Here is a 56,907-nt window from a genome sequence, read left to right as displayed (position 1 = left end):
AACATGCGTCCTGTACTGAAGATCCCGCTATTGCATGAAGAAAGAGCGGCTGTTAAGACGACAAAGTTAATAATTCCCGCAGCGGCAGGAATACCAATTTTCTCGAATGTAAGTACGAATGGGCTGCCTTTTTCGCCGATTTCTGTCCATGGATAAATCGACATGATCACGAATAATGCACCTACATAGAAAATCAAAATGCGCCAGAATACAGAGTCAATCGCACGAGACAATGATTTTTGCGGATTTTTTACTTCTCCGGCTGTAACGCCAATCATTTCAATTCCTAAGTAAGCAAACATGACCATTTGCAGAGACATTAACACTCCGGTGATTCCGTTTGCAAAAAAGCCTCCATGTTCCCAAAGGTTGCTGATTCCTGTTGCAACGCCTCCGTTACCGAAGCCGAAGACAATCATGCCGATGCCGACAAAAATCATAAATAAAATGGTTATAATTTTAATCAGAGCAAACCAAAACTCTAGCTCTCCGTATGCTTTTACAGCAAGGAAGTTAACAGTAGTCATCATGACTAAGGCAGCTAACGCCCAAATCCATTGCGGAGTGTCTGGAAACCAATATTGCATATAAATTCCGGCAGCTGTAATTTCCGCCATACAAGTGATAACCCATAAAAACCAATAGTTCCAACCTGTTAAATAGCCGGCAAGAGGACCTAAATAATCGCGTGCATAGCGGCTGAATGAGCCGGCGACAGGGTTTTCAATGGCCATTTCTCCAAGTGCGCGCATAATAAAGAACATGACAAGTCCACCGACGGCATAGGCTAGTAAAATTGCTGGCCCTGCTAGTTTAATAGCGGATCCGGAACCAAGAAATAATCCAACTCCAATAGCTGCGCCGAGGGACATAAGCGTAATATGTCTTTCCTCTAATCCTCGATGTAGTTCCTTGTTAGAAGTGGTGTTCTGCATATGATTCCCTCCAAAAGTATTTTAGAAAAGATCAAAAAGTAAAGCGTTTACATTTTGTTGTAATGTTGTAAAAAATAATGTTTGGTAATATTGATTTTTCTAAAAAATCCGCTTGATCGTTTTTAATATATACAAGATAAATATATTTGTAAATAGTTTTTTAAAATATAAAATATTTCTGATAAATACAATTTATATTATTATTAAACTGTGTTTAAATAAGACACCTCGTCAGACAACTTTAAAATAAGTTACCATTGTATAATAAGTTTATACTCACAGAAAATGGAGGCTATACAGCGATGAAAAAGATTTACATTATCCACGAAAACACAGAATGGACGATTCATTTAACGAGAAGATTAGATGAGCTTGGGCTCCCTTATGAAGAATGGCATTTAGACAAAGGGGTCGTTGATTTAACAACCACTCCACCAGAAGGAGTATTTTATAATCGCATGAGCGCGTCATCGCATACGCGCGGACATCGATTTGCTCCCGAATTGACGGAGGCGGTGCTTGCTTGGCTGGAACGCCACGGTCGCAAAGTATTGATGGATTTGATGATCCGATTATTGAAAAATACGAACGGTTCTTGGCAGAAAATCAAGTTGATGTCGCTGGCATTGAGTTTATTCGCGATGAACAAGGAAACATTTTTACGTACGATGTGAACACGAACACCAATTACAATTCTGATGCGGAAGCGGCAGCGGGGAAATATGGCATGTTGGAGTTAGCAAAATTTTTAGGAGAAGAATTGCAAAAGGTATCATAAAAACCCTTCTCGTTATGAGAAGGGTTTTTATGATAAAGATTTCTTAAATTGATCAAAATGCTCAAGCACTTTGTCAGACGGTTGTTTTGTTATTAAACTTACAATGACAATCGCAAGCAAGCTTGCAGCAAAACCTGGAATCATTTCATATAAGAGGTTTTTCAAGTAGTCAAATTGTGTCCAAATGATTACCGTGCTCGCACCGGCAATCATACCAGCAAGTGCGCCCCATTTTGTCATGCGCTTCCAGCCTAAGCTTAACAAGATGACAGGTCCGAATGATGCACCGAATCCAGCCCACGCGTAACCAACAAGCCTTAAAATCGTATCGTTTTGTTCGTAAGCAAGTGCCGTCGCTACGATTGCTACGATTAAAACAGAAAGACGACCAACAAAAACGAGTTCCTTATCAGAAGCGGAACGACGGAATAACACTTTGTATAAATCTTCTGTTAAAGAGCTGGATGTTACAAGCAATTGTGAAGAAATCGTACTCATAATCGCTGCTAAAATAGCTGCAAGCAAGAAACCGGTAATAAGTGGATGGAATAAAATTTCGCCGAGTTTAATAAACACCGTTTCAGGGTCGTCAAGTTTAAGCCCTTTGTTCGCATAGTAAGCGATTCCAAAAAATCCTGTAAGCATCGCTCCAACAATAGAGAAAATCATCCAGCCCATGCCGATACGGCGAGCGCTCTTCATTTCTTTTACTGAGGTGATCGCCATAAAGCGGACAATAATGTGAGGTTGACCGAAATAACCGAGTCCCCATGCGAAAAGTGAAATGATACCAAGGAAACTTGTTCCTTTAAATAGGTCTAAAAGATCTGGATCAATATCGCGAATCGTTGCAACTGTATCGCCAACTCCACCCGTATGGAAAAGCGTAACGACAGGAACGAGAATTAACGCAATAAACATGATTAAGCCTTGAACGAAGTCTGTCCAACTTACCGCTAAAAATCCGCCAAAAAGCGTATAGGCAACAACTACGCCTCCAACAATCCAAAGACCGGTATGATAGTCAAAACCAAAGGAGTTTTTAAATAATACCGCTCCAGATACGAGACCGGAAGATACATAGAATGTGAAGAAAATCATAATAACAAGGCCGGAAATTAAACGTAATAGTTTGGAATGGTCGCCAAAGCGATTTTCTAAAAATTCTGGAATGGTGATGGAGTTATTCGCGACCTCTGTATACACACGTAAACGCGGTGCAACGTATAACCAGTTTACATAAGCACCAAGCGTCAAACCAATAACAATCCATGCCGCGCTTATGCCTTGTGCATACATCGCACCTGGAAGCCCCATTAAAAGCCAACCGCTCATATCGGAAGCCCCGGCACTTAATGCCGTCACAGCTGGGCCTAATGTACGTCCGCCGAGCATGTAATCTGAAAGATTGGAAGTACGTTTATACGCCCAATAACCAATTAAAAGCATTCCCGCCATATAAATGATGACAGAAGTTAATACCATGGTGTGTCCCACCCCTTTGTTGTGTCTTATTTTTCAAAATTGTCAATTAAAATCATATCGAAATAATAATATTTATGCAATAGTAATATAATGAAAAAGAGTGCTTTTCAGTCTATATAGATTTACATAAAATAAGCGACTTCCAACATGGAAGTCGCTTATTTCACATCGACCAATTGATCTAATTTACAGTTTGATAAAATGTTTTTAACTGGAGTAGACGCGCCGATCATGGAAATGTGCCTGTTGTTTCCTTAATATCGAGGAGTTTATTTTTTAAATTTTTCTGTCAGTTCGTTATTTAAATAGTTCAATTGTTCGGCCATTTCGGCAATTTGATGAGATGCTTTTGCGATTTCATCAAATGTTTGTTGGAAGTCTTCGACAAACGAAGAAAATTTATCGATTTTTTCGCTGTTTGATTTTACACTTGCAACCGATTCCTCGAAGACGAGCATGATGCTTTCATTTGCTTCGCGAAAAGCGCTTGTTTCTTGAACGATACGTTGGAAAGCGGTTTCAAATTTACGAATCGTTTCTTGAACAATTTGAATATGATTGTGAATGTAGTCGAGCGATTGTTCTGTTTGAGCAGCTAGTTTACGAACTTCATTAGCGACGACCGCAAATCCTTTTCCGTGTTCACCGGCACGTGCCGCTTCGATGTTTGCATTCAAAGAAAGGATGTTTGTTTGATTGGAAATGTTACGAATGGTATTGACGATTTCGCCGATTTTTCCTGAACTATCTGCCAATTCAGCGGTGAGCGCTTTTGTTCCTTCGATTAGTTGGACGACATCATCTAGTTTCGTTAATGTGCGAGCAACATCATTTTTTCCGTTTTCCGCTTTTTCAACCATTTCGCTCGATTCTTTTTGAAAGGCGTTAATTTCATCTAACATCGTTTTTACAATTTTCTTGCAGTCGATAATGGAAGCGGTTGTTTCTTCTGCACTTGAAGCAAGCGTCATTGAAGATTCTGTTAAACGATGTTGGAGTTCTTCGATTTCATTCAATTTCATCATCGACGATGTATATGATTCAATGTATGTTTCAATGGCAATTTGCATATCAAATGAACAAAGTTTTAAAAATGAGTCATACACCTCTGTTGCTTCGTGAGGCGGCAATTCTTTCATAAGCATCCGTAACACTTCACTTTGAATAATGGCATAGGCACCGAGGTACCATTCTGGGAATAAGTCAATGCGATTATGTACGTTACCGATGACTTTACGGCGCAAAACATATTGTTCACCAATTTCACCTGAAACCATATCCATTAAATAAGCGCGCAACGTTTGTTTGAGACGATCAATGGTCGAATGATTATTTATAATTTGCACTAAATGTGGCATTTTGCCGATGCGGTCATAAAACGTATCAACAATTTTATAAACATGTTTTTCAAAAAGCGGTCGAATGCTTGCTAAACGTTGTAAATCTTCGACGGTTAGACCGATCAAAAATACTTTGTCTTTTTCTTTTCCAGATGTAAGCTGACGATAATACGATGTTACGTGTGCGGATGGAACTTCTGAAGTAACTGAAGAAGACGTATTTTTCTCTTTTTCTTTTTTACTGCGAAATAATTGAATAGCACCTTTTTCATTTTTTAAAAGCGAATGGAATAAACATTTTGACATGCAGTCTCCTCCTTATAGAAATAGATCCCCCTTCATATTTTATTATAACACATTTGGGATAGGAGAAAGATGGAAAGGCAGGAATCATTTCTATGATTATTTCCTTGGCAAGCGCACAATTTGACAATGTTTTCCCTTCTTGTAGAAACGTGTAGAAGAATGTAGAATAGTGATTTGTGAGTGAATAAATAAGCAAACGGAGAGAAGAGCGGTGAGTAAAAAAATTTTATACTTATTTTTTGTTATTGTCGGTTTAATCGCAGTGGTTTTAACGAATTTTAAGCATAGCGTCTATACGTTCATGTAAAATAGGTGTTTGTATTAGTACATGTACACCCCTTTTTTCATAGGTTGTTAGTGTAGGAAAACTTTATGAAGAAAGGGGTATGAACATGCACTATCGACCGCACGTTTTAGCACCGATTGTTCATCCGACACAGTGTTGTGCACAGCATCATGCGCAAATGACGATTGTACCACATATTCATCCATCGCATACGACATATGTGAACCATCATTTATATCAACACCAACATTATTTTCCGCATACGCAATCAGTAGTGAGCGATGTATCCCATCAGCATGTACACTGTCCAGGATTTGGACCGTTTCCTGGGCGCTTTTAACCGAAGGTGTTAGCCTTCGGTTTTTTTCTGTGAGGCATCTGTCGAAATTCGTTCGAAAAATTGACTGTAATTCTTCTTTAGGTAAATTGACAATCGCCGTTTTTTCTGGAAAAATAGACATAGACATGGACCTGATGATTTGAGGTGAGCTAATGTGCTTTCAGACCGAATTAACTTGACGGCAAAAGACATTCTTGAAAAAGAATTTAAAATAAGCATGAGAGGATATAACCAAGACGAAGTGGATCAATTTCTTGATTTAATTATTAAAGACTATGAGACGTTTCATCAAGAGATCGAGCAGTTGCAACAAGAGAATATGCGTTTAAAGCGCCAATTGCAGGAGGCGCAAAAACGCCAACCATCGCAAGCAGGAACAACGAATTTTGATATTTTGCAACGATTATCCAACCTAGAAAAACATGTGTTTGGAAACAAGTTGTACGAATGATTTTTTACATGATTTCCTATTGATTCATTTATTCGTTTTGTATATACTATCTTATGCTCACATTAATAATGTTCGGGTAATCGCTGCGATGCGTATGCATCGTAGAGGAAAGTCCATGCTCGCACGGTGCTGAGATGCCCGTAGTGTTCGTGCCTAGCGAAACCATAAGCTAGGGCAGTCTGGCAGCATGCTGGGCTGACGGCGGGGAAAGAACCTAAGTCCCATTGGGATATGGTTCGATTACCCTGAAAGTGCCACAGTGACGCAGCTCTAAGGGAAACCTTAGAGGTGGAACGCGGTAAACCCCACGAGCGAGAAACCCAAATCATGGTAGGGGCACCTTCTCGAAGGAAATGAACGGAGAGAAGGACAGGCGTTTGCCTGTAGATAGATGATTACCGCCGGAGTACGAGGCGAAAGCCGTTTGCAGTACGACGGTACAGAACATGGCTTACAGAACATTATTAATGTGAGCGGAATGCAAATCATTCAAAATAAAAAACTCTCCTGCTCGATCAGGAGAGTTTTTTATTTTCGGCAATAAGGGGGAGCTATTCGTGCAGGAGATACCATCGGCCTTGTCACAAACATCCATGTTTTCAGAGATCGTTGCAGCGATTATTGAGCATACAGATGAGGGAATTATTATTACAGATGCGCAAGGGAATATTCTTTTAACAAACCCTGCTTTTGAAACGGTGACGGGGTATACGCTTGAAGAAGTGATCGGGAAAAATCCAAATATTCTTCAATCTGGCTTGCATGATCACATCTTTTATCGTCAAATGTGGAACGATCTTCAAGAAAAAGGGATGTGGAAAGGGGAAATTTGGAATAAACGGAAAAACGGTGAGATATTCGTTGAATGGTTAACGATTAAAGCGGTCAAAAATGAACGAGGCGAAACGACCAATTATGTCGCTATTTTTTCTGATATTACGCATCACAAACGGACGATAGAACAATTAACAAAATTAGCAAATTACGATTTATTGACAAACATACCAAATCGCCAACTATTTAAAAAACGGTTAGAAAATTTAATTGAAACTTCACGTCGTCATCAACAACAATTTGCTGTTCTATTTCTCGATTTAGATCGATTTAAGTACATTAATGATGAGCTAGGTCACCACAGCGGCGATTTGTTGCTAAAAAAGGTAGCTAGTCGATTAAAACAAATATTAAAAACCAAAGATACGATTGCACGCATCGGTAGTGATGAATTCGTCATTATTTTACCGAATTTAAAACATTTGCGTGAGGCGGTTCGAGTAGCAGAAAACATTATTGAAATGTTAAAAGCACCGTTTTCGATTGATGGGAAAGAAGTATATATTTCAACCAGCATCGGCATCAGTTTTTATCCAAATGACGGAAACGATGTCGAAACGCTTTTACGCAATGCCGATCGGGCGATGCGAAAAGCGAAAAAAAGCGGACGAAATCATTTTGAAGTATATCATAAAGAACTAGACGGAAACGGTGAGATTATTGTACTTGAAAACTATTTGCGGAAAGCGATCGAACGCCAGGAATTCGTGTTATATTATCAGCCGCAAATGGACATAAAAACAAAGAAAATATATGCTGTTGAAGCGTTATTGCGTTGGAATCAACCGGATATCGGCTTTATTTCTCCATTACAATTTATTCCGTTAGCAGAGGAAACAGGATTAATTATCCCGATCAGTGAATGGGTATTGAAACAAGCCTGTCAAGATTTAAAAATATTGCACCAGTTTGATCAGCAGTTGAAAATGGGAATTAATATTTCCGCTGTCCATTTTCAACAAGGTGATTTTGTGAAAAAGGTTTCGATGATTACGGAGAAAATGAATGTTCATCCGCGTTCGATTAAGTTAGAGCTAACGGAAAGCACCGTGATGCCTAACGCTCGTCAATCGATTGATAAACTCGTCAAATTAAAGCAGCTCGGTTTTAAAATTGCCATTGATGATTTTGGTACAGGTTTTTCTTCATTAAGTTATTTGCATAAATTTCCGATCGATATTTTGAAAATCGACCAATCTTTTATCCGCAATTTATCAAAGTATGAAGGCGATGCAGCGATTGTGACGGCGATCATTACAATGGCCCATAGCCTTCATTTGCGTGTCGTTGCTGAAGGAGTCGAAACGCAAAAACAATATCAATTTTTGGAGAAACAACAATGTGATTTTGTGCAAGGATATTATGTTTCTAAACCAATGCCTTTGGAAGAGTTACAAGTTTTTTTGTGTGAGTGGAATACCTATATAAATACAGAAACAAAAAATATAAATACAGAAACAAAAAAGTAAGGTGAAAAAGATAATGGGAAAAATAACACTCATTGCGACAGCGGCGATGGGACTTGAGTCTGTCGTTGCAGATGAAATCAGAAAACTCGGTTATGATTGTCAAGTTGAGAATGGAAAAGTGACATTTTCAGCGGATGAACGAGCGATCTGCCGTGCAAATTTATGGTTGCGCACAGCCGATCGAGTAAAATTGAAAATAGGGGAATTTCAAGCAACTACGTTTGAAGAACTATTCGAACAAACAAGGGCGCTTCCTTGGGCAGATTTTATTCCGGTTCATGCACAATTTCCTGTTATCGGAAAATCGGTAAAATCGAAGCTTTTTAGCGTGTCCGACTGTCAAGCGATCGTCAAAAAAGCAGTTGTGGAAAACTTGAAACAACGTTATCGCGTTTCATGGTTTGAAGAAACAGGCCCCCTCTTTCGGATTGAGGTCGCTTTGCATAAAGATATTGCCACGTTGACGATCGATACGAGCGGTGCAGGGTTACATAAACGAGGGTATCGCATAAAACAAGGGGAAGCACCTTTGAAAGAAACGTTAGCTGCTGCATTAGTTCAACTGACGAATTGGACGCCCAATCGACCGTTTGTCGATCCGTTTTGCGGTTCAGGAACCATTCCGATTGAAGCTGCGTTAATCGGTCAAAACATCGCTCCAGGCTTTAACCGTGATTTTGTATCAGAGCAGTGGGATTGGATTGGAAAACGTCTATGGGAAGAAGCAAGAGAAGAAGCGGAAGATTTAGCTCGTTATGATGAACCTCTCGATATTTCTGGATTTGACATTGATCACCGTATGGTGGAGATGGCAAAAATGAACGCTCGGGAGGCGGGGCTGAGCGATCTTATCACATTTAAGCAAATGCAAGTAAAAGATTTTCGAACACAAAAACAGTATGGTGTGATTGTTGGCAACCCGCCTTATAGCGAGCGATTAGGAGAGCGAAAAGAAGTAGAACAAATGTATCAAGACATGGGAAAGACATTCGCATCGTTAGATACATGGTCGATTTATATTCTTACGTCTCACCGACAATTCGAAAGTCTTTATGGCAAAAAAGCAACGAAACGGAGAAAGTTGTTTAACGGTTTTATTGAAACACAATATTATCAGTTTTGGGGACCGCGTCCACCTCGTTATGAATAAATGGAGATATTTGCGCATACAATGTAACTATTATTGAAAAGTGATGTTTGATGCGAGGTGGTAGCGGATGATGGATCTATTAAAAATTTCGGAAGCGTTGCATAATACGTATGAACAAGTAAAAGAACAATGGTCAGAGGAACAAATCGAGCAGCTAAAACAAGCGCAAGATGAATGGAAACAGGCATTTGCTCATGCGCTATCGAATATTATAAAATAAGCTGTCTTTTCTAGAGACAGCTTTTTCTTTGTATAACACTTTGCATAATAATTGACTTCTTTTATGTTTTATTTGATAATTATTGTTTGTTTACTTCTTTATATATATGATAAGCTTAATTTTCCGACATAAACAAGCTTTTCTTGCCGCCTATGGCAGAAAAGCAGCCTTCTATTCATGATGAGATATGTCGGAAACTCGACTTGAATCTATATAGATGGAGGGGCTAGAGAGGCAATGAGCAGTGAACGATATCCGTTTTCATTGGGAAAAAATGAGAGTTTCTTTGATAAATTAAATGAATGGATCGGGGATGTTTTTTACGATATTTTGCCTGAAGCAGGATTTGAATTGCGTGACGAACAAATTTTTATGGCCTTTCAGCTTGAACGAGCCTTTAAAGAGAAAAAAGTGATGTTTGCGGAAGCGGGAGTCGGAACAGGAAAGACGATTGTTTATTTGCTTTATGCGATCTGTTATGCACGGTATATTGGCAAACCAGCGATTATCGCCTGTGCGGATGAAACATTAATTGAGCAGCTTGTTAAAAAAGAAGGAGATATTGCTAAAATTTCTAAAATTTTAGGTTTGAATATTGATGTTCGTCTCGCTAAATCACCAGATCAATACTTATGTTTAAATAAATTAGATGACGTATTAATGGAAGATGGAGAGGAAATTGAACTATACGAACAAATTTTTGACGAACTTCCTATCTTTGTTCATGATCATACTCCGCTACAATCGTTTTATCATTACGGTGATCGTAAAGATTATGCCCATTTGAGCGATGAACAATGGAAAAAAATTGCGTGGGATCCATTCCAAGATTGTTTAGCCTGCGAAAAACGGCATCGTTGTGGTCAAACGTTGTCGCGTGAACATTATCGTAAAGCGACGGATTTAATTATTTGTTCACATGACTTTTATATGGAGCATGTTTGGACATACGAAGCTCGTAAGCGTGAAGGACAATTGCCGCTTTTGCCTGAAGCAAGTTGTGTTGTTTTTGATGAAGGACATTTATTAGAGTTTGCAGCGCAAAAAGCTCTTACGTATCGAATGAAAGAGACAACATTAGAAACGTTGCTTTCTCGTTTATTAGAAAACGATATTCGTGAAGAGCTTGCTTATTTAATTGAAGAAACATTAGAGTTGAGCGTGCGTTTCTTTGATGAATTATTAAATCATGCAAAAGCTGTTCCTGGTTCTAATCGCCAAGAAATCACATTTACAGACAAACTTCTAGATTTAGCGAAAAAAATGCAAGTGAAAATAGGACAAATTGGCGATGAACTGGTGTTTGAAAGTGAAACGTACACAATTGATCATTATCAACTAAAAATTGTTGATGAATATTTAGATCAAATTGATCATTCTTTGCATTTGTTTATTCATAATCGCGAAGCCATTACGTGGCTTGAATCGTCACTTGAAGGAAATACGCTTGTGATTATGCCGCGAACCGTGCAAGAAGTGCTGCGTGAAAAAGTGTTTTCAAAGAGAATTCCTTTCATTTTCTCTTCGGCGACATTATCGAACCAAAAATCATTTGATTATATTGCGAAAAGCCTCGGAATTGATGAATATTTATCGTTTAGTGTTGATTCGCCATTTGATTACGATGAGCAAATGACCATTTACATGCCTGTGTTTTCAACAACTCAAGATGAATTTCAGCAAAAATATGCGTATGCATTACAAAAAATTCGCGAAACGAATGGGCGGGCTCTTGTTTTATTCCCGACGCGCGAAGAATTGTTGCGATTTAAAGCATTGGCGGAAAAAGAAGAGGGTTTAACATTTTTGTTTGAAGGAGATCAAGAGATTAGCGAACTTGTGTCCCGATTCCAAAATGAAGAAGAAACGATTTTATGTGCAGAACATTTGTGGGAAGGTTTAGATATCCCTGGACCGTCTTTAAGCAATGTCATTATTTGGTCATTGCCATATCCGCCAAACGATCCTGTTTTTCAAGCGAAACGAAAACAAAGTGAAAATCCGTTTTGGGAAGTGGATGTTCCATATATGATTTTACGCTTGCGCCAAGGGGTAGGGCGCTTAATTCGTCAACGTGATGATCGTGGAATTGTTTCAATTTTCGTCACAGATGACGAACCGCAAAAGGTCATAGAGGCGATTAAGCAAGTTTTACCGACTGAAGTAAAGGAAGAACAATGATTCTTCCTTTACTTTTTTATCAATCTTTTCAGTCATAAAACAGGATTTTTTACATATATGATCGAATGATAAGAGGGAAATGGAGGGAAAAAGATGAAGAAAGATATTTCGAAAATAGAGAAGCAGTTTTTAAACTATGTTAATAAGATGATGGCGTACAATGAAGCGATCTCTTTGATGTACTGGGATTTGCGAACAGGCGCACCGAAAAACGGAGTGGATCAACGTTCTGAAGTGATTGGAATGTTATCGCAAGAAGTATTTAAAATGTCGACATATGAAGAAATGGCCGCGTATATTGCTGAACTTTCGCCAAAACATGTACAAGAGCAACTATCTCCTGTTGTTCGTCATACGTTAGCGGAATGTAAAAAAGAATACGAACGAAATAAGAAAATTCCGGCTGACGAATACAAAGAGTATGTTGTTTTGCAATCGAAGGCAGAGGCGGTTTGGGAAGAAGCAAAAGCGAAATCGGACTTTGCCATGTTTGAGCCATATTTACAAAAACTCGTTGATTTTACCAAACGTTTTATTACATATTGGGGATATGAAAAGCATCCATATAATACGTTGTTAGATTTATATGAACCAGGAATAACGGTCGATGTGTTAGATCGTGTCTTTACGCAATTGCGTGATCGAATTGTTCCGCTTGTCCAGCAAATTAATGAATCGAGCCATAAGCCGGAAACAAGCTTTTTATTTCAAAAATTCCCTAAAGAAAAACAACGCGCATTTAGTTTAGCTATTTTAAAAGAACTCGGATATAATTTTGATGCTGGGCGCTTAGATGAAACGGTACATCCATTTGCGATTAGTTTAAACCCTGGCGATGTGCGCATTACAACGAAATACGATGAAAATGACTTCCGAACCGCTATATTTGGAACGATTCATGAATGTGGTCATGCGCTTTATGAACAAAATATTTCTCCAGAGTTAATTGGAACACCGCTTTGTGATGGGACATCGATGGGAATTCATGAATCTCAATCGTTGTTTTACGAAAACTTTATCGGTCGTCACTATTCGTTTTGGAAACGTTATTATGATCTCTTTAAGCAATATGCTCCGCATTTTGCGAATGTTTCGCTTGATGACTTTTATCGTGCGATTAACGAATCAAAGCCATCGCTAATTCGAATTGAAGCAGATGAACTAACCTATCCATTACATATCATCATTCGTTATGAAATTGAAAAAGGTTTGTTCAGCGGAGATATCGAAGTAAAAGATTTACCGGATATTTGGAATGAAAAGTATGAAAAGTATTTAGGAATTCGCCCTGACAATGATGCAAATGGTGTTCTGCAAGACGTGCACTGGTCCGGCGGCAGCTTCGGATATTTTCCATCCTATGCGCTTGGTTACATGTATGCTGCACAATTTAAACATGCGATGGAAAAAGATTTGCCGAATTTTGATCAGTTGCTTGAACAAGGAGAGCTGATTAAAATTCGTGAGTGGCTCACTGAACATATTCATCGTTTTGGCAAAATGAAAAAACCGCTTGAAATTTTGCAGGACGTAACAGGGGAAGGATTAAATCCAGATTATTTAATTCGTTACTTAGAGGAAAAGTATAAAGAAATTTACCGACTCTAATAAAAATGCCCCCAAACTTAAGCTTGGGGGCATTTGGCATTTCTATTACCAAAGTTTAAAACCTTTTGAACCAGGAGGTGCGTTTTGAATCATATCGATAAATGGAACAGTATAAGCAATTAAAATTAACGCAACCGTGATGCCAAGCCATAACTTCCAGTTTTCAAATACAAGTGGTGTACGTTCTGCTTCTTCTGCAACTTCAGCAACAGGAAATTCTGTTTCGCCTTTTGGCGCAAAGAACGCTAGATTTGTCACAATGATGAGCACAAGGATAATTCCGATAAACAGAATCGCTCCACCAACTGCTTGAGCAATTTGATATGGAATCCATTCAAGCGCTTGCGGTGCGTTTCCGTATGTTGAGAAAGCAGAGCGACGCGGAGCACCGAGCAAGCCGGCAAAGTGCATCGCACCAGACATAAAGAACATTCCGATTGCCCATACGACTGCTTGGATAATCGCTAAACGATTCATTGCTTTTGTCATCACGCGACCTGTTAAATGCGGAATGAGCCAATAAGCTGCGCCAAAGAATGTTAAAACAACCGTTGTCGCTAATGTTAAATGGAAGTGACCTGTTACCCAAATCGTATTATGAACAACTTGGTTTAATTGGTGTGAAGCATTGACAAGTCCACCTGCGCCAGCAGGGATAAAGAATAACATTCCGACAAACGGTACAAAGAAACGAGCATCTCCCCAAGGAAGCTTTCGCAACCAACCGAAAAGCCCTGTTGCTCCTTTTGAACGTCCATACATTTCAAATGTCGCAAACATTGAAAATGCAGTCATTAATGATGGAATGACAACCATAAACGTTAAAACAACTTGTAAGTATTTCCATGCTGGATCGATTCCCGGTTCCACTAATTGATGGTGGAATCCAACTGGAATTGAGAAAATTAAGAACAGAATAAATGTTAGACGAGCTAACGAATCAGAAAACATTTTCCCGCCGATCACTTTTGGAATCACAACGTACCAAACCATATAAGCTGGCAACAACCAGAAATAAACAAGCGGGTGACCGAAATACCAGAACAACGTGCGGCTCACAAGAACGTTGATACGATCAACAAGACCTAAAGACCAAGGTAATAATTGGAAAAGAACAGTTGCCGCAACGCCTAATGTGCAGACGAGCCATAAAATCATGTTAACAACACACATAAATGTAAGAATCGGACTCACTTGACCAGGATGTTCTTTTTTCCATTTTGCGTAGTGAGCAAACATCGCGAAACCGCTAATCCAACTTCCGACAACAACGAGCGTCAAGCCAAGGTAAAAGCCCGGATGCGCTTGTAGTGGCGCATAGAATGTAAAAAGAACAGATGCTTCACCAATGAGAATATAATATGCAGTCATCGCTGTACCGATTGTCATTGTCCAAAAGCCAATCCAGCCCCAAAAGCGAACTTTATCTGACAGTGTTCCTGCTGTTCGGCTGAGTGCAGCAAATTGAAAACCGATAATAAAGAAAGTAGTTAAAACAAGTCCAAGCAAAACACCATGTGTTGTTAAAATCGTATAATAGCTAATATTAGCGGGTAGCGTAAATTTTCCTGAACGTACAAGCACTTGTAACAAACCACATAATCCACCTAAAGCAAGGGCAATAAAAGCGACATAAATATGCGCCATCGCCAATTTTCCATCGCGTGCGTCTACTTTCCGTACTTCGCTCATCATTATTCCACCACCTTAACTTTCGCGGTCATTAAATGGTGACCTGCGCCGCAATATTCGTTACAAAGAATGACATATTCGCCTGGTTTATCAAATGTTTGGGTAAAGGAGCTAACATAGCCAGGTTCGACCATCATGTTCACGTTTGTTCCTGCCATTTCAAAACCGTGAATGACGTCTTTTGTTGCGACGTTAATAGTTACTTTTGCACCTTTAGGTATTTCAACTTGATTTGGTGTATAAGAGAACGCAGAAGCTACAATGTTTAATTGATATTCATTGTCTCCTGTTTTCACTAAGCCTGGCTTATCAAACGGCGGCGTTTGATCGACTTTTTCTGGGTCGATCGTTGTTAAACAACTTGGAGGTTGATTTCCTTGCGCAAATGCTCCGACTCCTAACACGGCAAGGAAGACGAATAAAGAGCCGATGCCGAAGAACAGCCAGATTTTTTCATACTTATGCATGTGCATAACGTCTTCTCTCCTTTCTTTTTATAGCCGGTCTAAAAACAAGAAATACACGCTTACCCACGTGAAAATGAGGAAAAACCCTAAGAAGAAAACAGAAGCTAATGTTCCTTTGAGCGAAGAAGTTTTTTCTACTTTTGTTTTTGTTTGTGTACTTAACTGTTGTTTAGCCATTCTTCCACCCCCTCCTTTCCTAAATATCCCTAAAATAACAATGAATACACTTACATCATACAAGACAATTTGTGAAATTCCATCGTTTTTTCAAATGTTTCACAAATTGTTCATTGATTACTTTATCACCATAATAAGCGTAAAAATTGTGTGCAACAGTGACTTTTATCACACGTTTTTTGTGGGATTGTGAAAAAAGTGTGAAATATATAGTAAATCTTGGATTTACTTATGATCCGTTTCTTTCGGTTTATGCAGCATAAAAGAGAATAGAAAAAGGCGAATGTTTATGAAAAATAATAAAAAATTATTCGGTTTTTCTCTTTTCAATTTTGAAGAAACATGCTATACTGCTAATAACTTCATATGGCTGACTCACTCATATAATTGCGGGAATATGGCTCGCGAGTCTCTACCGGTCGACCGTAAATCGACCGACTATGAGTGGCAATGTCAGAGCGGATAGCAAGCGTACATTTTGGTACGTTCTTTTGCTATTCCCGTTTTCCGAACAGCTCAAAAGACATTGCCTACACTCATAGAGTGAGGCAGCGTTTTTTGAGTTTTTTATTTAGGAAAAGGGGGAAAAACGTGGAAAGCTTAAAGAAAAAAATTCAAGTAGAAGGAATCGTTCTCTCAAGCGAAGTATTAAAAGTGGATTCATTTTTAAATCATCAAATGGATCCGTCTTTAATGAAACAAATTGGCGAGGAGTTTGCTAAACGTTTTAGAGGAGAAAATGTTACAAAAATTGTAACCGTTGAATCTTCTGGTATTGGTCCAGCGCTTATGACGGCTTATGAAATGAATGTACCGCTTATTTTTGCGAGAAAACGAAAATCATTGACTTTAAAAAACGATGTGTATACTGCTAAAGTATTTTCTTTTACAAAACAAGAAGAAACGGAAATTTCCATTTCGCAAAAGTTTATTAGTGAACACGACCGCATTTTAATGATTGATGATTTTTTAGCCAATGGCCAAGCAGCCCTAGGATTGATTGAAATTATTAGACAGGCTCGAGCTCATCTCGTTGGCGTTGGAATCGTAATCGAGAAAGCGTTCCAAGCAGGTGGAGAGCAGTTGCGCCGCCGTGGGATTCGAGTAGAATCGCTTGTGCGTGTTCAATCCTTGAAAGACGGAAAAGTGACATTTTTAGAGGAGGTAACGGCGCAATGAGTCCAATGAAAACATTTTCGTTAGGTTTACAGCACGTTTTAGCGATGTATGGGGGAGCGATTATTGTTCCGCTTATTGTTGGTGGGGCGCTTGGATTGACGAGTGAACAATTAACTTACCTAGTATCGATTGATTTGTTGATGTGCGGGATTGCGACGTTATTACAAGTATGGAAAAATCGCTTTTTCGGTATCGGTCTTCCTGTTGTTCTTGGATGTACCTTTACAGCCGTTGGTCCCATGATTGCGATCGGCAATCAATACGGCATTTCAGCGGTTTATGGAGCCATTATCGCAGCGGGAGCATTTGTGTTTTTATTCGCAAAATATTTCGGAAAGCTAGTAAAATTTTTTCCGCCTATTGTTACCGGTTCGGTTGTCACCGTCATCGGAGTGACACTCATTCCTGTAGCGATGAATAATATGGCTGGAGGACAAGGAGCGAAAGACTTCGGTGATTTAAGCAACATCGCTCTTTCATTCGGGGGATTGTTTTTCATTATTTTCTTATATCGCTTTTTTAAAGGGTTTATTCGTTCCGTTGCCATTTTAATTGGTATGGTCGTTGGAACGATCGTTGCGGCATGGATGGGAAAAGTGGATTTCAGTGCTGTTAGTGAAGCATCTTGGATTCATCTGCCAAAGTTATTTTATTTTGGTGTGCCCACTTTTCAAATTACATCGATTTTGACGATGATTCTTGTAGCTGCGGTTAGTATTGTTGAATCGACAGGTGTATATTTTGCGCTAAGTGACATTTGTGAGCGGAAATTAGAAGAAAAAGATTTAGCAAACGGATATCGCGCAGAGGGATTAGCGATTTTACTTGGTGGCTTATTGAACGCTTTTCCGTATACGACGTACTCACAAAATGTTGGGCTTGTTCAACTCTCAGGCGTGAAAACGCGCAATGTCATTTATGTGGTTGGTACCATGCTAGTCGTTTTAGGACTTGTACCAAAAATTGCGGCAATGACAACGATTATTCCAGCCCCTGTATTAGGTGGTGCAATGGTAGCGATGTTTGGCATGGTTGTGGCATACGGCATTAAAATGTTAAGCCGCGTCGAGTTTGCTTCGCAAGAAAATTTGCTTATTATCGCATGCTCGATCGGAATGGGACTTGGCGTGACAGTCGTTCCGGATTTATTTGCAAAGATGCCGGCTAGCATTCGTATTTTAACGGATAACGGAATTGTTGCCGGAAGTGTAACCGCCATTGTTCTTAATGTTTTCTTTCATATGATTCCAAACAAAGTAAGACAAATGCCGGCTGTAAATGAACAAAAAGTGTCATAACATCATTACAAAAAAAGTGCAAGAAGCCCTTGAGGATGGTTAACCATTAAAAAGGCTGGCTCCGAAATTGAGCTAGCCTTAATCATTGAGATCCATTGTTAAAATAAGTTGAATTTCTCCTTTTCCTTCGATGTGAACAGGAACGCGAAATGCTTTATCAAAACCGTATATTTTCGTCTGACCGACGAGAACAGTTGGCGGAGTGATATCGATTGTAATCCCTTTTTGTGATATAATCGTCGCTAAATTTCCTGCAATCATATTGCCAAGTTCACCAGTGAATGATTCGAGCATTTCCCCTTCTAGCTGCATGCCGAACATGGTTTCGCCGATGCCGCCAAAAATGTTTTCATCTCCTTCAATCATAAGTCGACCACGTACATCGCCAGTCATCCCAATCAATACACCGATCGACGTTTGGGTAAACGGCTCGGTAAATAAAGAAGGTTTGTCAATCGTTAATGTCATTGGAACAATGGATTTTACGGAATCAATGGTTCCATTTAAAATGGTTGTTACTTTTTGGCTTAAAGACATGAATAAAATCCCCCCCAAACTATATTTCCATCATAGCAAAATTTAGGTTTTTTTTACATCTCTTTTCGACATTTGAACGATTGTAAAGAATGAAAAAAGATAGTGACGAATTTTCTATTTGCGATATAATGGAATTGCACAACAACACACCTCCTTTCAAAACGTCGAAAGCTTTCCTAAATAGATTAGGAGAGCTTTTTTTGTGAATAAAATTCCTTTTTTAGAAAAATATTATAATCAACGATCAATAGGGGGTGTGCGTGTGCCGGCAATTGTATCTGTTGGATTGGCTTCATTGCCTTATCGCTTTACCCAAAAGGAAATTATGAACTTAACTAGACAATTATTTGAAAACGATTATGACGATATCGATCGATTGTTGCGTATATTTTCGAATGGACAAATTGAATCGCGTTGCTTCGTTCAACCGTTAGAATGGTACATCCAAAAGCATTCATTTTCTGAAAAAAATGATTTGTACATTGAATGTGCGGTTCGATATGGAGCGGAGGCGATTGAACAATGTTTAAAACAGCAAAACATCGATTATAAGGACATTGAAGCAATTTTTTACATTTCAAGTACAGGGATTGCCACTCCAAGCATTGAGGCAAGGATTATGAATCAACTGCCATTTTCAGCGCATGCCAAGCGCATTCCAATTTGGGGATTAGGATGTGCAGGGGGAGCGGCGGGGCTTGCACGCGCATTTGAATATTGCCGCGCGTATCCGAAAGCAAAGGTGATTGTACTGGCAGTTGAATTTTGCAGCTTAACATTTCAACTGGATGATCATTCAAAAAGCAATTTCATTGGTACGTCGCTTTTTGCAGATGGTGCGGGATGTGTATGCGTCGCCGGCGACAACGTTTTACTTTCGGATTCACCCCCATCGATTATGGATGTGCAATCAACACTCATGCCGCATTCAGAAGATGTCATGGGGTGGGATATAAAGGATCAAGGTTTTTATGTCGTTTTTTCAAAAGATATTCCAAGTATTATCCGTAAATCATTCAAAGAAATGGTTGCATCGTTTTTACAAAAACATCGCTTAACGGTTGAGGATATTCACCATTTTATCGTTCACCCAGGCGGTAAAAAGGTTCTTGATGCCTATCGCGACAGTTTGCAGCTCAGCCATGATCAAATCAAACATTCAGTAGAGGTATTAAAACATTATGGAAACATGTCTTCGGTGACGGTGTATGTGGTCTTGCAAAAATTTATGAAACAACGAATCAAAAAAGGAGAGATAGGGTTAATGGTAGCACTTGGCCCTGGGTTTAGTTGTGAGCTTCTTTTGTTAGAGTGGAGGTAAATCATGAAGTTTTTATTGTTTTTTATTTTGGTCATTTTACAGCGAATCGGTGAACTGTGGATTGCTAAGCGAAACGAACGATGGATGAAAGAACGAGGCGGCAAGGAGTTTGGACAATCTCATTATAAATATATTGTCCTCGTTCATAGTTTGTTTTTTGTCTCCCTTTTGTTTGAAGGGTTGTGGAAAAAAACGAGATTATCGCCGATTTGGCCGTTTTTGGCTGTTTTATTTTTTATTGTTCAAGTTTTACGTATTTGGACCATTCGATCGTTAGGGCGATTTTGGAATACAAAAATCATCGTTTTGCCTAATAGCCGCCCCATTTCTAAAGGTCCGTATCGCTTTATGCGTCATCCGAATTATATCATTGTTATAACGGAAATTTTATTGATTCCGCTTTTGTTTCAAGCTTATTGGACAGCATGCATCTTTACTATTTTAAATGGTCTTGTTCTTTTCGTTCGTATACGTGAAGAAGAAAGAGCATTGAACATGTTTACGAACTACGCAGACGAATTTCAACAAAAAAAGCGCTTTTTTCCGACTTCCTCTGTTAAATCATAAAGACAGAGGATTTTTTCATATATTTTTCCGTTAAAGTGCAGTAAAATGGAGGTAGATTTTTTAAAAGGGGTATGGGAGATTATGGTTCAAACAACGACAACACAATCTTTACAACAATGGGTGTATAAGTTGATCGCTCTTCATGCACAATTGATGGAAAGCGGTGATACCGAACAGGCAAACAAAGTGAAACAACTCATTCAAAAGGTACATAAACAGGAGTTTATCATCGCTTTTTGCGGGCACTTTTCAGCGGGAAAATCAAGCATGATTAATGAGCTCATTGGATCCGCTATTTTGCCATCGAGCCCGATTCCAACAAGCGCTAATTTAGTAAAAGTAAAAGCGGGAAAGGCTTATGCTCGAGTATTTTACAAACATAGCGCGCCGATTGAGTATGTGGCTCCGTATGATTATGAGGAGATTAAGTCATTTTGTAAAGACGGAGATGCCATTTCTGCGATTGAAATTAGTCATGAAACAAATGCGATTCCAAAAGGTGTCGTCATTATGGATACACCCGGAATTGACTCGACGGATGACGCTCACCGACTGGCAACAGAATCCGCTCTTCATTTAGCAGACGTCATTTTTTATATGATGGATTATAACCATGTTCAAGCCGAGTTAAATTTTGAATTTACAAAACGTTTAACAGAGCATGGGAAAAAACTGTATTTCATTGTGAATCAAATCGATAAACATCGGGAAGAGGAACTTTCTTTTTCGCAATTTAAGCGATCGGTCAGTCAAGCGTTTCAAAATTGGAATGTTTCGATCGAGCGTATTTTTTATACATCGCTAAAACAAAAAGAATGTTCAAATAATGATTTAAATGCATTGAAAGAAACATTGCAGACGATTTTTCGCAGAAAGGACGAACGATTGTTAGATGGCATTGCCATAGCAGTGAAGCAAATCATTCACGATCATATCCGTTTTCTTGAAGAAAAAGATGCGGAGAAAGAACAGCATTTGCAACAATTATTACAAACAACAGATGAAGATCAACTTTCTAGAGAAATGGCTGAAGCGGAGGAGGCCATTAAACATTGGGAACAGAAGTGGATGAAGGCGCGTCCTTCCTTTGAACAAGAGTTAAATAAAATAGTGGATAACGCTTATATCATGTCGTACGAAACGCGAGAAAAGGCTCGTTCTTTTTTAGAAGCATTTCGAGATGGTTTTAAAGTTGGTTTTTTATTTACAAAAACCAAAACAGAAGAGGAACGAAAAAGACGGTTGCAAACCTTTTATGAAGATCTCTCTGAGAAAGTTCGTTCGCAACTGGAATGGCATATCCGCGATCTTCTCGGTCGTTTTTACAGAGAGCATGAACTAAAAGACGAAACGTTGCTGGCAAAAACACAACAGTTGGCCGTTCCTTTTTCAGAACAGCTTTTAATCGAGTTACGTCAGAACAATCCGTTCGTGACAGGTAACTATCTATTGACATATACGAATGATCTTGCAAACGAATTGAAGCGCCGCTATCGATTGGCCGTTCTTGAACTTGTGGATGAAATGATTGATAAAGGAAAAATGGAAGAAGAAAAGGTCATTCAAAAATGGCGTGAAAAGGCCGAGAGAGTACGCAAAGAACAACAACGATTGGCAGAGCTACATACATATCGTCTGAAACGGGAACAAATTCGGACCGACCTCCTTCAATTAATGGAGAAAAAAGAAGTTTCACCATTTTCCGACGAAACGATCGCTTCATTTTTGGACGAAACGTTCATTGTTCAGCGAAGTGAAGGATTTCTAATAGAGGAAAAAACTAGAAGTGAAGGATTTCTAAAAGAAGAAAAAACTATAAGAGAGAAAAAGAAAGAAGCGTACAAAGAAAAGATTGAAGCACAGGATCGGTATGAAAACTTCGAACAAGTCATTACTCAACTGAGACGAGTCAGCGAACTCATTCTTCCATTTAAAGGGCTCGTTCATTTAGCGAATGAAATGGCGGAAAAAGCAAATCGTCTTGAGAATCGTACATTTACGGTTGCCTTATTTGGAGCCTTTAGCGCAGGAAAATCTTCATTTGCCAATGCTTTGATCGGTGAAAAAGTATTACCGGTCTCGCCTAATCCGACGACAGCAACCATTAATAAAATTGTGCCGCCGACAGCAGAACGGCCACACGGAACGGTTGTTGTTCAAATGAAAACAAATGAACAGCTGTTCAAAGATTTACAACATTCTCTTCGTTTTTTCGGGTTGCAGGCTAACTCATTAGAAGAAGCATTGAATCAAAGTAAAAAGGCTTTGGCCATTGAATCTGTTGAGGTAAAAGAAAAAGTGCACTATGCATTTTTAAAAGCCGTTGTGGATGGCTATGAACATATGCACAAAGATCTTGGACTTTCTTTATTTGTTGATTTTCACGAATTTAGTGAATATGTCGCAAACGAAACAAAATCTTGCTTTGTTGAGTGGATTGAGCTTTATTATGATTGTCCATTAACGAAACAAGGGATTACGCTTGTCGACACACCGGGGGCTGATTCCGTTAATGCTCGACATACGGGAGTAGCGTTTGACTACATTAAAAATGCCGATGCCATTTTATTTGTTACGTATTACAATCATGCATTTTCAAAAGCTGACCGCGAATTTCTTATTCAGCTTGGGCGAGTAAAGGATACATTTAGCCTTGATAAAATGTTTTTCATTATCAATGCCGCAGATTTGGCGCAATCTTCGGAAGAATTGGAAGCAGTCGTTGAGTATGTAGAAGAGCAGCTGCTTCATTTTGGCATTCGGCAACCGCGACTCTATCCGCTTTCAAGCCAGTGGGCACTTGCAGAAAAGCAGGGAATTCAATATGGGAATGACGTGTTAAAAAATTCGGGAATGAATGTGTTTGAACAACAATTTAGACAGTTTATGAATCAAGAATTGGCTCAATTAGTGATTTTTTCTGCACGTTTGCAAATCGAGCAGGCGAAAAAGCGAATAGCAGAATATATTGCCAAAGCGAAACTAAGCGATGAAGCAAAACGGGCAAAACTTGCTTCTTTAGAGAGCGAGCGGCAGAAAATGGTGCGAATAATTGAACAACAGGATGCCGCTAGCGATCTTCGCGCTCTTGAACAAGAACTGTCCGAACTTGTTTATTACATTAAGCAGCGCATTTTCTTCCGGTTCCATGATTGGTTTAAAGAAGCGTTTCATCCATCTGTTTTGCATGACGATCATCCAAACATTAAAAAAGCATTGCAAGCATGTTTAGATGAGCTTCTTTATTCGATTGGATTTGACTTGGCGCAAGAAATGAGAGCAACTAGTTTACGCATGGAGGCGTTTTTAACGAAACAGCACGATCTGTATTTTGAGAATATCCAGAAACAGTTGAAACAAATACACAGTACGCTCATCTTAACAAAAGCAGAGATGCCTTCATTTATAACATTGGAGTTCTCAGTCGCTTTACAACAACTAGATGCTTCTTTATTCAAAAAAGCCCTTTCGTTTTACAAAAATGCGAAATCTTTTTTTGAAAAAGATGAGAAGCGATGGATGAAAGAAGAAATCGAACGACAATTACAACAGCCTGTTTCTAACTATTTAAGGGAAAATCATAAGAGAATGGTTGAACATTATACGAAACAATGGCTTCATGTCATGAAACAACTTCATAAAAATATGAAAGAACAAATCAATGAGCATTTTGCTGGATTAACGGCCGCATTAACAGAGCAAATGCCAATCAAAGAATTGGAAAACGCTTATGAAATGATAGGAGGAATCGAGAATGAGTGAAGTACATCACGCCATTACGGCTCATTCTAAAAAGCAACATGCGATTGTCAAAAGATTTATTGAGTTAGATCAAAAACGTGAAATGTACATTGAAGAAGCTGTTTCCCTTTGTCAAAATGGCAAACCGTTTTCGGTTGAACGCATCAATGAAGTGACAAAACTAATCAACGAGTTGTCGAAAACTGGGATTGTTCCACAACGAAAATATGTCACCATCGAAATGGTGCAGCAATATGTCAAAAAGTTAAAGGGAGAAGAGGGAACCGTACAATGAAGCACATCGTTACAAAAGAGTGGCTTGCCTCTCAGTTGCATCGTGAAGATGTCAGAATCATCGATTGTCGGTTTTATTTAGATGACCCTGTTCGCGGCTTAAAAGAATATGTTCAAGCGCATCTTCCTGGCGCTTTTTACTTCGATCTTGAGAAAGATCTATCCGCAAAAATAGAAAAACATGGCGGACGTCATCCGCTTCCAAATATAGATGAATTCGTTGAAAAATTATCGGCTGCCGGAATACATTCAAATACAACTGTGGTGGCTTATGACGATCAATTTGGAGCGATGGCTGCGAGATTTTGGTGGATGCTTCGTTATCTCGGTCATGAACATGTGTATGTACTGGATGGAGGATTTTCTTCATGGAAACAAGCTGGATATCCTCTGTCGCAAGATGTACCTATTTATCCGCGCGTGTCGTTTAAAGGAAATGTTCAACCCCACCTTTTAGCGACTATCGAGGAAGTGAGAGAGGCGGTACAAAACGGAGGGGCGATTCTCATTGACTCAAGGGAACGAAAACGATATTTAGGCATCGAAGAACCGATCGACTATAAAGCAGGACACATTCCTGGTGCTCGAAACGTTTTTTGGAAAGAGGGATTGACGGAAGAAGGAAACTGGAAAAGCCCTGAAGAACAAAAAAAGCGATTTTCCTTTTTGTCACCGGAACAGCCTGTGATTGTGTACTGTGGCTCTGGCGTCACGGCGTGCGCGAACGTTTTAGCATTGTCTGAAGCTGGCTTTCCAAACGTTCGTTTATATGTAGGAAGTTGGAGTGATTGGATCTCGTATGATGAAAACCCAATTCAAACGGGTGAATAAGGCCCCTTTTGCTACGAATACTAAAGATGCGTTGTCAATCATCTAAAGGGAGGAAAAGTAAATGGGGCGTACGAAATTAGGGAATGCCAATGCGCAACGAAATAATAACGCGAAACAAAAAAACGACTTTAATAATGAATTTGCTTCGTATGTAGAAGTAGAAGCGAAAAAAATGAAAAATGAGCATAAAAATATCCGTTAAAGGCGCAGCTTTTTGCGCCTTTTTCTTGATTTTGTCCACATCATTCGAATATATATTATTATGTAGAATGAATACATAAAGAAAGGTGTGCAATTGATTGAAAAAATGGTTGGCAACGGTCCTGTTATTTAGTTTAACCGCTTATGTACTTTGGCAATTAATCACCGAAAATCAAACGGTTGCCACAGGTTCCAAAATTGGAATGAAAGCTCCCGATTTTGCATTGCAAACACTTGATGGACAAACATTACGTTTATCCGATTTGCATGGGAAACCGGTTATTGTGAATTTTTGGGCAACATGGTGTCCGCCTTGTCGAGCAGAAATGCCTGATATGCAGAAATTTTATGAGAAATATCATAAAAAGATGGAAATCGTTGCTGTTAACTTAATGGTTCGCGATTCCCGTGAGAAAGTGGATGCTTTTATCAAAGAGTATGGTTTAACGTTTCCTGTTGTGCTAGATACAAAAGGGGCGGCAATGAAGCAATATGAAATTCAGCCGATCCCAACATCATTTATCATTGATAAAGATGGAATTATTCGTGATAAATTTGTCGGTCCTATGCCTTATAAAAAAATGGTGGAATATATGGAACAGTGGGGTGAATAGTTGGTTTACTAAGTAAACCGACTATTTTTTTGTATATTTTTCCTTCTGTTCGGAAAAGATAGAAAAAACAAAAAATAAAAAAGCAGGTGAGCGAACTTGAGAAAAATAAGAAAACGAACATTTGCAGAGCTTGTGATTGAAAATAAACGACAGTTGCTTAATGATCAAAAAGCATTAGAAAAATTGGAAGAAAAAATTGAAGCGCGTATGCTTAATAAAGCAGAATGAAGAGATAATATAAGGGAGAGAGGGGGATGAATCAATGGGTAATCCAAAGAAAAGCACTAAACATTTTGTTCCAAGTCATATCGGCACACAACCGAGAGCAGCAGGTGGAAACAAAGGGAAACAAATGCAAGATCAATCAGGGCAACATGCCCAAGTCATACAGACCAAGGGAGAATAAGGGCGTTTTTGTAGCGCCCTTTTTTAGTTTACATAATTAAATTATAGAAAACTTTACCGGTGCGTATAAAAATGAAAGATCAGCGTAATCTAATCATGTGTATTCAACTTTAAGAGGAGGTTTTTATCATGAATCGACCAAACCATGACGATCGTCGGGATAATGTTGAGAAACTACAAGAAATGGTACAAAACACGATCGAAAATATTGAAGAAGCTGAAGAAACGATGGCATTTTCCAGTCCGGAAGAACGCGAAAAAATTGAGGAGAAAAACCATCGTCGTGAAGAAGCGATTGAAGCGATGCGTGCCGAGATCAAGGATGAAGCAAGCGCAAGAGAAAATGGACAGTTGTAAAAAAGCCGCGTGAGTGCGGCTTTTTGTTATTTATGATAATATAGTGATAACCTAGTTTTATCATGATATAGAGAGATGGAGAGTGAAAAAGGGAATGGTGATTTCTTCAAAAGAGATTGAAGTGCGCTATGCGGAAACAGACCAAATGGGTGTCGTTTACCACGCTAATTATCTTGTTTGGATGGAAATTGGTCGAGCACATTTGATTCGCCAATTAGGTTTTAATTATGCGGATATGGAGAAGCAAGGGATTGTTTCACCGGTAGTCGATTTGCAAATATCGTACAAAAAGCCGCTTCGTTATGGGGAGACTGCAACCATTAAAACATGGATTGAATCATACGATGGCATTCGAGTTGTTTATGGATATGAAATTTTGACACCAACAGGAGAGATCGCAGCGACAGCAACATCAAAACATGTTTGCGTGACAAAAGAAACATTTCAACCAGTATTGATTCGTAAGTACTTTCCAGATTGGCACGAGGCATATGAGCGCGCTAAAAAGAAAGGAAGTGAAGAAAGACGAAAATGAATGGGAAAATGAACGAATGGATCAAAAATACGTTGTTAGAAGCATTAAATATTGAAATTATACATATCTCTGAAGGAAAAGTGATTGCGACAATGCCTGTCAACGAAAAAACAAGGCAACCATTTGGAATTTTGCACGGGGGAGCTTCCGTTGCGCTGGCGGAAACGGCAGCGAGCGTTGGCGCTTACGCATTAATTGATCCGCAAAAAGAAATAGCGGTTGGTCTCGAAATTAATGCGAATCATTTACGTCCAGTTTATGAAGGAATTGTAACGGCAACAGCAACGATCGTTCATCGTGGAAAAACAACGATGGTTTGGAACATTGAAATTGTTAATGAGAAAAACGAATTAATCTGCATCTCTCGCTGCACAATGGCCATTCGAGAAAAAGTGTAAAGCGGAGCATAAATCGCTCCGCTTTACTCGTATATAAAAATCGGTTCATTGAGTTTATCATCAAAATCAATATGCAAATTTCGACCATCAAAATACCATAAATCACGTTCTTCAATGAAAAATGTAATTCCTTCCTTCTCAAAAATAGCCCCCGCATCGATCGGTTCTTCTTTATGAACACCTAGAGAAAAGCCTTTTTGCACCGTGCTGCATCCACCGTATCTGACAAAAAAACGAACGTGATCGCCCTTTTGTAATTGCAGTTCGTCTTTATACCATGCAAACGCCTTCTCCGACATGTTAATATTCATCATTTCACCTTCCTTCAAAACCATTATAAAGGAATCAAACAACTTTTACCATTAAACATGACTTGAGAAAACGATTACAATTGATTTGTTTCGAGAAATTTTAACAAAGTCACTATACAAAAAATTGACGACGATGTATCATTAATCCGTAATAAACGTTTGAACAGAAAGGAGTGAAGTTTTCGTTTATGAGTAGGCCGAGTTCGAATGAACCAGAACCAGGAATAATAGGGGAAGTAGCCTCGTTTTTTTGGCGACGGAACGAGCCGCTCAGGAACGAAACTGACGCTCCGACGACAAAAAAACGGTGCTCTCCTCTTTAAGAAGAGGGGGAATCGAAAAAAAATGATGAACATTTATTTGTCCGATGTAAATGGAAAGCTAGAAGAAATTCAAGAGCTTAAAAACGGTTGCTGGGTTAATTTAGTGGCTCCGACGGAGAGTGAAATTCGTTATATTTCTGACCATCTAAATATTCCGATTGATTCAATTAAAGATGCGCTTGATGATGAAGAGCGTTCGCGCATTGAAAAAGAGGATAATCATGTATTGATTATTGTCGATATTCCGATTATTACGTATGATGAAGGAAATATTCCAACATATGAAACGATCCCAATCGGAATGATTATTACCAATACATGCTTTATTACTGTTTGTTTGCAAGAAAACCCTATTTTCGAAGAATTTACAAAAAATAAAGTAAAAAACTTCTATACGTACATGAAAACACGCTTTGCGCTACAAATGTTATATATGATTGCCACCTATTATTTACGCTACTTAAAGCAAATCAATCGAAAAACAAGCGAAATCGAAAAACAGCTGCATCAATCAATGAAAAATAAAGAGTTATTTTCATTATTAAGCTTAGAAAAAAGTTTAGTTTATTTTACAACATCATTAAAGGCAAACAACATTGTGATGGAGCGATTGCTTCGTCTAAATTATTTGCGCATGTACGAAGATGATCAAGATTTGTTGCAAGATGTCATTATTGAAAATAAACAAGCGATCGAAATGACTGAGGTGTACAGCAGCATTTTAAGCGGAATGATGGATGCGTTCGCCTCTGTTATTTCTAACAATTTGAACATGGTAATGAAATTTTTAACAGCGATTACAATTGTGCTATCGTTCCCTACGATGGTAACGAGCTTTTACGGAATGAACGTACCGATTCCTTATCAAGATCAACCGTATGCTTATATTGTTGCCTTATGTATCTCACTTGCACTATCAGGAATTACAGCGTTTATTTTTTGGAAAAAACGATATTTTTAGACGGATGAAGAGAGCTTCATCCGTTTTTTTAAACGTTTTAAAGACGAACGTTTTTTTTATTTTATTTAAAAAAGTTCGTTTTTTCATTGACTAATCTCCCATTATTTAGTATAGTAACATTCGGAAAGAAAATAAGATGGGGGATTTCAATGAAAAAGCAATATGATGTCATTGTAGTCGGCGCTGGTCCGGCTGGCATTTTTACTTGTTATGAACTTACGTTAAAACTGCCAGGAGCGAATGTACTGTTAATCGATAAAGGGCATGACATTTATAAACGAAGTTGTCCGATTCTTCAAAAAAGAATTGAAAAATGTCCGCCTCCAGCGGGAAAAAAAGATTATGCTGGTTGTTTACCAGCTTGTTCAATCACGAATGGATTCGGCGGGGCTGGAGCCTATTCTGATGGAAAATTTAACATTACAAGTGAATTCGGTGGTTGGATGACCGATTATTTACCAGATTCAAAGGTACTTGAATTGATTCGTTATGTCGATGAAATTAATTTAAAACACGGGGCAACGAATACCATTACAGATCCATTAACAGATAAAGTTCGGGAAATTGAGAAAAGAGCCTATGCCGCTGGGTTAAAGTTGTTACGTGCTCAAGTGAGACATCTCGGAACCGAGCAGAATTTAGAAATTTTAAAAAGTATTTATGAATATTTACGTGAGCGAATTGATATGGTATTTAAAACGGAAGTCGATGATGTGATCACAGAAAAAATCGACGGCGTTCATGAAGTGAAAGGAATTCAGTTGAAAAATGGCGAAGCGATTTACGCACAGAAAGTAGTCATTGCGCCAGGGCGTGACGGTTCCGCATGGTTAACAAAACTATTAAAAAAACGCGGTTTAAAAATGATCAACAACCAAGTAGACATCGGCGTGCGAGTTGAAACAACGAACGTTGTGATGGAAGAAATTAATGAACATTTATATGAGGGGAAATTTATTTTTAATACATCGGTCGGCACGCAAGTACGTACATTTTGCAGCAATCCATCAGGCCATGTTGTTGTTGAAAATCATTCGGGAATTATGCTTGCCAACGGCCATGCTTATAAAGATCCAAAGCTCGGAAGCAATAACACAAACTTTGCTCTCCTTGTTTCCCATAAATTTTCGGACCCATTTGACAAACCGAATGAATATGCTCATGAAATTTCGCGTCTTGCGAATGCGTTATCAAACGGGGGAATTATTGTACAAAAATACGGTGATATTTTAAAAGGCAGACGTTCGACTGCAAAACGAATTAAAGAAGGATTTATTGAACCAACATTGAAGGAAGCGGTTCCTGGCGATTTAGGGTTAGTTCTTCCGTATAATACGATGAAAAGCTTGATTGAGATGACAGAAGCTCTTAATCATGTGACACCGGGAATTGCTTCTGAACATACACTTTTCTATGGAGTGGAAGCGAAATTTTATTCGGCTCGTCCAAAGTTAAATGATCGTTTTGAAACAGAGATTTCAGGTCTGTATGTCGGAGGAGATGGAGCAGGAATTACGCGCGGTCTTGCTCAAGCAAGTGCGTGCGGCGTTTGGATTGCAAGAGACATTGTCGAAAAATTAACAAAAGTAAGAGCAGCGGCATCATAAATGCCGCTGCTTTTTGTTAACTTTTTAAAAAATAATGTTGACATAAATAACTTGATCGCATACGATTATTGGTAATAATAAGTAAAGGGGGAGAAGGATGGATTGGTTAGCGTTGGCTGATCGCGTCTTATTAGGTGAAGAGATTACAAATGAGGAAGCAGAAGCAATTTTAGACTGTCCAGATGACGAATTGTTGTTATTAATGCAAGGAGCTTATCGAATTCGTAAAAAGTATTACGGAAATAAAGTAAAACTAAATATGATTATGAATGCGAAATCAGGATTATGCCCAGAAAACTGCGGATATTGTTCACAATCAGCGGTTTCAAGCGCTCCTGTTCAAACGTACAAAATGGTCGACAAAGAAACGCTGTTGCGCGGAGCAGAACGAGCGTATCAATCGAAAATCGGCACTTACTGTATCGTTGCTAGCGGAAGAAGCCCTAGCGAAAAAGAAATCGATACAGTTGTTTCAGCTGTCAAAGAAATTAAAGAAAAATACGGATTAAAAATATGTGCTTGTTTAGGGATTTTGAAGCCAGAACAAGCACTTCGCTTAAAAGAAGCAGGGGTGGATCGCTATAATCACAACATCAACACTTCGAAAGAACATCATCCGAACATCACGACATCACATACATATGATGATCGCGTACGCACGGTTGAAACGGTGAAAGAAGCAGGAATTTCTCCGTGTTCCGGCGTCATTGTTGGAATGAAAGAGACGAAACAAGATGTCATCGCCATGGCGCGAAGTTTGAAGGCGCTTGATGCGGATTCAATCCCTGTTAATTTTTTGCATGCGATCGATGGTACTCCGCTCGCTGGCACGAACGAATTAAATCCACGCTACTGTTTGAAAGTGCTCGCTTTGTTTCGCTACATCAATCCAACAAAAGAAATTCGTATTTCAGGCGGCCGTGAAGTAAATTTGCGCAGTTTACAACCGCTTGGATTATATGCAGCTAATTCGATTTTTGTAGGCGATTACTTAACAACGGCGGGGCAAGAAAAATCAGAGGATTATAAAATGCTTGAGGATTTAGGATTTGAGATTGATTTTGCTCCATCTGTCTATGCACTCTAGATAAAGAGCCGACTTTTGGTGTCGGCTCTTTTTCATTCGCATATAATATGTACACATCATCTGTTGGCTGGAGTGAAACAAAAGGATGAATCCATTTCGAAAATTAGAACAAGAACAACTGCAACTAAAGCGAGAAAAGAAAGAAATTATTGATGGATTGTTAGATGTTTATAACGATTATAAATGGTTGTATGAATGGTTTGGTGATGAAGAATATAAACGGGTTATGGAACTTGCGGTTCGCCATTTAGAGAAGCTGACGAAACGGAAACGGCGCGAATGATTTACAAATTGAGAAATTGTACAAAAACATATAAAAAGTAAGGAATGCCAAAGAAAACAATGATTGTAAACAATCTATTCGTGACCGTTTCCATCCAAACGTCGATTTGTTCGTTTTCATTCATTTTGAAAATCCTCCATTTTATCGTCTTTTACTTTAGAGGTATGGTTGTTCGTTGGGAAATATACATAAAAACGAAAAAAACATTTGGCATAAATGGATGATCTTCAACATAAAACAATATAAAGGGGGCGATGTTGTGAAAGAAATTGAAGTAGTGATTGATACGGAAGAAATTGCGGAGTTCTTTTACAATGAACTAGTTCGCCGTGGTTTTGCGCCTACGGAAGCGGAATTAGAGGAGCTCGCTGATATTACATTTGATTATTTAATTGAAAAGTGTATTATTGACGAAGAAATGAATGAAGACGAATAAACGACGGATAAACCGTCGTTTTTTTAATGTTTTGAAACTTTTTGTTTGTTCTATTCGTATGCATAAGAGTAGTATGTTTATCAAGTGAAATGGAGGGTGCAAATATGTCTTTGTTTAACAAAATGTTGGCAAGTGTCGGAATTGGTGCGGCAAAAGTAGATACGAAACTATATGAGTCAAGATTAACAGCCGGAGATCCGTTAAAAGGGGTTGTTGAAATTGTAGGCGGAAATGTAGAACAAACGATCGACGATATCTATTTATCTCTTTGTGCAACGTATGTAAAAGAAGTTGATGATCGCAAAGTAACAAAACAAGCGATTGTTGAAAAATGGAAGTTGTCTGATCCATTCACGATTGGGATTGGAGAAAGAAAAGAAATTCCGTTTTCGGTTCAACTGCCAGCAGATACTCCTTTAACGGTCGGAAGAACAAGGGTTTGGCTTCATACGGGACTAGATATCAAAAATGCAATCGATCCAACAGATAGCGACTACGTTCACATTCAACCGTTTCCGCTTATGAATGCCGTGTTTACGGCAATGGATCGACTTGGTTTTCGTTTAAGAGAAGCAGAATGTAAAGAAGCTTCTTATCATTTACGTAAACGCCTTCCTTTTATACAGGAATTTGAGTTTGTGCCAATAAGCGGGGAATTTCGTAGCAAATTGGATGAAGTTGAAATTATGTTTTTCCCGCATTCGCATGAAGAGGTCGAGATGCTGATTCAAATCGATCGTCGCGCTCGCGGTTTAGTTAGTTTATTTGCTGAAGCGCTTGATTTAGATGAAACATTTGTGCGAATGAAAGTTTATCAAAACGATATGCCGGTGATGGAACAGAAACTAGCCTCTGTCATCCGAAAATATTGCTAAACAATGAAGGGATTGAGCGGTGATCGCTCAATCTTTTTTATAGATCATCGGTTGAATTTACATCCGCTCGACAAAACAACAAAAAATTTGCTAAAGGAATCGACAAAGCGAAAAGCAAATATGAATGATCAAGAAAAAGGAGCAAGGAGTGGATAGGATGATTCGAGCGTTGATGGGGAAGATTTTAAAAAATGAACAATGTTATGATGTCACCATTTTTCAAACACCGCAATTTGGTCAAACGAAAGGATATAAACAAGTTTATCGATTAACGGTTGTTGGCGAAGATCATGATGATGTGTTAGCGGAAGTGTATCGAATGTTTAATGTTCCAGACTTAGTTCCGAAAGATTATACGGCTCGCTACATGGGAACAGGAGATATCTTATTGATCGATGAGGGAAGAAATGGACAGTTTTGCTACCGATTATGCCCAGATGGATGGGAGAAAATTCACCGCATTCATCTTCGTTAGTTAAATATGTCTTCAAATGTTCACAAAATTGTGCTATATTTTATATAGACAAATAGCACAAGGTGAAGTAATATATATTTTTTATAAAAACCCCCTTGTGCGAACAAAGGGGTTTTATCAATTTTCATTATTTTTTTCGTTTGTCAGCTGAATCTTCTTTACCATGTGCTTCTTCTTCAGCGATTAACGCTTCTTTGGGAATATGATTGTTTTTCTTTGGACTATTAATGCGACTTCGATGTTTCTTTCCCATGGTTGATCCTCCTTTTCATCACCTTCGTTATTAAATTAATCTAAAATATAAAAAAATATGTGTACGGGAGCGGGGGAGTTTTTCATGTTCGCGCTTATCGTTTCTGCAGTAATTGGAATCATCGCCATTTTCGCATCGCTATTTGTGAAATTTGAACTCGAGCGAGCGATCGGTAAAAGAAAGAAAATTTTTTTGTTACATTTCGCTAATATCTGTATAACAAATGTCGTGATTGCAAGCTCTTATTATATTTTTAGCGGGATGTTTGAAACGAATTCCCAGTCGTTTTATATTGTTTATCTCGCTTCATTAGAATGCCTTCTTCCTGTGTATGTCGTATGCTACTTGTTGTATGAACAATATGAGCGAACAAAAAAGAAATATACGATAAGCGAAGACAAAAAAGTTCTATACATTAAACCAAAATATTTAGCGATGAAGCATTATAAAAAAACGTCGTGAAAGAGGAGGATGCTCCTCTTTTCTTTTTTACACATGAAAAAGAAAGCTTTAGCGAATGATAGTAGTGTGTTATAGTATATATGCAGCACACATTTCAAAGGAGGATTTATATGAGCATTCATATCGAAGCAAAAGAACATGAAATTGCTGATAAAATTTTACTTCCAGGCGACCCTCTTCGCGCTAAATATATTGCGGAAACGTTTTTAGAAGGGGCTACTTGCTATAATAACGTTCGCGGAATGCTTGGATTTACTGGTACATATAAGGGGCATCGCATCTCGGTACAAGGAACAGGAATGGGTGTTCCTTCCATCTCCATCTACATTACAGAATTAATGCAAAGCTACAATGTACAAACATTAATTCGCGTTGGTACGTGCGGTGCGATTCAAAAAGACGTGAAAGTACGTGATGTCATTTTAGCGATGAGTGCTTCAACGGATTCACAGATCAATCGTTTAACATTTGGTGGAATTGACTACGCACCGACGGCAAACTTTGAATTATTGAAGAAAGCGTACGATATCGGAACTGCAAAAGGATTAGATTTAAAGGTCGGAAACGTGTTTACGGCTGACATGTTCTATAATGATAATGCGGATTGGGAAAAATGGGCGCGTTACGGCATTTTAGCTGTTGAAATGGAGACAGCCGCTCTTTATACATTAGCTGCAAAATTTGGACGTAAAGCACTCACCGTCTTAACGGTAAGCGACCATATTTTAACTGGTGAAGAAACAACAGCGCAAGAACGTCAAACGACATTTAATGAAATGATCGAACTGGCGTTAGAAACGGCGATCCAACAGTAAAAATAAAGAAGCTCCTTGGCAAAATTCCGAGGAGCTTCCTTATGTTTAAAAGTTAGGTGAATGGAAATGAAAAAATGGATGCTTATTTTAGCGATGATCGTGTATGTAAGTGGATGTGATCGTTCCTCATCGGCACATCCAATCGCTCAAAAACAAGAAACAAAAGTGACACCGCAGGAAGAACAAGTGAACCCACAGGAAAAAACAGTCAATGAAACTCCTTCTGAACTTTTGCTAGAAGAAAAGTTTTGGAACCAAATAGAAGTGCAAAATGGAATCAAAGTGATTGTGAACCCAGAGAATATTTTAGCTTTAGTGAATAAAGAACAAAGCTTGCCTGCGAACTATAAGCCGAACGATTTGGTCATCCCAAATGTTCCGTTTACGTTTGCAGAAACGAATGTCGAAAAACGTTATATGCGTGCGGAAGCAGCCAAAGCCCTTGAAGAAATGTTTGCGAAAGCGAAAGAAGAGCAAATTTTTTTATATGCGGTATCTGGCTATCGATCATATGAACGCCAAAAAGCCTTGTTCGATGCAGAAGTGAATCGGGTAGGAAAAGACAAAGCGGTCATGGCGGTAGCGATTCCAGGGAGAAGTGAGCATCAAACAGGTTTGGCGGTTGATATTACAAGCCCAAGTGTACAGTATGAGATTACGCAAGCATTCGGAGAAACGAAAGAGGGAAAATGGGTAGCTGAACATGCTCATGAATTTGGTTTTATCATTCGCTACCCGAAAGGAAAAGAAGGAATTACAGGATACCAGTATGAACCTTGGCATTTACGATATGTTGGCAAAAAAGCAGCCAAAGTCATTTTTGAAAAAAGAATTACGCTTGAAGAATATTTCCAAATCGTGAAAAAAGTGTAGATTATGCACACGTCAACACATTATACTTTTGAAAGATCGGTAAAAGTTTACGTTTGATATAAAGATATAACTCATATTTATAAACAGCGATGACCGCTCTTTTTAAATGGGTTTGTCTTAAGAAACCATGGATTCTTTTTTTCGCGTAGTTTAACGCTTGGTTTTGCGAAATAAACTGCTTCTTTATAATTTTTGTTTCGATTTCATTTAGTAGCGAAATCGAAAAGCGGATCATGGCCAAATCGGTTCTTCCAATAAATTCATAAATCGTCATAAAAAATCCCTCCTTAGTATTTACAATGTTGAAATATACTTTACAATAAATTAACATAAATTGAGTAAAAAAATTGTCGGAATATCAATGAAAGATTCGACAATTTTAAACTAAAAAGGCTACTCGTATTGAGTAGCCTTTTTAGTTAATAAATATATTTTGGCTAAGACCAATGTTGTTGAATGTTTCCCACTGTTCTTCAGTAAACCAATTTTGTTGCTATAGACCCACACGATCAAGACTTGGTAAACTTGTTTATGCTAGAACATAAGGAGAAGATGGTGGAAATATGAAACAGATGAAACCAGAAGTGGGAGCTTGGGTAAGCATTGGGTCATACTTTGTTCTATCCTCTGTCAAATTGTCCGTTGGTTATTGGACGAACTCTCAAGCGCTTAAAGCGGATGGACTTAATAATTTCACAGATATAATTTCTTCGATTGCGATTTTAATTGGATTGCTCATTGCGAAAAAACCTCGAGATGAAAATCATCCGTATGGTCATTCTCGAGCTGAACATATTTCTTCTTTATTAGCCGCTTTTATTATGATGACGATCGGAATGGAAGTCTTGATGGATGCCGCATTGGCTCTCAAAAGCGATAAGAAAATGGTTCCCGATGCGATCGCAGCATGGACGGCGTTTTTCGCTGCTTGCTTCATGTTTTTCGTTTATTTATTTAACAAGAAGCTGGCTGAGCGAACAAACAGCCAGGCGATCGCAGCAGCTGCGAAAGATCATTTATCTGATGCACTTGTTAGCATTGGAACAGTGATTGGAATTATGGGTACTCACATAGGAGTAATTTGGCTAGATTCTTTGACAGCTTTGATTGTTGGTCTCATCATTTGTAAAACGGCATGGGATATTTTTAAGGAAGCCTCGTACACATTAACCGATGGATTTGACGAAGAAAAGTTGCGACAATATAAGCAGGAAATTTCCGAGATTCCTGGAGTGGAACAAGTAACTGACGTGAAGGCGCGCATGCTTGGAAATGAAGTAATACTTGATGTAACAATCCAAGTTTCCCCGTACTTAAATGTTGTCAAAAGCCACGAAATTGCAGATTGCATTGAGGTATTTATGCAAGAAAAGCACGATGTTACAAAAACCCATGTTCATATTGAACCGTATTCAACATTGGATGAAAAAACGCATTGAAACATGTCCAAACTTTCTTCCTTTTTCATTTATAACAAATAGGAAGAGGTTTGAAAAGGGATGGCTTGGTTAATAAACAATAACCAAGCTTTTTTTGTAACAAAAATTTATTTAAAATAATTATAAAAAAGTATTGACTATTAAATTAATATTGATATAATAATCGGTGTAATGTGATAATGATTCTAATTTTCAGGAGGTAATGATAATGGTGGAAAGAATGGTTGGTAAACAAGCTCCACGCTTTGAAATGGAGGCAGTGATGCCAAATAAAGAGTTTGGAAAAGTATCTTTAGAAGAAAATATGAAAAAAGGTAAGTGGACCGTTCTATTCTTCTACCCAAATGATTTTACGTTCGTTTGTCCAACAGAAATTACCGCTTTAAGTGATCGATATGATGAATTTGCTGATTTGGATGCTGAAGTTATTGGCGCATCTACAGACTCCGTTTACACCCATCGCGCTTGGATCGAAACAAGCCGAAACGATGGCGGTTTGGGCCCGTTAAACTTTCCGTTAGCAGCCGATAAAAATATGAAAGTTTCAAAAGACTATGGCGTATTAATAGAGGAAGAAGGAATTGCTTTACGCGGACTATTTATCATTAATCCAGAAGGGGAATTGATGTACGCAGTGATCAATCATAACAATATCGGTCGAGATGTCGATGAAACATTACGCGTATTGCAAGCTTTGCAAACAGGAGGACTTTGTCCAGCAAACTGGAAGCCAGGACAAAAAACACTATAATACACCATTTATCATACAGCATTACATATGATAAGCTTCATTTTCCAACATGAACAAGCTTTTCTGCCACTCCCACGAACGAAAATGCCATCAGATAAACGAATTTGTCTGCCATGCGTTTCACGTTCGGGATTGGCATGCTTCTAGCATGCCGTGGCGGCAAGAAAAATCTTGCCGTCTATGGCAGAAAAGCGGCCTTCTATTGATGGTGAGATATGTCGAAAACTCAACTTGAATCTAATATAATACAGGAGGTTGATCAAATATGAAATTACGCGATGAAATGCCAGAATTGATCGGAGCAACAGAGTGGATCAATGGAGAAGTGACAAAAGAACAACTGCTAGGAAAACCGACGCTTATTCACTTTTGGTCTGTAAGTTGCTATTTATGCAAAGAAGCGATGCCGGAATTAAATGAACTTCGCGACGAGTACGATGACGAGTTAAATGTTGTTGCCGTTCATATGCCGCGTTCAGAGAATGATTTAGACTTAGATGTCATTCGTCAAATGGCGCTTGCCCATGATATTATCCAGCCGATTTTTGTTGATAATGAACATAAGTTAACGGATGCATTTGAAAATAAATATGTTCCTGCATACTATTTGTTCGATGCAGAAGGAAAGCTGCGTCATTTCCAAGCAGGTGGAAGCGGAATGACTATGCTTCGCAAACGAATTGAACGCGTGTTAAACGAAGAGAAGTAAGGATTATCCTTTTTATGGATAATCTTTTTTCTTTTCAGAAAATTTGATTTTAGCGGTTGACGTTTTGTTGTTTTGTTATATAATAATTATTAATAATATATATACTGTTATAATACAGTTAGGGAGCGGATGGAATTGATGGATATGCAAAAATGTCAAATTGCTTGGAATTTCTTTTTGGAAAGTTGTGAAAAACATGGAATATCAACAAACTTAAGTTTCTATCAATTTATTCAATCTGTTACCGTTGAACAATTAGAAAGTATGGTTCGTCAATCAGAATTAGCTGGATAAAAAGTGTGGGGTTATGATGACAATTGAAATGAGTCTGTGAAAAACGTCTGTAAAGAAAAAATACAGACGTTTTTTTGTTTAAGTTTTTTTATGGAAAAATAAAGAAAGGTGTTTTATAATGTAATTTCGTTCAACAGAAAGAGAATGTAAAAGGAGATTGAAGAGAATGGAACAAAAGCAGCTAGGCGTTTTTTATGCAGCGTTTGCTTACTTTTTATGGGGGATTTTACCTTTGTATTGGAAGTTGCTTCATCACGTCCGAGCAGAGGAAATTTTAGCCCATCGAATGATTTGGTCTTTTTTATTTATGCTCATATTGTTAGGAATCCAAAAGCAGTGGCAAACTTTTTTTGCATTGTTACGGCAAGCGTTTATTCAGCCGAAACAAATGTTTATTATTTTTGTTGCTTCTGTATTGATTAGCGCGAATTGGTTTATTTACATATGGGCTGTGAATCATGATCATATGATCGAAGCGAGTTTAGGTTACTACATTAATCCGCTTTTAAGCGTTTTGCTAGGTGTGATTGTATTAAAAGAAAAATTAAACCGTTGGCAAGTTCTTTCCTTCTTTTTAGCATTGGTTGGGGTATTGATTATGACCGTTCAACACGGGAAGTTTCCATGGATTGCTCTTTCACTCGCGTTCAGCTTTGCAGTATACGGACTAGTTAAAAAGCTGACAAATTTTGATTCTTCGATTGGCTTAACAATGGAAACCATGATCATTGCACCGATTTCTGTTCTCTACGTTGTGTACTTGCACTTAAAAGGAATGAACACGTTTAGTCCATCTTCTTTGCATTCAATGCTTTTATTAATTGGAGCGGGACCAGCTACCGCCCTTCCATTGCTTTATTTCGCGAAAGGGGCTAAACAAATTTCTTTAACTCTGTTAGGTTTTTTACAATATATTGCCCCGTCTTTAAGCTTAATTTTAGGTGTGTTTTTATTCCACGAACCATTTACCAATACTCATGTTTATTCTTTTAGTTTCATTTGGAGTGCACTGCTCATTTTCTCTTTCTCAAAAATGCTACCAGAACGAAAGGAAAAATCTTTGCGTGTTTAACGCCCGCTTATAAGTGGGCGTTTTTTTAATAACGTTTTTTAGTGGAATTGAATAGTTTGTTAGTACAAGAAAAAAGGAGGTGTTCAAAAGTGAGTGGAGGTCCAGGTCATCGTAGCGGTTTTGCGTTACTGGTTGTGTTATTTATTTTATTAATTATTGTTGGTTGTGCGTGTATTGGTGGTTGGGGATACTAAAATTCGTTTTGACTGATAAAGGAGGAGAACGCATGTTTGGATATAGTTGCGGATATGGGTATGGTGCGCCAGTGGGATATTATGGACGTGGACGCAGTTTTGTATTGATCGTTGTCTTGTTTATTTTGCTTATTATCGTTGGAGCATCATGGTTTTAACAAACAAGAGGGAAACCCCTCTTGTTTTTATTTAACTTAGATAGGTTTGGTCATTGGCAGTTTGTAAATGTTGCCGCTGAATGAAACGAAGCCTTATCCATAGGAAAAGAGCTCCAGAAGCTAAACCAAAGATCAAACCAAGCCAATAACCAAAAGGACCGATCTGTGTATAATGAGCGAGTACATAACCGCTTGGAAGACCGATGACCCAATAAGAAATGAGTGCCATAAAAAAAGTGGAATTGACATCTTTATATCCACGCAGAGCTCCTTGAATTGGTGCGGCAATTGCATCAGATAATTGAAAGAAAATCGCATACAATAAAAACTGTTTCGCCAGTTGTAAAACGTTTGGATTATGTGTATACAGAGCTGCAATATGCTCACGAAAGAAAAAGAGAATAAAAGAAGCAAAGAGTGCCATGGATAGGGCGATCGCAATCCCTAGAGTACAATATTGTTTAGCATCATATGGACGTTTGGCCCCGACTTCAAAACCGACAGCAATCGTTAACGTCAACGAAATGCTTAAAGGGACCATATAAAGTAAGGAAGCGAAATTCATTGCTGCTTGATGGGCGGCAATGGCTGTCGTGCCAAAATGGCTCATAAGCAGCGCTACAGCCGCAAAAATACTTGTTTCAAAAAAGATTGAAAATCCAATTGGTATTCCGATTTTCATCAATTGTTTCCATGCTGTTAAAGAGATAAAAGGCAATTTAGAAAATATTTTATATTGAGAAAATGGCTTTCGTTTTTGGATTATGTAAAAAGCTATAAACGTAATACACCAATATGTAACGGCTGTTGCATATCCTGCTCCCACTCCCCCGAGTTTTGGAAATCCCCATTTCCCAAAAATAAGTACATAGTTTAATAGTAAGTTGATCGGTAAAGAAGTGAAAGTAATCAACATCGTTACTTTTGTTTGTCCAAGTGCATCGATAAAACAGCGAAACACGGTATAGACAAATAACGCAATGATCCCTAGTGAAAGTGCGATTAAATAATGGTAAGCAATCGCTTCAACTTTCGACTCTAAATGCATTTGCTCCAATAAAGGAGATAAAAGAAAAAAACCGCTGCCAATTACGACAAGCGCCAGAAATATGGCTAAATATACAGCCTGTACGACAAAAAAGGAAATCTCTTCATTTTTTCCCGCTCCAAACGCTTGAGCGACAAGAGGGGTTAATGCGAATAGAATCCCGCTTACCCCTGTAAAGATCGGTGTCCAAATGTTAGAGCCGATTGCCACACCTGCCAAATCCGCGGCACTTACTCGCCCCGACATCATAACATCAAAAAAATTCATTGCATATAATCCGATTTGTGTTAGAAAAATCGGCAACAAAATGTGAAAAAATTGAATCATCTTTTCTTTTAATGTGAACGTTTCCTGCATAAAAAAAATCTTCCTTCTCTCTTCATTTTTAGACATTATATCACAATATTTTGTTTATATGTAATATTTTTGATGAGAGGGTTGTTAGATCAACGAGTATAAAGATATTGCATTTGATGTTAAGTTTTGTTACATTAAAATAGTCGTATAACATCGAAAGAGGTGAAAACATGGAATTATTGCAGTCAGTCGTTTCGTTTTTAAACGATATGTTATGGTCACGGGTCATTATCGCCTTACTTATTTTCATGGGATTATATTTTACAATTCGTACGAATTTTGTTCAATTTCGTTATTTCCGCGAGATGTTTCGAGTGATCGTGGAATCACCTAAACAAAAAGGAAACATCTCTTCTTTACAAGCGTTTTTTATGAGTACGGCATCTCGTGTTGGAACTGGAAACTTAGCAGGGGTTGCTTTAGCTGTTTCTCTTGGTGGACCTGGTGCTGTATTTTGGATGTGGTTGATTGCTTTAATTGGAGGGGCATCCAGTTTTGTAGAAAGTACGCTTGCGCAAATTTATAAAGTAAAAGATGAAAATGGATATCGCGGCGGTCCAGCGTATTATATGGAACGCGGATTAAATAAACGTTGGATGGGGCTTATTTTTGCGTTGTTAATTACGTTTTCTTTCGGTCTAGTTTTTAACTCTGTTCAAGCAAATACGATTACGTTTGCATTTGAAAATGCATTCCACATTGATCGTGCTATTGTTGGAGCCGTGATTGCGATCATAACAGCCATCATTATTTTTGGCGGTGTGAAACGTGTAGCAGCAGCAACATCCATTATTGTTCCAGTAATGGCAGGATTATATTTGCTTGTAACATGTTATGTGTTAGTGGTTCATATTGCAGATATTCCAGCGATGTTCGCCTTAATCTTTAAAAATGCATTTGGTTTAGAACAAGCCGTTGGTGGCGGATTTGGTGCAGCCGTGATGATGGGAATTAAACGTGGATTGTTCTCTAATGAAGCTGGTATGGGTAGTGCTCCAAATGCGGCAGCAACAGCTGAAGTGTCACATCCTGTCAAGCAAGGTCTTATCCAAACGTTAGGTGTATTTACAGATACATTGCTTGTTTGCAGCGCTACAGCATTTATGATTTTATTATCTGGCGAGTATACAAAAGAGGGACTTGATGGAATCGCATTAACACAAGCCGCATTAAGTACGCATATCGGTGAGTGGGCGAAAGCTTTTGTAGCGATTTGTGTGTTTTTGTTTGCTTATAGCTCGATTATTGGAAATTACTATTATGGCGAGACAAACATTGAATTTATTAAACCAAGCAAAAAGGTATTGTTTGTTTATCGACTTGCGGTAATCGGTATGGTCGTTTGGGGTTCGATTTCGAGCATTCAAATCGTTTGGGATTTAGCCGATTTATTTATGGCATTTATGGCAATCATCAACCTTATCGCAATTTTTGCGCTTGGAAAAGTGGCATTTGCAGCTTTAAGAGATTATACGGAACAGCGGAAACAAGGTAAAAATCCTGTTTTCTACGCTCGTAACATCGGAATTGACCATGTTGATTGTTGGAATGAAGAAGAATATGAAGAATTGAGAAAAGAAGCATAAAAAATAAGGCTGCCATTGGCAGCCTTATTTTTTATGCTTCGGATGAACAGGTAACTCAATGATAAAACATGTTCCGTTTTCTGGTTGACTACTAACTTTCATTGACCCATGATGAAGTTCAATAATTTTTCGCGATAATGAAAGACCAAGCCCAGTCCCTGATTCTTTTGTTGAGAAAAACGGTTCAAAGATATGATCGATAATAGTAGGGGGGATGCCAGGGCCGTTATCGCAAAAGTAAATTCGCACGAGATTGTTATGTAATTTGCTTTTAATTCGGACCTGTAATGATTTTTCTGTTTTTGCTTCAATCGCATTACGAAATAAATTAATGAATACTTGCAATAATTGATTTTTATCAATTTCAACCGTATAGTTACACAATTGTTCGTCTAAATCGTAATGAATATCGATGTTATGAAGTAACGCTTCGCTTTGCAACAAAATACCTAGATCATTTTGAATAAAATCGTTAATACAAATGTACTCCGCTTTTATTTCGGCTGGTTTAGCAATATTTAAAAAATCAGTAATAATGTTGTTTGCACGATCTAGCTCCGGGATGAGTAGTTGATCAATCAACGTTATAATATGTTCAGGTAATTGATTTCTCAAAAATTGTAAATAGCCTCGTACCGTTGTTAGCGGATTGCGAATTTCGTGGGCAATCCCTGCAGCAATTCGTCCAGCGATCGCTAATTTTTCTGCCTCTTTAACCATATTTAATGATTGAAACATGCTTATGACTCGCTTAATAGAACCATCAGGATTGCGAATAATTCTTGTGTTAATGATTCCATAATAACGATCAAGCACTTCGCGATTATAAATTGGTTCATTGGTTTCAATCGTTTGTAATATCATGATTTGTTCGTCAGGAATTTTTAATAGTTCGCGAATGTGCTTTCCAATGATTTCATCTCGATTTACACCGACATCGTTAGCTGCTTGTAAATTGCAGAGAGTAATGATTCCTTGGCCGTCAACAAAGACGATATGATGAGGAACAAGATCGAAAATAGGTAAAAGGAATCGTTCGACTTGTTCAAATGGATAATCTAACTGTAAATCCATATCTAATTTTAGCTCGGCTTTTTTTGAGGGATTAGGCGTAAACGTTTGGATAGATGGCCGGACAATCCCACGATGTTTTTCAAGAGTTTTTCCTAAATGATAGTCAGTATATGTAAACGGAAAATGAATATGTTCGACGAAGCGTTTATATAGTTGTAGCTCTGTTTCAAGTTCTTTCACTTTTTGCTGTAGCTGTTCGTAAGTTAAAGGCTCCATAAGCATGACTCCTTCATCACTTCCATCTATTTTGTTAGTTTAACGTAAAATGGTTGATAGGGCTAGTAGATAATAAAAATTTTTATAAAACTATGTTCTAAATAACAAATGTTCTAAACAAAAAAAAGTAATACATACAATGTAATTATCATACATTTAAGAAGATGAAAAAAGAAAGGGGGAGTTCTTCTTTGAATTACTCAAATCATCAAACGCCTCCTCAATTATTCATGTTGATTGATCCATATGTTTATCAAACATTACAAACGATAATCGGAAAAGAAATCGTTGTAGAAACTGTACGCGGAAACGTTCAAGGTGTACTTAGAGATACGAAACCAGACCATATTGTCGTACAAAATAGCGATGCTCTTTTTTTCGTGCGCATTCAGCAAATTATTTGGATCATGCCAAAACAACTTTAAAGGAGAAAACGAATGGATAAACTGCAAACTTGTATACGTTAAGTGATGCAGAAAACAAATTTTTGATGGAAGAGAATTGGAGGGAATCGAAGGCCACTCGGCGGAGCTGTTCCAGATCTAGAGAAAGTGCTAGAAGAATTCGCACTAGGAAAAGTTCTCATGAAGATTTTCGAGGAATTGCAAAACATTAAAAAATGTGAGTAAAAAGGCTATGCTAAGGCATAGCTCTTTTTGGGGTAAAATAGTTCCAAATAAACTATGTTCTAAATAATCAACTTTAAAACAGAAAAAAAGAAAATAGGGAAGGTTGCTCGCCAGAAGAAAAATGGAATATAATGATAACGTTGAAAAATTTTTAATAGGGGAATGGACCATGATTACAATCCAAGATATCCAGCAAGCAAGAGAAAGAATGAAAGGAGTAGTACATAAAACTCCTCTTGAATTTTCACAAACATTCAGCCGATTATCCGGGAATAACGTATACATGAAACTAGAAAACCTGCAAAAGACGGGATCATTTAAAGTTCGAGGCTCATACAATAAAATTATGTCGCTAAGCAAAGAAGAGCGAGAACGTGGAGTGATTGCGGCATCTGCTGGGAATCATGCGCAAGGAGTAGCTTACTCAAGCAGCATGATTGGCATCCCTTGTACAATTGTGATGCCTAAAGGGGCTCCGCTAAGCAAGATTCAAGCAACGCAAGGATATGGAGCCAACGTTATTTTACATGGAGACGTTTTCGACGAATCCTTGGAATATGCATTAAAATTAAAAGAAGAAACAAAAGCAACGTTCGTGCACCCGTTTGACGACCCAGCCGTGATTGCTGGACAAGGGACCATTGGAGTTGAACTATTCGAACAGCTTGACTCCATTGATGCTGTTATTTGTCCAGTTGGCGGTGGTGGATTGCTTTCTGGCATAGCGATTGCTATGAAACAAAAAAACCCATCGATTCAAGTATATGGTGTTGAATCAACAGCATGCGCAAGTACAACTGCCGCAACAAAACATAGCAAGCCAATCATGATTACACCAGCGAATACAATTGCAGACGGCATCGCTGTTAAACGAATCGGTGATCTTACATTTTCTTACATACAAAAATACGTAGACGATATTGTTTGTGTAGATGAAACCGATATTTCTCGAACCATGTTGTATTTACTTGAACGAAATAAATTGCTCGTTGAAGGTTCAGCAGCTTGCTCTCTTGCTGCATTACTATACAAAAAAATCCCTTTACAAGGCAAAAATGTTGTCGCTATTTTAAGCGGCGGAAACGTTGATGTTACGTTAATCTCACGAATTATTGAGCGAGGATTAGTCGAATCAGGACGTTTTGTCACCTTCTCCACAGTTATTTCCGATAAACCTGGACAACTCAATAAATTACTACGCATTATTGCTGATTTAGAAGCAAATGTGATGTCCATTGACCATCAACGAATGGGAACAAACGTATTGCCAGGACAAGCCGAAATTCGTTTTTCATTAGAAACAAAAAATAAAGACCATATTGATCAAATCCATCAAGTATTAACCGAAGCAGGATATAACATTCGACGTCTTGACTAAAAAATGCGGATTCATGCAGCAAATGCTCATGAATCCGCATTTTTTATCATAAAAATTTATACATTGCTTATATGATGGACTAAGAAATTATATTTTGAGAATACAAACAAACATTGACGAACAAAAGCTGTGACAAGCTGCCTTATTCATCTGGACAATTCCCTCCAATCCATCGTATGCACTGTTTATGAAGAAGGAGTGAAAAAGTTGAACAAAAACGTTTTTTTATCTAAAGTGACAAAGCATGTAACTCTTATTACCCTACATCGTCCTGAAGCGGCGAATGCATTATCCTTACAGCTTCTCCGTGAATTGAATGAGGCAATCGAGGAAATCAAAAATGATCGAACAACCCGTGTTGTCATCATTACCGGATCGGGTGAAAAAATCTTTTGCGCAGGCACAGATTTAAAAGAAAGAGCTCGAATGAATGAAGAACAAGTATGTGAAACGGTTTCGATTATTCGTGAAACCGTTGCCAAGTTAGAATTACTTCCGCAACCTGTTATTGCTGCTTTAAACGGTTCTGCCTTCGGCGTCGGATTGGAGTTAGCGCTTGCCTGCGACATTCGAATGGCTGCGGAACATACAGTGTTTGGATTAACAGAAACATCACTAGGATTAATTCCAGGATCTGGAGGGACACAAAGATTACCTCGTTTAATTGGCAAAGGAAGAGCAAAAGAGCTCATTTTCACTGCTCGAAAAATAACAGCCGTTGAAGCAGAAAAACTCGGCCTAGTAGAACACGTCATTCCATCTAATCAATTGTTAGAAAAATCAATTCGACTTGCTGAACAAATCGCAAGCAATGCTCCTACCGCCGTAATACAAGCAAAAATCGCTATCAATCGCGGCTTGGAAACTGATTTAGCAACCGGTCTTATGATCGAACAAATCGCTTATGAACGAACAATTCCAACGAAAGATCGACTAGAAGGATTACAAGCCTTTAAAGAAAAAAGAAAGCCAGTTTATAAAGGGGAATAACTATATATGATAAGTTTAATTTTTCGACATAAACAAGCTTTTCTGCCACTTCTCCGAACGAAAACGCCATCAGACAAATGAATTTGTCTGTCATGCGTTTTACGTTCGGAATCGGCATGCTTCTAGCATGCCGGGGCGGCAAGAAAAATCTTGCCGCCTATGGCAGAAAAGCAGTCTTCTATTCATGATGAGATATGTCGGAAACTCAACTTGAATCTATATATGAAGTGAAAAATCATGGGCTTGAATGAATTAAGAGGGAGTCAAAAAACATTAAAAGGGTTGCAAAAATTAAATTTTGCAGCCCTTTTTTTGAATTTTTGAACTAAAAACAAAGAGATTCCGTTGTAAAATAGGCATGAAAATTAAAATTTTGTTTTTACATGGCGAAAAAGAATGCTTTTAAAGTTTAATGTATTTTACTATTATTAAGTTATACTAGTTTTCGTTCTCGTCTTACATCCATTTATCATTTCTTCATAATTGAACCGAAAGGGGTGAAAGCATGAGACAAATGGAATTTTTTATTGTTCCCCATCCGCGTGGCACTGTACGAGTCGATGTATATAAAAAAAATGACTTATACGAAGTGTATGCAAAATTCAAAGACATAGCAACCGTTCAAGCAAGTGGAAGCGACAAAAATTTTACTGTTTTGCAAGCATTGCATCAGCTAGCAAAATATTTGAACAAATATAAGGAATCATAAAAATAAAATTTCATTACACCACATCATTTTTAATTAAGAAAAAGAAGGAGGAAACACATATGATTCATCTTAATTGGCATAATCGTCCGACAATCAAAAAAGTAAGATGCAACCATACAAATGCAGAAAAATACATAGTTCATAATGTGCTCACCCCTGGAAAAGTATACGAAGTGAAAAATGAAACAGAAGATTTTTACTTCATCATTGATAATCACGGAAAAATCGGAGGATATCACAAACATTACTTTACAGAAGAAACAGTGTAATACCACTTTTTTCACATTTCCTTCCCCCTTGTTTCAATCTTTTTTCACAAATACATGATATGGTTACTAGCGAATTGAAAAAAACAAGGGGGAATGTTCGCAATGAAAAAATGGTTGTCGCTTTTACTAGTCGCCATGCTTATGTTGGCAGTGGGATGCTCGCAAAAAGAAAAAGCGAATGAAGAAACAAAAACAGAAATAACAAACCAAGAAATATCGAGCGAAAAACAAAACAAAAATGAAGATATGCTTGCGAAAGCAGCGATGGCAGAACCAGATGAAAATACGGTATGTGCTTTTTGCAACATGAAAGTTTATCCGAAAAATCATGAATTAGGAAAATTCACGGCTAAACTTGTTAAAGAAAATGGAGAAGTATTGTTCTTTGACGATGCCGGATGCTTGCTTAACTACGAACGTGATCAATCGCAAAAGGCCATAAAAAAATACGTACGTGACTACAACTCTTTCGATTGGGTTGAAGCTGAAAAGGCAACGGTCGTAAAAGCGGATATTAAAACACCAATGAATTACGGTTATGCCTTCTTTGCAAAGAAAGAGGATGCGGAAGCATTTGTGAACAATCATAGCGATTTACATGCTTCTATTGTTTCGTGGGACGATGTCGACTCTGTCGCTCACGAACGTTATCTGAAGAAAAAAATGATGCAAAATAACAATCATGAACACAGTCATAATAATCATGATCATGATAACAATAGTCATAGCCATTAAAGCTACCTTCTTGGGTAGCTTTTATTATTTCTTCGTACCTTCATTCCTGCTTCATTGCAGGAATTTTTTCTTTACCAAAACTGTATTATAAATTATAATACAGTTAACACACACGACACACCTTTAACTTCATGTTTTAGAAAAACAAGGTATTATTGCTAAAGAAAGGAGGGGGACTATGTTTGATCTAGATCTGCGCAGCCGAAAACCAATTTATGAACAACTTGTCGAGAAATTAAAAGAATTGATTATTCATGAAGTATTTAAACCAGACGAGCAGCTACCGTCTGTTCGCTTATTAGCAAAAGAATTGACAATCAATCCAAATACCATTCAAAAGGCGTATCGTGAACTTGAAAGAGAAGGGTATATTTATTCCATTCCTGGAAAAGGCAACTTTGTAGCAGCTAAAAAAGAAACGGTGAACACGGAGAAAATAGAAAAAATAAAAGAAGAAATGATGAAGCTGTTTCAAGAAGCGCTATACATTGGGATTAAAAAGGAAGAAATTTTAATTATGCTTACTCAAGCAGAGCAAATGGTCAAAGGGGGCGAAAGCAATGATCCAAGTTGAAAACGTAAGCAAACGGTTCAGTGACATGGAGGCAGTAAAAGGGGTTACCTTTACCGTTCCAAAAGGATCCATTTATGGTTTACTCGGCTCTAACGGTGCTGGGAAAACAACATTGTTAAAAATGATTGCGGGAATTTACAGACAAGATAGCGGAACGATTTTTATTGACGGAGAACCGATTTTTGAAAATGTAAAAAGAAAAGAAAGAACGCTTTTTTTACCAGATGCTTTATATTTCTTTCCGCATACAACTGTACAACAAATGGCTGATTTTTACAAAAGTATCTATCCGACTTGGAGCGACGAACGGTTTCATAAATTAAAAGAACTGTTCCCGATTGATGTAAACAAAAAAATTCAACGGATGTCCAAAGGAATGCAAAGACAAGTCGCTTTTTGGCTCACGTTATCAGCCCTTCCCGATGTGCTCATTTTAGATGAACCGCTCGATGGACTCGATGCCGTCATGCGACAAAAAGTGAAAAATCTATTATTCCAAGATGTTGCCGAAAGAGAAATGACGGTCTTAATTTCTTCGCACAATTTACGCGAAGTCGAAGATCTTTGTGACCGCATCGGCATTTTACATCAAGGGACATTGATTCTTGAAAAAGAACTAGACGATTTAAAAACAGATATTCATAAGATTCAAGTTGCGTTCAAAGGTCCCATTCCTGATCTATTCTTACAGAATATGGATATTCTTTATAAAGAACAACGTGGAAGTGTGCTATTATGTATTGTCCGTGGAAAAGAAGAAAAGATTACTAAACATATTCAAGCGCACAATCCGATTTTGTTTGATCTTCTGCCATTGACGTTAGAAGAAATTTTCATTTATGAAATGGGGGATAAAGGGTATGCTATCGAAAATATCATTCTTTAATCGTGGAATCTTTATCCAAAGCATCCGCAATGTCGGCTGGATTGCCATCATCTACTTTCTCGGACTACTATTTGCACTGCCGATTCACATTTTAATGATGTACATCGATGAAAATTGGTTTTCTTATTATCACTCTAAACATTTATTTGCTGTCTCAAGTGGTATTCAATTTTTGCTTATGTTTATCATCCCCATATTACTGGCGGTATTTTTATTTCGTTATATGCAAGTGAAACTTTCTGCCGATTATATTCATAGCTTGCCGCTTAAACGCGAATCCCTTTTTCATCAACATGTTTTCGTTGGCGCATCGATCATCATCGTCCCTGTTGTTGCGATTGCCATCATCATTGCTTTATTACAACCTGCTTTTTCAATCGATTTATTTTCAATGAAACAAATCATTGAATGGACGTTATGGACAATCATCATCGACTTGTTTTTCTATTTCGGAACCGTTTTTGTCGGCATGTTCACAGGAATGTCGGTTTTACAAGGAATTTTCGCCTATATTTTATTTTTGTTTCCCGCTGGCATGATCGTTTTGTTTACATTAAATTTAAAATACTTTTTGTACGGTTTTGCCTATGATTATTACTTATCTCAAAAACTCGAAAACCTCGTTCCATTTATTCGAGTTACTCAACTCATTTCTCGGCCTTTTCAACCGCTTGAAATTAGTATATACATCGTATTGATTGTTGTGTTTTACGGGGTGTCGATATGGTTGTACAAAAAACGTCATATTGAAACGGCAACGGATGCAATCGCTTTTCGTTCTCTTCAACCAGTATTTAAATACGGATTTACGTTTTGTGTTATGCTCGTTGGCGGCTTATATTTCGGTGAAATGCAAGGCGATATTCGTTGGACGATTTTTGGTTACATCTTTGCTTCGTTAATCGGTTATTTCATTGCCGAAATGATTTTAGAAAAAACATGGCGCGTATTTGCCCGTTGGAAAGGTTATGTTGGTTACTCTCTTGTCATCATTGCCATTGGTCTTCTTCTAAAAGCAGATATCACCGGATATGAAAAGCGGATTCCATCTTTAGCTGACATTGAACGGGCATATTTTGGTGATTCGATTTATTATTTTGAAAACAACGAGGAAGGCATTAGCCCATTTTTCTATCAAAAAGAGAACATTGAAAATATTTATCTATTCCATCAACAGCTTATCAAAGATCGGCCAAAGGTTTCATTTCAAAATGATGATCGAGACTTACGCAATGTCGTCATCGGTTATGATTTAAAAAATGGAAAACGAATCGTGCGTTCTTATACTGTTCCAGTCGAACCATATAAAAATTTTTACGCTGCGATTGTTGAATCGAAAGAATATAAGCAAAACTACTATCCACTTTTGCGAGTCCATCGTTTCGATGATATACTACAAGTTTCCATTTCTTCGTCAGGAAAAATGATTCAGTTGCGAGACCGAAAGCAAATCGATTCATTTCTTACAACTGTTCAACAAGAGCTTGAAAATGAAACATTTGAAAGTTTAATTGATGCTCGCGGTTATCAGTGGGGAGATATCGAAGTTTTATGGGCCGACAATAAGCGAATGAACATCCCATGGAAAAAATCATACGATCGTCTCGATGAATGGTTAAAAGAAAATCACTTATTAGATAAAGCGCGCATGACCGCTAACGATGTTCGTTATACGCTGGTGATCGAAAATAAAGAAAAGAAACCTGTTTACGAATGGCAAAAAGAGATGATTGTGCAAGAAGGAAGCGGATGGAAAATTACAGATAAAGAACAGATTGAACAATGCTTGCGCGCTTCATCTTGGGAAGAGAATGCAGATTACATTGTCGCCTTTTTCTATGAAAATGGCTCCATCGACATTCAAGCATTTCGCAATGATCAAATTCCACCATTTATTCTTGAACATTTTCGTTAAAAGATCCCAAATGGGGTCTTTTTTCTTCGGTGGCAAAAAGTCAAAATATCAAGTAATATATTGTCGTACATCTTATGATATATAGTACATCTTATGAAGAGAGAGGTTGAAGATCGTGAAGCCAGTTGAACTATTAGCTCCAGCAGGAGATTGGGAATCTCTCCGTGCCGCCGTTGCGAACGGTGCTGATGCGGTGTATTTTGGAGTTGATAAATATAACGCTCGTGTTCGGGCGAAAAACTTCCGCGTGGAAGAATTAGCGGATGTTATGGCTTATTTGCATAAATACAACGTTCGTGGGTATGTCACGTTTAATATTTTAGTATTTGAAGATGAATTAGAAGAAGCCAAACGACTCGTAGAAGCCTGTATCGATGCAGGAGTCGACGCATTAATTGTACAAGACATGGGACTTGTCAAATTGATTCGAGAAATTTCTCCTGATTTTCCAATTCACGGTTCAACGCAAATGACGATCACTTCTCCAGAAGCGGTTGAGTTTTTAGAACCTTATAATTTAGAAGTCGTCGTATTAGGAAGAGAAAATAACTTAACTCACATCAAAAAGATTGCTGAAAAAACCAACGTACCGTTAGAAGTATTTGTTCACGGTGCTCTTTGTGTTTCCTACTCCGGTCAATGCTTAACGTCGGAAATGTGGGGAGGACGTTCCGCAAACCGTGGGGAATGTGCTCAAGCGTGCCGCCTTCCGTATGATCTGATCGTTGATGGCAAGAAAAAAGAAATGGGAAACGTTGCTTACTTACTATCTCCAAAGGACTTAGCCGCTATTGATCTCGTACCTGAATTAATCGAAGCGGGTGTGTCTACGTTTAAAATCGAAGGTCGTTTGAAATCACCAGAATATGTAGCAAACGTTGTCAGCAAATACCGAAAAGCCATTGATGAATATTTTGCCGGCCGTGATTACAAGCCGTCAGAAGAAGAAATTCGTGAACTCCAACAAAGTTTTAGCCGCGGATTTACACACGGATTTTTAAAAGGAACCAATAATAAACAACTCGTCGATGGAACGTTCCCGAAAAGCCGTGGTGTTTTCCTCGGTACGGTAAAGAAAGTACTGAAAGATGCTGTATTATGTGAGTTACAAGCACCGCTCAAACGTGGCGACGGTATTGTGTTTGATGCAGGACGGCCAGAAGAAAAAGAAGAAGGTGGACGGGTCTACGATTTACGCAAAAATGGAAAGAAAATTGAAGGAGAAGTATCAAGCGGTCTCGTTGAAATTGTTCCTGGCCGACATGATGTTAATTTAACGCGCGTTCACGTCGGCGATCGCATTTGGAAAACAAGCGACCAAGAATTAGATCGCCGTTTACGAAAAACATTTGAAACCGAACAGCCGTATAAGTTGTTCCCGCTTACCGTTCATGTTTCTGGCGAACTTGGAAAACCGCTCGTTTCTACTTGGCATGATGAAACAACCGGACATTCTGTAACGGTTCAATCGCAAGAATTGCTTCAGCAAGCGTATAAACGCCCATTAACATCCGATTATGTAAAAGAACAATTTGGCCGACTTGGCGGAACCATTTTTGAATTACGGGAGTTGTCAGCTACATTTACAGGTGATTTAATCCTTCCTGTAAAAGAGTTAAATCGAATGAGAAGAGAAGCTGTTGCACAATTGATCGAGCTGCGGCAATGCCCTCGCCGTTATGAAAAAAGAAAAGTCGAAGTAACCATAAACAAACAACCAAAACAAAAGGCAATTAATCCGAATCTGATCGCTCTTTGCCGCACAATGGAACAAATTGAGGCTGCTTGCCATACGGATGTAGACTTTATTTATGCTGACTTTGAATTTACAACGGACTATCCAAAGGCTGTTCAAGCCGCTCGGCAAGCTGGAAAACCGATTGCCTTAGCAACTCCGCGCATTCATATGCCTGGAGAAAATGGAATTTTAAAAGGAATTCTCAAGGCAGAACCAGATGCGATTCTTGTTCGCAGTCTAGGAGCGGTTCAATATTACACAAGCCAAGCGATTGATCAAACATTAATTGGCGATTTTTCATTAAATATTGCGAATCATCTTGCGGTTGAACTTTTCCTTTCTCGCGGTCTTGATCGTATTACGCCGTCGTACGACTTGAATATTCAACAAATGATTGACTTATTAGAAGCCGTACCGACAGAAAAGATCGAAATCGTCATTCATCAGCATTTGCCAATGTTCCATACAGAACATTGTGTATACTGTACATTTTTAAGCGAAGGAACCGATTTTACAAACTGCGGTCGTCCTTGCGAAAAACATCGTGTATCTCTACGCGACCGCATCGGCATGCTTCATCCTGTCCGTGTGGATATCGGATGTCGAAATACCGTTTACAATGCAATTGAACAATCGGGAGCAGAATACTTGCCAAACTTTTTAGAGCTTGGGGTCCGCTCTTATCGAATTGAGTTTTTGGAGGAAAATGCGAATAAAGTTGAAGAAGTGATCACTTTGTACCGTGAAGCACTTGAAGGAAAAAGAAGCGGTACAAGTGTTTGGCGTACACTAAAAGCCATTAACCAACTTGGTGTGACTCGAGGACAATTAGTGAAAAAATAAGCTGGCTCAATAGAGTCAGCTTATTTTTCACGGCTCATTTTTTTAAATTTTTAGGCAATTGTTACATACATTATTCATATAGGGCGCGTATATATACAGTATAAATACCCCCTATGGACAACTACAAGGAGGAAGTTATGTATGTCAAATAATGAATTAAACACAAGTAATTACCATGAATTTTTAGCACCTTTAATCGGGAAAAACGTTACCGTTTATCGAGGAGGACCTGAATCAAAAACTGGAAGACTAATCGATGTGCAATCAGACTACCTTACCCTTCTCGTAGAAAATCAACAAGAAGTTTCTGTTATTTATTATTGTTTGTATCATGTCCAAAGTATTAGTGAAAACGCAAAAATAAACTCAATTCAGCGACGAAAATCTTCTGGAAATGAAATACAAGGAAATGTTGTTCAATCGCTTCACTTTCATGGATTATTAGAAGAACTCGTTAACAGTTATATAAAAGTGAACCAAGGCGGTCCTGAAGCAAAGCAAGGAAAAATCGTAGATATTACAGATGATTATATCGTTTTATTAACAGAAGATGATGGGGTTGTATTTTATAATATTCATCATATC

General features: G+C 38.2%; 65 protein-coding genes, 1 other RNA gene, 1 pseudogene and 1 riboswitch (2 of these 68 running past the window's edge). Of the genes and pseudogenes, 52 read left to right on the top strand and 15 right to left on the bottom strand.

Going from position 1 to position 56,907, the window contains the following annotated elements; translation table 11 throughout:
- Positions 1-935 carry the 5' portion of an alanine permease AlaP gene (gene alaP, locus EDD69_RS07375; protein ID WP_132948313.1) on the bottom strand. 466 nt of this gene lie to the left of the window's left edge, so only the first 935 of its 1,401 coding nucleotides appear in the window; its start codon is at positions 933-935; its stop codon lies beyond the left edge, outside the window.
- 302 nt (positions 936-1,237) lie between these two features.
- Here alaP and EDD69_RS07370 point away from each other — a divergent pair.
- Positions 1,238-1,713: pseudogene (locus EDD69_RS07370) on the top strand (hypothetical protein).
- Between the two features lie 27 nt (positions 1,714-1,740).
- On the opposite strand, the gene putP reads toward EDD69_RS07370, so the two are convergent.
- Positions 1,741-3,198, bottom strand: a complete 1,458-nt coding sequence (putP, locus tag EDD69_RS07365) for a sodium/proline symporter PutP (RefSeq protein ID WP_132948312.1) — start codon at positions 3,196-3,198, stop codon at positions 1,741-1,743.
- A 269-nt stretch (positions 3,199-3,467) separates the two neighbouring features.
- Positions 3,468-4,844, bottom strand: a complete 1,377-nt coding sequence (locus EDD69_RS07360) for a globin-coupled sensor protein (RefSeq protein ID WP_132948311.1) — start codon at positions 4,842-4,844, stop codon at positions 3,468-3,470.
- Positions 4,845-5,236: 392 nt separating this feature from the next.
- On the opposite strand from EDD69_RS07360, the gene EDD69_RS07355 reads away from it, so the two are divergent.
- The 8 genes from EDD69_RS07355 to EDD69_RS07325 all read left to right on the top strand — a co-directional run bounded on the left by EDD69_RS07355 (position 5,237) and on the right by EDD69_RS07325 (position 13,383).
- Positions 5,237-5,470 carry a CotD family spore coat protein gene (locus EDD69_RS07355; RefSeq protein WP_132948310.1) on the top strand — a complete coding sequence of 78 codons (234 nt, stop codon included), beginning with the start codon at positions 5,237-5,239 and terminating at the stop codon, positions 5,468-5,470.
- A 154-nt stretch (positions 5,471-5,624) separates the two neighbouring features.
- A complete protein-coding gene (gene gpsB / locus EDD69_RS07350; protein WP_132948309.1) occupies positions 5,625-5,921 on the top strand; it encodes a cell division regulator GpsB in 297 nt (98 codons plus the stop codon).
- A gap of 68 nt (positions 5,922-5,989) precedes the next feature.
- Positions 5,990-6,380, top strand: an RNA gene (gene rnpB, locus EDD69_RS07345) — RNase P RNA component class B.
- Between the two features lie 98 nt (positions 6,381-6,478).
- Complete coding sequence (locus EDD69_RS07340; RefSeq protein WP_424565343.1) at positions 6,479-8,224, top strand: putative bifunctional diguanylate cyclase/phosphodiesterase; 1,746 nt, start codon at positions 6,479-6,481, stop codon at positions 8,222-8,224.
- A 13-nt stretch (positions 8,225-8,237) separates the two neighbouring features.
- Complete coding sequence (locus EDD69_RS07335) at positions 8,238-9,374, top strand: THUMP domain-containing class I SAM-dependent RNA methyltransferase (protein ID WP_132948308.1); 1,137 nt, start codon at positions 8,238-8,240, stop codon at positions 9,372-9,374.
- A 70-nt stretch (positions 9,375-9,444) separates the two neighbouring features.
- Positions 9,445-9,594 (top strand): hypothetical protein, encoded by a 150-nt coding sequence (locus EDD69_RS15305; RefSeq protein WP_165871747.1) that lies wholly within the window; start codon positions 9,445-9,447, stop codon positions 9,592-9,594.
- Between the two features lie 237 nt (positions 9,595-9,831).
- Complete coding sequence (locus EDD69_RS07330; RefSeq protein ID WP_132948307.1) at positions 9,832-11,775, top strand: ATP-dependent DNA helicase; 1,944 nt, start codon at positions 9,832-9,834, stop codon at positions 11,773-11,775.
- A gap of 93 nt (positions 11,776-11,868) precedes the next feature.
- On the top strand, positions 11,869-13,383 hold the full coding sequence (locus EDD69_RS07325) for a carboxypeptidase M32 (RefSeq protein ID WP_132948306.1): 1,515 nt from the start codon (positions 11,869-11,871) through the stop codon (positions 13,381-13,383).
- 45 nt (positions 13,384-13,428) lie between these two features.
- Here the strand turns inward: EDD69_RS07325 and EDD69_RS07320 are convergent, their stop codons facing one another.
- Genes EDD69_RS07320 through EDD69_RS07310 form a run of 3 tightly spaced genes read right to left on the bottom strand, consistent with a single transcriptional unit; the run spans position 13,429 to position 15,719 of the window.
- On the bottom strand, positions 13,429-15,078 hold the full coding sequence (locus EDD69_RS07320) for a b(o/a)3-type cytochrome-c oxidase subunit 1 (RefSeq protein WP_132948305.1): 1,650 nt from the start codon (positions 15,076-15,078) through the stop codon (positions 13,429-13,431).
- Positions 15,078-15,548 carry a cytochrome c oxidase subunit II gene (locus EDD69_RS07315; protein WP_132948304.1) on the bottom strand — a complete coding sequence of 157 codons (471 nt, stop codon included), beginning with the start codon at positions 15,546-15,548 and terminating at the stop codon, positions 15,078-15,080. The genes EDD69_RS07320 and EDD69_RS07315 overlap by 1 nt, the downstream gene beginning before the upstream one ends.
- A gap of 21 nt (positions 15,549-15,569) precedes the next feature.
- Positions 15,570-15,719, bottom strand: a complete 150-nt coding sequence (locus EDD69_RS07310) for a cytochrome c oxidase subunit 2A (protein ID WP_132948303.1) — start codon at positions 15,717-15,719, stop codon at positions 15,570-15,572.
- 359 nt (positions 15,720-16,078) lie between these two features.
- Positions 16,079-16,180, top strand: a riboswitch (purine riboswitch).
- A gap of 130 nt (positions 16,181-16,310) precedes the next feature.
- Between EDD69_RS07310 and EDD69_RS07305 the strand changes: the two genes are divergently transcribed.
- Entirely contained in the window at positions 16,311-16,898 is a 588-nt protein-coding gene (locus EDD69_RS07305; RefSeq protein WP_132948302.1) for a xanthine phosphoribosyltransferase, read from the top strand.
- A complete protein-coding gene (locus EDD69_RS07300) occupies positions 16,895-18,196 on the top strand; it encodes a nucleobase:cation symporter-2 family protein (RefSeq protein WP_132948301.1) in 1,302 nt (433 codons plus the stop codon). Before EDD69_RS07305 ends, EDD69_RS07300 begins: the two co-directional genes overlap by 4 nt.
- Before the next feature lie 78 nt (positions 18,197-18,274).
- On the opposite strand, the gene EDD69_RS07295 is transcribed toward EDD69_RS07300, so the two are convergent.
- Entirely contained in the window at positions 18,275-18,733 is a 459-nt protein-coding gene (locus EDD69_RS07295) for a chemotaxis protein CheX (protein ID WP_132948300.1), read from the bottom strand.
- 262 nt (positions 18,734-18,995) lie between these two features.
- Here EDD69_RS07295 and EDD69_RS07290 point away from each other — a divergent pair, with 262 nt between their 5' ends.
- The 12 genes from EDD69_RS07290 (at position 18,996) to EDD69_RS07240 (ending at position 27,997) form a co-directional block, all read left to right on the top strand.
- On the top strand, positions 18,996-20,054 hold the full coding sequence (locus EDD69_RS07290; RefSeq protein ID WP_132948299.1) for a type III polyketide synthase: 1,059 nt from the start codon (positions 18,996-18,998) through the stop codon (positions 20,052-20,054).
- A gap of 3 nt (positions 20,055-20,057) precedes the next feature.
- Positions 20,058-20,621 (top strand): isoprenylcysteine carboxyl methyltransferase family protein, encoded by a 564-nt coding sequence (locus EDD69_RS07285; protein ID WP_132948298.1) that lies wholly within the window; start codon positions 20,058-20,060, stop codon positions 20,619-20,621.
- A gap of 81 nt (positions 20,622-20,702) precedes the next feature.
- Positions 20,703-24,383 (top strand): dynamin family protein, encoded by a 3,681-nt coding sequence (locus EDD69_RS07280; RefSeq protein WP_132948297.1) that lies wholly within the window; start codon positions 20,703-20,705, stop codon positions 24,381-24,383.
- Positions 24,376-24,657 (top strand): YpbS family protein, encoded by a 282-nt coding sequence (locus EDD69_RS07275; protein ID WP_132948296.1) that lies wholly within the window; start codon positions 24,376-24,378, stop codon positions 24,655-24,657. The genes EDD69_RS07280 and EDD69_RS07275 overlap by 8 nt, the downstream gene beginning before the upstream one ends.
- Complete coding sequence (locus EDD69_RS07270) at positions 24,654-25,487, top strand: sulfurtransferase (protein WP_132948295.1); 834 nt, start codon at positions 24,654-24,656, stop codon at positions 25,485-25,487. The genes EDD69_RS07275 and EDD69_RS07270 overlap by 4 nt, the downstream gene beginning before the upstream one ends.
- Before the next feature lie 61 nt (positions 25,488-25,548).
- Entirely contained in the window at positions 25,549-25,689 is a 141-nt protein-coding gene (locus EDD69_RS15300) for a hypothetical protein (protein ID WP_165871746.1), read from the top strand.
- Positions 25,690-25,786: 97 nt separating this feature from the next.
- Positions 25,787-26,302, top strand: a complete 516-nt coding sequence (locus EDD69_RS07265) for a peroxiredoxin family protein (protein ID WP_132948294.1) — start codon at positions 25,787-25,789, stop codon at positions 26,300-26,302.
- A gap of 96 nt (positions 26,303-26,398) precedes the next feature.
- Positions 26,399-26,530: an FbpB family small basic protein gene (locus EDD69_RS07260; RefSeq protein ID WP_132948293.1), complete on the top strand. Its 132-nt coding sequence runs from the start codon at positions 26,399-26,401 to the stop codon at positions 26,528-26,530.
- A 34-nt stretch (positions 26,531-26,564) separates the two neighbouring features.
- Complete coding sequence (locus EDD69_RS07255; RefSeq protein WP_132948292.1) at positions 26,565-26,708, top strand: acid-soluble spore protein N; 144 nt, start codon at positions 26,565-26,567, stop codon at positions 26,706-26,708.
- Between the two features lie 128 nt (positions 26,709-26,836).
- A complete protein-coding gene (gene tlp, locus EDD69_RS07250; protein ID WP_132948291.1) occupies positions 26,837-27,064 on the top strand; it encodes a small acid-soluble spore protein Tlp in 228 nt (75 codons plus the stop codon).
- A gap of 94 nt (positions 27,065-27,158) precedes the next feature.
- A complete protein-coding gene (locus EDD69_RS07245; RefSeq protein ID WP_132948394.1) occupies positions 27,159-27,599 on the top strand; it encodes an acyl-CoA thioesterase in 441 nt (146 codons plus the stop codon).
- The gene (locus EDD69_RS07240; protein WP_243643060.1) at positions 27,596-27,997 is read left to right on the top strand and encodes a hotdog fold thioesterase; all 402 of its coding nucleotides are present in this window, start codon (positions 27,596-27,598) and stop codon (positions 27,995-27,997) included. The genes EDD69_RS07245 and EDD69_RS07240 overlap by 4 nt, the downstream gene beginning before the upstream one ends.
- A gap of 23 nt (positions 27,998-28,020) precedes the next feature.
- Here the strand turns inward: EDD69_RS07240 and EDD69_RS07235 are convergent, their stop codons facing one another.
- Positions 28,021-28,308, bottom strand: coding sequence for a HesB/YadR/YfhF family protein (locus EDD69_RS07235; protein ID WP_132948290.1), 288 nt, complete (start codon positions 28,306-28,308; stop codon positions 28,021-28,023).
- A gap of 345 nt (positions 28,309-28,653) precedes the next feature.
- Here EDD69_RS07235 and EDD69_RS07225 point away from each other — a divergent pair, with 345 nt between their 5' ends.
- From EDD69_RS07225 to EDD69_RS07210, 4 genes are all read left to right on the top strand, one after another.
- Positions 28,654-29,592 (top strand): magnesium transporter CorA family protein, encoded by a 939-nt coding sequence (locus EDD69_RS07225; protein WP_132948392.1) that lies wholly within the window; start codon positions 28,654-28,656, stop codon positions 29,590-29,592.
- Between the two features lie 149 nt (positions 29,593-29,741).
- Entirely contained in the window at positions 29,742-31,199 is a 1,458-nt protein-coding gene (locus EDD69_RS07220; RefSeq protein WP_132948289.1) for an NAD(P)/FAD-dependent oxidoreductase, read from the top strand.
- 97 nt (positions 31,200-31,296) lie between these two features.
- A complete protein-coding gene (bioB, locus tag EDD69_RS07215; RefSeq protein ID WP_132948288.1) occupies positions 31,297-32,286 on the top strand; it encodes a biotin synthase BioB in 990 nt (329 codons plus the stop codon).
- Positions 32,287-32,371: 85 nt separating this feature from the next.
- Positions 32,372-32,569, top strand: coding sequence for a hypothetical protein (locus EDD69_RS07210; RefSeq protein WP_132948287.1), 198 nt, complete (start codon positions 32,372-32,374; stop codon positions 32,567-32,569).
- Between the two features lies 1 nt (position 32,570).
- Here EDD69_RS07210 and EDD69_RS15295 read toward each other — a convergent pair whose 3' ends face one another.
- Positions 32,571-32,693 (bottom strand): DUF3930 family protein, encoded by a 123-nt coding sequence (locus EDD69_RS15295; RefSeq protein ID WP_165871745.1) that lies wholly within the window; start codon positions 32,691-32,693, stop codon positions 32,571-32,573.
- Positions 32,694-32,828: 135 nt separating this feature from the next.
- On the opposite strand from EDD69_RS15295, the gene EDD69_RS07205 reads away from it, so the two are divergent.
- From EDD69_RS07205 to EDD69_RS07195, 3 genes are all read left to right on the top strand, one after another.
- The gene (locus EDD69_RS07205) at positions 32,829-33,005 is read left to right on the top strand and encodes a YozD family protein (protein WP_132948286.1); all 177 of its coding nucleotides are present in this window, start codon (positions 32,829-32,831) and stop codon (positions 33,003-33,005) included.
- A gap of 104 nt (positions 33,006-33,109) precedes the next feature.
- Positions 33,110-33,880, top strand: a complete 771-nt coding sequence (locus EDD69_RS07200) for a sporulation protein (protein WP_132948285.1) — start codon at positions 33,110-33,112, stop codon at positions 33,878-33,880.
- Positions 33,881-34,037: 157 nt separating this feature from the next.
- Positions 34,038-34,355: a hypothetical protein gene (locus EDD69_RS07195; RefSeq protein ID WP_165871744.1), complete on the top strand. Its 318-nt coding sequence runs from the start codon at positions 34,038-34,040 to the stop codon at positions 34,353-34,355.
- Between the two features lie 127 nt (positions 34,356-34,482).
- On the opposite strand, the gene EDD69_RS15665 is transcribed toward EDD69_RS07195, so the two are convergent.
- Complete coding sequence (locus EDD69_RS15665; RefSeq protein ID WP_279388137.1) at positions 34,483-34,608, bottom strand: hypothetical protein; 126 nt, start codon at positions 34,606-34,608, stop codon at positions 34,483-34,485.
- An 84-nt stretch (positions 34,609-34,692) separates the two neighbouring features.
- On the opposite strand from EDD69_RS15665, the gene EDD69_RS07190 reads away from it, so the two are divergent.
- The 3 genes from EDD69_RS07190 (at position 34,693) to EDD69_RS07180 (ending at position 36,758) form a co-directional block, all read left to right on the top strand.
- The gene (locus tag EDD69_RS07190; protein WP_132948283.1) at positions 34,693-35,070 is read left to right on the top strand and encodes a hypothetical protein; all 378 of its coding nucleotides are present in this window, start codon (positions 34,693-34,695) and stop codon (positions 35,068-35,070) included.
- Between the two features lie 110 nt (positions 35,071-35,180).
- A complete protein-coding gene (deoD, locus tag EDD69_RS07185) occupies positions 35,181-35,885 on the top strand; it encodes a purine-nucleoside phosphorylase (protein ID WP_132948282.1) in 705 nt (234 codons plus the stop codon).
- A gap of 66 nt (positions 35,886-35,951) precedes the next feature.
- Positions 35,952-36,758: a M15 family metallopeptidase gene (locus EDD69_RS07180; RefSeq protein WP_132948281.1), complete on the top strand. Its 807-nt coding sequence runs from the start codon at positions 35,952-35,954 to the stop codon at positions 36,756-36,758.
- Position 36,759: 1 nt separating this feature from the next.
- Here EDD69_RS07180 and EDD69_RS07175 read toward each other — a convergent pair whose 3' ends face one another.
- Positions 36,760-37,032, bottom strand: coding sequence for a hypothetical protein (locus EDD69_RS07175; protein WP_243643059.1), 273 nt, complete (start codon positions 37,030-37,032; stop codon positions 36,760-36,762).
- Between the two features lie 289 nt (positions 37,033-37,321).
- Between EDD69_RS07175 and EDD69_RS07170 the strand changes: the two genes are divergently transcribed.
- Both EDD69_RS07170 and EDD69_RS07165 read left to right on the top strand, forming a co-directional pair.
- Positions 37,322-38,197 carry a cation diffusion facilitator family transporter gene (locus EDD69_RS07170; protein WP_132948279.1) on the top strand — a complete coding sequence of 292 codons (876 nt, stop codon included), beginning with the start codon at positions 37,322-37,324 and terminating at the stop codon, positions 38,195-38,197.
- A gap of 208 nt (positions 38,198-38,405) precedes the next feature.
- Positions 38,406-38,948 carry a peroxiredoxin gene (locus EDD69_RS07165; RefSeq protein WP_132948278.1) on the top strand — a complete coding sequence of 181 codons (543 nt, stop codon included), beginning with the start codon at positions 38,406-38,408 and terminating at the stop codon, positions 38,946-38,948.
- Between the two features lie 37 nt (positions 38,949-38,985).
- Here the strand turns inward: EDD69_RS07165 and EDD69_RS15660 are convergent, their stop codons facing one another.
- A complete protein-coding gene (locus EDD69_RS15660) occupies positions 38,986-39,111 on the bottom strand; it encodes a hypothetical protein (RefSeq protein WP_279388136.1) in 126 nt (41 codons plus the stop codon).
- 102 nt (positions 39,112-39,213) lie between these two features.
- Between EDD69_RS15660 and EDD69_RS07160 the strand changes: the two genes are divergently transcribed.
- The 5 genes from EDD69_RS07160 (at position 39,214) to EDD69_RS07145 (ending at position 41,375) form a co-directional block, all read left to right on the top strand.
- Positions 39,214-39,657 carry a redoxin domain-containing protein gene (locus EDD69_RS07160; protein WP_132948277.1) on the top strand — a complete coding sequence of 148 codons (444 nt, stop codon included), beginning with the start codon at positions 39,214-39,216 and terminating at the stop codon, positions 39,655-39,657.
- Between the two features lie 135 nt (positions 39,658-39,792).
- Positions 39,793-39,951: a hypothetical protein gene (locus EDD69_RS15290; protein ID WP_165871743.1), complete on the top strand. Its 159-nt coding sequence runs from the start codon at positions 39,793-39,795 to the stop codon at positions 39,949-39,951.
- A gap of 166 nt (positions 39,952-40,117) precedes the next feature.
- Positions 40,118-41,023 carry an EamA family transporter RarD gene (rarD, locus tag EDD69_RS07155; protein WP_132948276.1) on the top strand — a complete coding sequence of 302 codons (906 nt, stop codon included), beginning with the start codon at positions 40,118-40,120 and terminating at the stop codon, positions 41,021-41,023.
- 89 nt (positions 41,024-41,112) lie between these two features.
- Positions 41,113-41,217: a YjcZ family sporulation protein gene (locus tag EDD69_RS07150; protein WP_132948275.1), complete on the top strand. Its 105-nt coding sequence runs from the start codon at positions 41,113-41,115 to the stop codon at positions 41,215-41,217.
- A gap of 71 nt (positions 41,218-41,288) precedes the next feature.
- Complete coding sequence (locus EDD69_RS07145; protein ID WP_243643069.1) at positions 41,289-41,375, top strand: YjcZ family sporulation protein; 87 nt, start codon at positions 41,289-41,291, stop codon at positions 41,373-41,375.
- Between the two features lie 31 nt (positions 41,376-41,406).
- Here the strand turns inward: EDD69_RS07145 and EDD69_RS07140 are convergent, their stop codons facing one another.
- Complete coding sequence (locus EDD69_RS07140) at positions 41,407-42,780, bottom strand: MATE family efflux transporter (protein ID WP_132948273.1); 1,374 nt, start codon at positions 42,778-42,780, stop codon at positions 41,407-41,409.
- 170 nt (positions 42,781-42,950) lie between these two features.
- On the opposite strand from EDD69_RS07140, the gene EDD69_RS07135 reads away from it, so the two are divergent.
- Positions 42,951-44,366, top strand: coding sequence for an alanine/glycine:cation symporter family protein (locus EDD69_RS07135; RefSeq protein WP_132948272.1), 1,416 nt, complete (start codon positions 42,951-42,953; stop codon positions 44,364-44,366).
- Between the two features lie 24 nt (positions 44,367-44,390).
- Here EDD69_RS07135 and EDD69_RS07130 read toward each other — a convergent pair whose 3' ends face one another.
- Positions 44,391-45,656: a two-component system sensor histidine kinase NtrB gene (locus EDD69_RS07130; RefSeq protein ID WP_132948271.1), complete on the bottom strand. Its 1,266-nt coding sequence runs from the start codon at positions 45,654-45,656 to the stop codon at positions 44,391-44,393.
- A gap of 191 nt (positions 45,657-45,847) precedes the next feature.
- On the opposite strand from EDD69_RS07130, the gene EDD69_RS07125 reads away from it, so the two are divergent.
- From EDD69_RS07125 to EDD69_RS07115, 3 genes are all read left to right on the top strand, one after another.
- Positions 45,848-46,081 carry a YuzF family protein gene (locus tag EDD69_RS07125; protein ID WP_424565341.1) on the top strand — a complete coding sequence of 78 codons (234 nt, stop codon included), beginning with the start codon at positions 45,848-45,850 and terminating at the stop codon, positions 46,079-46,081.
- Positions 46,082-46,454: 373 nt separating this feature from the next.
- The gene (gene ilvA / locus EDD69_RS07120; protein ID WP_132948269.1) at positions 46,455-47,663 is read left to right on the top strand and encodes a threonine ammonia-lyase; all 1,209 of its coding nucleotides are present in this window, start codon (positions 46,455-46,457) and stop codon (positions 47,661-47,663) included.
- Between the two features lie 207 nt (positions 47,664-47,870).
- Entirely contained in the window at positions 47,871-48,653 is a 783-nt protein-coding gene (locus EDD69_RS07115; RefSeq protein ID WP_132948268.1) for an enoyl-CoA hydratase, read from the top strand.
- Here the strand turns inward: EDD69_RS07115 and EDD69_RS07110 are convergent.
- Positions 48,616-48,795, bottom strand: coding sequence for a hypothetical protein (locus EDD69_RS07110; RefSeq protein WP_132948267.1), 180 nt, complete (start codon positions 48,793-48,795; stop codon positions 48,616-48,618). The two genes, EDD69_RS07115 and EDD69_RS07110, sit on opposite strands and share 38 nt — an antisense overlap.
- Positions 48,796-49,158: 363 nt before the next feature.
- Here EDD69_RS07110 and EDD69_RS07105 point away from each other — a divergent pair, with 363 nt between their 5' ends.
- The 8 genes from EDD69_RS07105 to EDD69_RS07070 form a co-directional block, all read left to right on the top strand.
- Positions 49,159-49,362 (top strand): hypothetical protein, encoded by a 204-nt coding sequence (locus EDD69_RS07105; protein ID WP_132948266.1) that lies wholly within the window; start codon positions 49,159-49,161, stop codon positions 49,360-49,362.
- 59 nt (positions 49,363-49,421) lie between these two features.
- Positions 49,422-49,631, top strand: a complete 210-nt coding sequence (locus EDD69_RS07100; RefSeq protein WP_132948265.1) for a DUF6501 family protein — start codon at positions 49,422-49,424, stop codon at positions 49,629-49,631.
- 102 nt (positions 49,632-49,733) lie between these two features.
- Positions 49,734-50,366, top strand: coding sequence for a nitrous oxide reductase accessory protein NosL (locus EDD69_RS07095; protein WP_132948264.1), 633 nt, complete (start codon positions 49,734-49,736; stop codon positions 50,364-50,366).
- A 178-nt stretch (positions 50,367-50,544) separates the two neighbouring features.
- Complete coding sequence (locus EDD69_RS07090) at positions 50,545-50,940, top strand: GntR family transcriptional regulator (RefSeq protein WP_132948263.1); 396 nt, start codon at positions 50,545-50,547, stop codon at positions 50,938-50,940.
- Positions 50,927-51,826 carry an ABC transporter ATP-binding protein gene (locus EDD69_RS07085; RefSeq protein ID WP_132948262.1) on the top strand — a complete coding sequence of 300 codons (900 nt, stop codon included), beginning with the start codon at positions 50,927-50,929 and terminating at the stop codon, positions 51,824-51,826. The genes EDD69_RS07090 and EDD69_RS07085 overlap by 14 nt, the downstream gene beginning before the upstream one ends.
- On the top strand, positions 51,801-53,741 hold the full coding sequence (locus EDD69_RS07080; protein ID WP_243643058.1) for a DUF6449 domain-containing protein: 1,941 nt from the start codon (positions 51,801-51,803) through the stop codon (positions 53,739-53,741). The genes EDD69_RS07085 and EDD69_RS07080 overlap by 26 nt, the downstream gene beginning before the upstream one ends.
- Positions 53,742-53,856: 115 nt before the next feature.
- Complete coding sequence (locus EDD69_RS07075; protein ID WP_132948260.1) at positions 53,857-56,322, top strand: U32 family peptidase; 2,466 nt, start codon at positions 53,857-53,859, stop codon at positions 56,320-56,322.
- Positions 56,323-56,463: 141 nt separating this feature from the next.
- Positions 56,464-56,907: the 5' end (the start) of a spore coat protein CotH gene (locus EDD69_RS07070; RefSeq protein ID WP_132948259.1), read on the top strand. It continues 540 nt past the right edge of the window; 444 of the gene's 984 nt are visible here — the first part of the coding sequence; it begins with the start codon at positions 56,464-56,466; its stop codon lies off the right edge, out of view.

The sequence above is a fragment of the Thermolongibacillus altinsuensis genome, from assembly GCF_004341205.1.
Classification (GTDB): Bacteria; Bacillota; Bacilli; order Bacillales; family Anoxybacillaceae; genus Thermolongibacillus; species Thermolongibacillus altinsuensis.
Note: the sequence above shows the minus strand (reverse complement) of the source record. Positions and strands in the feature narration are given on the sequence as shown.

Excerpts from the sequence above, each read along its gene's own strand:
- putP (WP_132948312.1), bottom strand. The coding sequence starts at position 3,198 with ATGGTATTAACTTCTGTCATCATTTATATGGCGGGAATGCTTTTAATT.
- EDD69_RS07360 (WP_132948311.1), bottom strand. The coding sequence starts at position 4,844 with ATGTCAAAATGTTTATTCCATTCGCTTTTAAAAAATGAAAAAGGTGCT.
- EDD69_RS07355 (WP_132948310.1), top strand. The coding sequence starts at position 5,237 with ATGCACTATCGACCGCACGTTTTAGCACCGATTGTTCATCCGACACAG.
- EDD69_RS07335 (WP_132948308.1), top strand. The coding sequence starts at position 8,238 with ATGGGAAAAATAACACTCATTGCGACAGCGGCGATGGGACTTGAGTCT.
- EDD69_RS15305 (WP_165871747.1), top strand. The coding sequence starts at position 9,445 with ATGGATCTATTAAAAATTTCGGAAGCGTTGCATAATACGTATGAACAA.
- EDD69_RS07330 (WP_132948307.1), top strand. The coding sequence starts at position 9,832 with ATGAGCAGTGAACGATATCCGTTTTCATTGGGAAAAAATGAGAGTTTC.
- EDD69_RS07325 (WP_132948306.1), top strand. The coding sequence starts at position 11,869 with ATGAAGAAAGATATTTCGAAAATAGAGAAGCAGTTTTTAAACTATGTT.
- EDD69_RS07320 (WP_132948305.1), bottom strand. The coding sequence starts at position 15,078 with ATGATGAGCGAAGTACGGAAAGTAGACGCACGCGATGGAAAATTGGCG.
- EDD69_RS07315 (WP_132948304.1), bottom strand. The coding sequence starts at position 15,548 with ATGCACATGCATAAGTATGAAAAAATCTGGCTGTTCTTCGGCATCGGC.
- EDD69_RS07310 (WP_132948303.1), bottom strand. The coding sequence starts at position 15,719 with ATGGCTAAACAACAGTTAAGTACACAAACAAAAACAAAAGTAGAAAAA.
- EDD69_RS07300 (WP_132948301.1), top strand. The coding sequence starts at position 16,895 with ATGAGTCCAATGAAAACATTTTCGTTAGGTTTACAGCACGTTTTAGCG.
- EDD69_RS07295 (WP_132948300.1), bottom strand. The coding sequence starts at position 18,733 with ATGTCTTTAAGCCAAAAAGTAACAACCATTTTAAATGGAACCATTGAT.
- EDD69_RS07285 (WP_132948298.1), top strand. The coding sequence starts at position 20,058 with ATGAAGTTTTTATTGTTTTTTATTTTGGTCATTTTACAGCGAATCGGT.
- EDD69_RS07280 (WP_132948297.1), top strand. The coding sequence starts at position 20,703 with ATGGTTCAAACAACGACAACACAATCTTTACAACAATGGGTGTATAAG.
- EDD69_RS07275 (WP_132948296.1), top strand. The coding sequence starts at position 24,376 with ATGAGTGAAGTACATCACGCCATTACGGCTCATTCTAAAAAGCAACAT.
- EDD69_RS07270 (WP_132948295.1), top strand. The coding sequence starts at position 24,654 with ATGAAGCACATCGTTACAAAAGAGTGGCTTGCCTCTCAGTTGCATCGT.
- EDD69_RS15300 (WP_165871746.1), top strand. The coding sequence starts at position 25,549 with ATGGGGCGTACGAAATTAGGGAATGCCAATGCGCAACGAAATAATAAC.
- EDD69_RS07255 (WP_132948292.1), top strand. The coding sequence starts at position 26,565 with ATGGGTAATCCAAAGAAAAGCACTAAACATTTTGTTCCAAGTCATATC.
- tlp (WP_132948291.1), top strand. The coding sequence starts at position 26,837 with ATGAATCGACCAAACCATGACGATCGTCGGGATAATGTTGAGAAACTA.
- EDD69_RS07245 (WP_132948394.1), top strand. The coding sequence starts at position 27,159 with ATGGTGATTTCTTCAAAAGAGATTGAAGTGCGCTATGCGGAAACAGAC.
- EDD69_RS07240 (WP_243643060.1), top strand. The coding sequence starts at position 27,596 with ATGAATGGGAAAATGAACGAATGGATCAAAAATACGTTGTTAGAAGCA.
- EDD69_RS07235 (WP_132948290.1), bottom strand. The coding sequence starts at position 28,308 with ATGAATATTAACATGTCGGAGAAGGCGTTTGCATGGTATAAAGACGAA.
- EDD69_RS07225 (WP_132948392.1), top strand. The coding sequence starts at position 28,654 with ATGATGAACATTTATTTGTCCGATGTAAATGGAAAGCTAGAAGAAATT.
- EDD69_RS07220 (WP_132948289.1), top strand. The coding sequence starts at position 29,742 with ATGAAAAAGCAATATGATGTCATTGTAGTCGGCGCTGGTCCGGCTGGC.
- bioB (WP_132948288.1), top strand. The coding sequence starts at position 31,297 with ATGGATTGGTTAGCGTTGGCTGATCGCGTCTTATTAGGTGAAGAGATT.
- EDD69_RS07210 (WP_132948287.1), top strand. The coding sequence starts at position 32,372 with ATGAATCCATTTCGAAAATTAGAACAAGAACAACTGCAACTAAAGCGA.
- EDD69_RS15295 (WP_165871745.1), bottom strand. The coding sequence starts at position 32,693 with ATGAATGAAAACGAACAAATCGACGTTTGGATGGAAACGGTCACGAAT.
- EDD69_RS07200 (WP_132948285.1), top strand. The coding sequence starts at position 33,110 with ATGTCTTTGTTTAACAAAATGTTGGCAAGTGTCGGAATTGGTGCGGCA.
- EDD69_RS07195 (WP_165871744.1), top strand. The coding sequence starts at position 34,038 with ATGATTCGAGCGTTGATGGGGAAGATTTTAAAAAATGAACAATGTTAT.
- EDD69_RS15665 (WP_279388137.1), bottom strand. The coding sequence starts at position 34,608 with ATGGGAAAGAAACATCGAAGTCGCATTAATAGTCCAAAGAAAAACAAT.
- EDD69_RS07190 (WP_132948283.1), top strand. The coding sequence starts at position 34,693 with ATGTTCGCGCTTATCGTTTCTGCAGTAATTGGAATCATCGCCATTTTC.
- deoD (WP_132948282.1), top strand. The coding sequence starts at position 35,181 with ATGAGCATTCATATCGAAGCAAAAGAACATGAAATTGCTGATAAAATT.
- EDD69_RS07180 (WP_132948281.1), top strand. The coding sequence starts at position 35,952 with ATGAAAAAATGGATGCTTATTTTAGCGATGATCGTGTATGTAAGTGGA.
- EDD69_RS07175 (WP_243643059.1), bottom strand. The coding sequence starts at position 37,032 with ATGACGATTTATGAATTTATTGGAAGAACCGATTTGGCCATGATCCGC.
- EDD69_RS07170 (WP_132948279.1), top strand. The coding sequence starts at position 37,322 with ATGAAACAGATGAAACCAGAAGTGGGAGCTTGGGTAAGCATTGGGTCA.
- EDD69_RS07165 (WP_132948278.1), top strand. The coding sequence starts at position 38,406 with ATGGTGGAAAGAATGGTTGGTAAACAAGCTCCACGCTTTGAAATGGAG.
- EDD69_RS07160 (WP_132948277.1), top strand. The coding sequence starts at position 39,214 with ATGAAATTACGCGATGAAATGCCAGAATTGATCGGAGCAACAGAGTGG.
- rarD (WP_132948276.1), top strand. The coding sequence starts at position 40,118 with ATGGAACAAAAGCAGCTAGGCGTTTTTTATGCAGCGTTTGCTTACTTT.
- EDD69_RS07140 (WP_132948273.1), bottom strand. The coding sequence starts at position 42,780 with ATGCAGGAAACGTTCACATTAAAAGAAAAGATGATTCAATTTTTTCAC.
- EDD69_RS07135 (WP_132948272.1), top strand. The coding sequence starts at position 42,951 with ATGGAATTATTGCAGTCAGTCGTTTCGTTTTTAAACGATATGTTATGG.
- EDD69_RS07130 (WP_132948271.1), bottom strand. The coding sequence starts at position 45,656 with ATGGAGCCTTTAACTTACGAACAGCTACAGCAAAAAGTGAAAGAACTT.
- ilvA (WP_132948269.1), top strand. The coding sequence starts at position 46,455 with ATGATTACAATCCAAGATATCCAGCAAGCAAGAGAAAGAATGAAAGGA.
- EDD69_RS07105 (WP_132948266.1), top strand. The coding sequence starts at position 49,159 with ATGAGACAAATGGAATTTTTTATTGTTCCCCATCCGCGTGGCACTGTA.
- EDD69_RS07100 (WP_132948265.1), top strand. The coding sequence starts at position 49,422 with ATGATTCATCTTAATTGGCATAATCGTCCGACAATCAAAAAAGTAAGA.
- EDD69_RS07095 (WP_132948264.1), top strand. The coding sequence starts at position 49,734 with ATGAAAAAATGGTTGTCGCTTTTACTAGTCGCCATGCTTATGTTGGCA.
- EDD69_RS07090 (WP_132948263.1), top strand. The coding sequence starts at position 50,545 with ATGTTTGATCTAGATCTGCGCAGCCGAAAACCAATTTATGAACAACTT.
- EDD69_RS07085 (WP_132948262.1), top strand. The coding sequence starts at position 50,927 with ATGATCCAAGTTGAAAACGTAAGCAAACGGTTCAGTGACATGGAGGCA.
- EDD69_RS07080 (WP_243643058.1), top strand. The coding sequence starts at position 51,801 with ATGCTATCGAAAATATCATTCTTTAATCGTGGAATCTTTATCCAAAGC.